This window comes from Streptomyces sp. NPDC058469 (genome assembly GCF_042721125.1).
Classification (GTDB): Bacteria; Actinomycetota; Actinomycetes; order Streptomycetales; family Streptomycetaceae; genus Streptomyces.
In genome coordinates, this window is sequence record NZ_JBHXME010000079.1 from 1 (window position 1) to 46,436 (window position 46,436).

Annotated in this window: 45 protein-coding genes, 2 pseudogenes and 1 riboswitch; of the genes and pseudogenes, 24 read left to right on the forward strand and 23 right to left on the reverse strand. The window is 69.4% G+C overall.

The genetic code is table 11. From position 1 onward, the window contains the following. The first annotated feature begins 152 nt into the window (after nt 1-152). Nucleotides 153-800, forward strand: a complete 648-nt coding sequence (locus ACFWP5_RS29225; RefSeq protein ID WP_384162804.1) for a LysE family translocator — start codon at nt 153-155, stop codon at nt 798-800. A gap of 22 nt (nt 801-822) precedes the next feature. Here the strand turns inward: ACFWP5_RS29225 and ACFWP5_RS29230 are convergent, their stop codons facing one another. Beyond that, nucleotides 823-1,953, reverse strand: coding sequence for a winged helix DNA-binding domain-containing protein (locus tag ACFWP5_RS29230; protein ID WP_384162932.1), 1,131 nt, complete (start codon nt 1,951-1,953; stop codon nt 823-825). A 183-nt stretch (nt 1,954-2,136) separates the two neighbouring features. Here ACFWP5_RS29230 and ACFWP5_RS29235 point away from each other — a divergent pair, with 183 nt between their 5' ends. Then, on the forward strand, nt 2,137-3,315 hold the full coding sequence (locus tag ACFWP5_RS29235) for a magnesium and cobalt transport protein CorA (RefSeq protein WP_384162807.1): 1,179 nt from the start codon (nt 2,137-2,139) through the stop codon (nt 3,313-3,315). A 276-nt stretch (nt 3,316-3,591) separates the two neighbouring features. Here ACFWP5_RS29235 and ACFWP5_RS29240 read toward each other — a convergent pair whose 3' ends face one another. After that, on the reverse strand, nt 3,592-4,746 hold the full coding sequence (locus ACFWP5_RS29240; protein WP_384162810.1) for a tyrosine-type recombinase/integrase: 1,155 nt from the start codon (nt 4,744-4,746) through the stop codon (nt 3,592-3,594). Nucleotides 4,747-4,779: 33 nt separating this feature from the next. Further along, nucleotides 4,780-5,010 (reverse strand): trypco2 family protein, encoded by a 231-nt coding sequence (locus tag ACFWP5_RS29245; RefSeq protein ID WP_384162813.1) that lies wholly within the window; start codon nt 5,008-5,010, stop codon nt 4,780-4,782. Between ACFWP5_RS29245 and ACFWP5_RS29250 the strand changes: the two genes are divergently transcribed. After that, complete coding sequence (locus ACFWP5_RS29250) at nt 5,005-5,316, forward strand: hypothetical protein (RefSeq protein WP_384162816.1); 312 nt, start codon at nt 5,005-5,007, stop codon at nt 5,314-5,316. The two genes, ACFWP5_RS29245 and ACFWP5_RS29250, sit on opposite strands and share 6 nt — an antisense overlap. Nucleotides 5,317-5,927: 611 nt before the next feature. Here ACFWP5_RS29250 and ACFWP5_RS29255 read toward each other — a convergent pair. Further along, nucleotides 5,928-6,050 (reverse strand): hypothetical protein, encoded by a 123-nt coding sequence (locus ACFWP5_RS29255; RefSeq protein ID WP_384162819.1) that lies wholly within the window; start codon nt 6,048-6,050, stop codon nt 5,928-5,930. 67 nt (nt 6,051-6,117) lie between these two features. Between ACFWP5_RS29255 and ACFWP5_RS29260 the strand changes: the two genes are divergently transcribed. From ACFWP5_RS29260 to ACFWP5_RS29270, 3 genes are all read left to right on the forward strand, one after another. Continuing rightward, the gene (locus ACFWP5_RS29260; RefSeq protein WP_384162822.1) at nt 6,118-6,270 is read left to right on the forward strand and encodes a hypothetical protein; all 153 of its coding nucleotides are present in this window, start codon (nt 6,118-6,120) and stop codon (nt 6,268-6,270) included. Further along, on the forward strand, nt 6,264-6,437 hold the full coding sequence (locus tag ACFWP5_RS29265; RefSeq protein ID WP_384162825.1) for a hypothetical protein: 174 nt from the start codon (nt 6,264-6,266) through the stop codon (nt 6,435-6,437). Before ACFWP5_RS29260 ends, ACFWP5_RS29265 begins: the two co-directional genes overlap by 7 nt. Nucleotides 6,438-6,546: 109 nt before the next feature. After that, nucleotides 6,547-7,104, forward strand: coding sequence for a nucleotidyl transferase AbiEii/AbiGii toxin family protein (locus tag ACFWP5_RS29270; protein ID WP_384162828.1), 558 nt, complete (start codon nt 6,547-6,549; stop codon nt 7,102-7,104). Nucleotides 7,105-7,469: 365 nt separating this feature from the next. Here ACFWP5_RS29270 and ACFWP5_RS29275 read toward each other — a convergent pair whose 3' ends face one another. The 4 genes from ACFWP5_RS29275 to ACFWP5_RS29290 are packed head-to-tail and all read right to left on the reverse strand — an operon-like array spanning nt 7,470 to nt 12,823. Further along, nucleotides 7,470-10,589 carry an ATP-binding protein gene (locus ACFWP5_RS29275; protein WP_384162831.1) on the reverse strand — a complete coding sequence of 1,040 codons (3,120 nt, stop codon included), beginning with the start codon at nt 10,587-10,589 and terminating at the stop codon, nt 7,470-7,472. Next, the gene (locus ACFWP5_RS29280; protein ID WP_384162834.1) at nt 10,586-11,197 is read right to left on the reverse strand and encodes a hypothetical protein; all 612 of its coding nucleotides are present in this window, start codon (nt 11,195-11,197) and stop codon (nt 10,586-10,588) included. The genes ACFWP5_RS29275 and ACFWP5_RS29280 overlap by 4 nt, the downstream gene beginning before the upstream one ends. A gap of 28 nt (nt 11,198-11,225) precedes the next feature. Then, nucleotides 11,226-12,311, reverse strand: a complete 1,086-nt coding sequence (locus tag ACFWP5_RS29285) for a hypothetical protein (protein WP_384162837.1) — start codon at nt 12,309-12,311, stop codon at nt 11,226-11,228. An 8-nt stretch (nt 12,312-12,319) separates the two neighbouring features. Next, nucleotides 12,320-12,823: a DUF4365 domain-containing protein gene (locus ACFWP5_RS29290; protein ID WP_384162840.1), complete on the reverse strand. Its 504-nt coding sequence runs from the start codon at nt 12,821-12,823 to the stop codon at nt 12,320-12,322. 174 nt (nt 12,824-12,997) lie between these two features. On the opposite strand from ACFWP5_RS29290, the pseudogene ACFWP5_RS29295 reads away from it, so the two are divergent. Further along, nucleotides 12,998-13,312 (forward strand): annotated as a pseudogene (locus ACFWP5_RS29295) (transposase); the annotation flags it as partial. Nucleotides 13,313-13,728: 416 nt separating this feature from the next. Continuing rightward, entirely contained in the window at nt 13,729-14,022 is a 294-nt protein-coding gene (locus ACFWP5_RS29300; RefSeq protein ID WP_384162843.1) for a hypothetical protein, read from the forward strand. Between the two features lie 150 nt (nt 14,023-14,172). On the opposite strand, the gene ACFWP5_RS29305 is transcribed toward ACFWP5_RS29300, so the two are convergent. Continuing rightward, complete coding sequence (locus ACFWP5_RS29305; protein ID WP_384162846.1) at nt 14,173-14,796, reverse strand: hypothetical protein; 624 nt, start codon at nt 14,794-14,796, stop codon at nt 14,173-14,175. A gap of 101 nt (nt 14,797-14,897) precedes the next feature. Then, nucleotides 14,898-15,434, reverse strand: coding sequence for a DinB family protein (locus tag ACFWP5_RS29310; protein WP_384162849.1), 537 nt, complete (start codon nt 15,432-15,434; stop codon nt 14,898-14,900). 487 nt (nt 15,435-15,921) lie between these two features. Between ACFWP5_RS29310 and ACFWP5_RS29315 the strand changes: the two are divergent. Then, nucleotides 15,922-16,119: pseudogene (locus ACFWP5_RS29315) on the forward strand (CorA family divalent cation transporter); the annotation flags it as partial. A gap of 238 nt (nt 16,120-16,357) precedes the next feature. On the opposite strand, the gene ACFWP5_RS29320 reads toward ACFWP5_RS29315, so the two are convergent. Beyond that, complete coding sequence (locus tag ACFWP5_RS29320) at nt 16,358-16,546, reverse strand: hypothetical protein (protein ID WP_384162852.1); 189 nt, start codon at nt 16,544-16,546, stop codon at nt 16,358-16,360. Between the two features lie 115 nt (nt 16,547-16,661). Next, nucleotides 16,662-17,567 (reverse strand): S41 family peptidase, encoded by a 906-nt coding sequence (locus ACFWP5_RS29325; protein WP_384162855.1) that lies wholly within the window; start codon nt 17,565-17,567, stop codon nt 16,662-16,664. Between the two features lie 57 nt (nt 17,568-17,624). On the opposite strand from ACFWP5_RS29325, the gene ACFWP5_RS29330 reads away from it, so the two are divergent. Further along, the gene (locus tag ACFWP5_RS29330) at nt 17,625-18,167 is read left to right on the forward strand and encodes an ArsR/SmtB family transcription factor (protein WP_384162858.1); all 543 of its coding nucleotides are present in this window, start codon (nt 17,625-17,627) and stop codon (nt 18,165-18,167) included. 506 nt (nt 18,168-18,673) lie between these two features. On the opposite strand, the gene ACFWP5_RS29335 is transcribed toward ACFWP5_RS29330, so the two are convergent. Continuing rightward, nucleotides 18,674-19,054, reverse strand: a complete 381-nt coding sequence (locus tag ACFWP5_RS29335; protein WP_384162861.1) for a winged helix-turn-helix transcriptional regulator — start codon at nt 19,052-19,054, stop codon at nt 18,674-18,676. A gap of 76 nt (nt 19,055-19,130) precedes the next feature. Here ACFWP5_RS29335 and ACFWP5_RS29340 point away from each other — a divergent pair, with 76 nt between their 5' ends. Next, complete coding sequence (locus ACFWP5_RS29340; RefSeq protein WP_384162864.1) at nt 19,131-20,060, forward strand: NADP-dependent oxidoreductase; 930 nt, start codon at nt 19,131-19,133, stop codon at nt 20,058-20,060. Between the two features lie 331 nt (nt 20,061-20,391). Here ACFWP5_RS29340 and ACFWP5_RS29345 read toward each other — a convergent pair whose 3' ends face one another. After that, nucleotides 20,392-21,153 carry a DeoR/GlpR family DNA-binding transcription regulator gene (locus ACFWP5_RS29345; RefSeq protein ID WP_384162866.1) on the reverse strand — a complete coding sequence of 254 codons (762 nt, stop codon included), beginning with the start codon at nt 21,151-21,153 and terminating at the stop codon, nt 20,392-20,394. 89 nt (nt 21,154-21,242) lie between these two features. On the opposite strand from ACFWP5_RS29345, the gene ACFWP5_RS29350 reads away from it, so the two are divergent. From ACFWP5_RS29350 to ACFWP5_RS29360, 3 genes are all read left to right on the forward strand, one after another. Continuing rightward, nucleotides 21,243-22,445, forward strand: coding sequence for an MFS transporter (locus ACFWP5_RS29350; protein WP_384162869.1), 1,203 nt, complete (start codon nt 21,243-21,245; stop codon nt 22,443-22,445). 37 nt (nt 22,446-22,482) lie between these two features. Beyond that, nucleotides 22,483-23,115 (forward strand): HAD-IA family hydrolase, encoded by a 633-nt coding sequence (locus ACFWP5_RS29355; RefSeq protein ID WP_384162872.1) that lies wholly within the window; start codon nt 22,483-22,485, stop codon nt 23,113-23,115. A 330-nt stretch (nt 23,116-23,445) separates the two neighbouring features. Further along, nucleotides 23,446-24,279: a PIG-L family deacetylase gene (locus tag ACFWP5_RS29360; protein ID WP_384162875.1), complete on the forward strand. Its 834-nt coding sequence runs from the start codon at nt 23,446-23,448 to the stop codon at nt 24,277-24,279. A 70-nt stretch (nt 24,280-24,349) separates the two neighbouring features. On the opposite strand, the gene ACFWP5_RS29365 is transcribed toward ACFWP5_RS29360, so the two are convergent. From ACFWP5_RS29365 to ACFWP5_RS29395, 7 genes are all read right to left on the reverse strand, one after another. Continuing rightward, complete coding sequence (locus ACFWP5_RS29365) at nt 24,350-25,585, reverse strand: epoxide hydrolase family protein (RefSeq protein ID WP_384162878.1); 1,236 nt, start codon at nt 25,583-25,585, stop codon at nt 24,350-24,352. 102 nt (nt 25,586-25,687) lie between these two features. Then, nucleotides 25,688-26,146 (reverse strand): nuclear transport factor 2 family protein, encoded by a 459-nt coding sequence (locus ACFWP5_RS29370; RefSeq protein WP_384162881.1) that lies wholly within the window; start codon nt 26,144-26,146, stop codon nt 25,688-25,690. Between the two features lie 291 nt (nt 26,147-26,437). After that, nucleotides 26,438-26,635 carry a hypothetical protein gene (locus tag ACFWP5_RS29375; protein WP_384162884.1) on the reverse strand — a complete coding sequence of 66 codons (198 nt, stop codon included), beginning with the start codon at nt 26,633-26,635 and terminating at the stop codon, nt 26,438-26,440. A gap of 161 nt (nt 26,636-26,796) precedes the next feature. Then, complete coding sequence (locus ACFWP5_RS29380; protein WP_384162887.1) at nt 26,797-27,168, reverse strand: nuclear transport factor 2 family protein; 372 nt, start codon at nt 27,166-27,168, stop codon at nt 26,797-26,799. A gap of 272 nt (nt 27,169-27,440) precedes the next feature. Continuing rightward, complete coding sequence (locus ACFWP5_RS29385; RefSeq protein WP_384162890.1) at nt 27,441-28,019, reverse strand: TetR/AcrR family transcriptional regulator; 579 nt, start codon at nt 28,017-28,019, stop codon at nt 27,441-27,443. A 594-nt stretch (nt 28,020-28,613) separates the two neighbouring features. Continuing rightward, on the reverse strand, nt 28,614-29,882 hold the full coding sequence (locus ACFWP5_RS29390; RefSeq protein ID WP_384162893.1) for a hypothetical protein: 1,269 nt from the start codon (nt 29,880-29,882) through the stop codon (nt 28,614-28,616). Next, entirely contained in the window at nt 29,879-31,102 is a 1,224-nt protein-coding gene (locus ACFWP5_RS29395) for a glycosyltransferase (protein WP_384162935.1), read from the reverse strand. The genes ACFWP5_RS29390 and ACFWP5_RS29395 overlap by 4 nt, the downstream gene beginning before the upstream one ends. Before the next feature lie 154 nt (nt 31,103-31,256). Between ACFWP5_RS29395 and ACFWP5_RS29400 the strand changes: the two genes are divergently transcribed. Continuing rightward, nucleotides 31,257-31,583 carry a hypothetical protein gene (locus tag ACFWP5_RS29400; RefSeq protein ID WP_384162896.1) on the forward strand — a complete coding sequence of 109 codons (327 nt, stop codon included), beginning with the start codon at nt 31,257-31,259 and terminating at the stop codon, nt 31,581-31,583. Nucleotides 31,584-31,788: 205 nt separating this feature from the next. On the opposite strand, the gene ACFWP5_RS29405 is transcribed toward ACFWP5_RS29400, so the two are convergent. Next, on the reverse strand, nt 31,789-32,295 hold the full coding sequence (locus tag ACFWP5_RS29405; protein WP_384162899.1) for a SigE family RNA polymerase sigma factor: 507 nt from the start codon (nt 32,293-32,295) through the stop codon (nt 31,789-31,791). Between the two features lie 241 nt (nt 32,296-32,536). On the opposite strand from ACFWP5_RS29405, the gene ACFWP5_RS29410 reads away from it, so the two are divergent. Continuing rightward, a complete protein-coding gene (locus tag ACFWP5_RS29410; RefSeq protein ID WP_384162902.1) occupies nt 32,537-33,118 on the forward strand; it encodes a hypothetical protein in 582 nt (193 codons plus the stop codon). Nucleotides 33,119-33,245: 127 nt separating this feature from the next. Then, on the forward strand, nt 33,246-33,902 hold the full coding sequence (locus ACFWP5_RS29415; RefSeq protein ID WP_384162905.1) for a PucR family transcriptional regulator: 657 nt from the start codon (nt 33,246-33,248) through the stop codon (nt 33,900-33,902). 3 nt (nt 33,903-33,905) lie between these two features. Here ACFWP5_RS29415 and ACFWP5_RS29420 read toward each other — a convergent pair whose 3' ends face one another. Beyond that, on the reverse strand, nt 33,906-35,513 hold the full coding sequence (locus ACFWP5_RS29420; RefSeq protein WP_384162908.1) for a purple acid phosphatase family protein: 1,608 nt from the start codon (nt 35,511-35,513) through the stop codon (nt 33,906-33,908). 365 nt (nt 35,514-35,878) lie between these two features. Between ACFWP5_RS29420 and ACFWP5_RS29425 the strand changes: the two genes are divergently transcribed. The 7 genes from ACFWP5_RS29425 (at nt 35,879) to metE (ending at nt 46,350) form a co-directional block, all read left to right on the forward strand. Beyond that, nucleotides 35,879-36,412, forward strand: coding sequence for a universal stress protein (locus ACFWP5_RS29425; protein ID WP_384162911.1), 534 nt, complete (start codon nt 35,879-35,881; stop codon nt 36,410-36,412). 193 nt (nt 36,413-36,605) lie between these two features. Next, nucleotides 36,606-37,058 (forward strand): SAV_915 family protein, encoded by a 453-nt coding sequence (locus tag ACFWP5_RS29430; protein ID WP_384162914.1) that lies wholly within the window; start codon nt 36,606-36,608, stop codon nt 37,056-37,058. A 9-nt stretch (nt 37,059-37,067) separates the two neighbouring features. After that, nucleotides 37,068-38,420 carry a diaminopimelate decarboxylase gene (lysA, locus tag ACFWP5_RS29435; RefSeq protein ID WP_384162917.1) on the forward strand — a complete coding sequence of 451 codons (1,353 nt, stop codon included), beginning with the start codon at nt 37,068-37,070 and terminating at the stop codon, nt 38,418-38,420. Nucleotides 38,421-38,535: 115 nt separating this feature from the next. Continuing rightward, nucleotides 38,536-40,341: a methylmalonyl-CoA mutase family protein gene (locus ACFWP5_RS29440; protein ID WP_384162920.1), complete on the forward strand. Its 1,806-nt coding sequence runs from the start codon at nt 38,536-38,538 to the stop codon at nt 40,339-40,341. After that, nucleotides 40,341-42,527 (forward strand): methylmalonyl-CoA mutase, encoded by a 2,187-nt coding sequence (gene scpA, locus ACFWP5_RS29445; protein WP_384162923.1) that lies wholly within the window; start codon nt 40,341-40,343, stop codon nt 42,525-42,527. The genes ACFWP5_RS29440 and scpA overlap by 1 nt, the downstream gene beginning before the upstream one ends. Beyond that, the gene (gene meaB / locus ACFWP5_RS29450) at nt 42,524-43,507 is read left to right on the forward strand and encodes a methylmalonyl Co-A mutase-associated GTPase MeaB (protein WP_384162926.1); all 984 of its coding nucleotides are present in this window, start codon (nt 42,524-42,526) and stop codon (nt 43,505-43,507) included. Before scpA ends, meaB begins: the two co-directional genes overlap by 4 nt. A gap of 147 nt (nt 43,508-43,654) precedes the next feature. Continuing rightward, a riboswitch (cobalamin riboswitch) is annotated at nt 43,655-43,884 on the forward strand. A gap of 147 nt (nt 43,885-44,031) precedes the next feature. Continuing rightward, nucleotides 44,032-46,350 carry a 5-methyltetrahydropteroyltriglutamate--homocysteine S-methyltransferase gene (gene metE, locus ACFWP5_RS29455; protein WP_384162929.1) on the forward strand — a complete coding sequence of 773 codons (2,319 nt, stop codon included), beginning with the start codon at nt 44,032-44,034 and terminating at the stop codon, nt 46,348-46,350. Nucleotides 46,351-46,436 lie beyond the last annotated feature (86 nt).

Sequence of the window (46,436 nt, forward strand, 5' to 3'; positions counted from 1 at the left end):
CCCCGCAGGGAAATCCCCGGGTGCGTTGCGGGCTTCCACGAGCAGCCCGCAACGCACCCTATCCATGTGCCCGATCCGCGCGCCCGCGGTCCCCGGCCCTAGAGAGAACTCCCGGACGCCTGTTTCAATGAGCGCCGGATGGGAGTGATCGCATGGTGTCCACGGACCGTTTCCTCGCCTTCGCCGCAATGTCGTTGCTGGTGATCGTGATCCCGGGACCCAGCGTCCTGTTCGTCATCGGCCGCGCGCTCGCCCACGGCCGCCGTACGGCGGTGGCGACGGCGATCGGCAACGTCTTCGGCTCGTATCTGCTGGTGACGGCGGTGGCGTTCGGTATCGGCGCACTGGTCGAACGCTCGGTCGCGATCTACCTGACGGTAAAACTGGCAGGCGCGGCCTATCTCATCTACCTCGGCGTCCAGGCGTTCCGCCACCGCAAGGACCTGAAGGCGTCCGCGATGCAGGCAACCCCCTCCACGGAACCCCGAGGCGACCTCCGCACGGTCCTGGACGGCGCCCTCGTCGGCGTCACCAACCCCAAGGGTGTGGTGTTCTTCGCCGCCGTACTCCCCCAGTTCGTCAACCACTCGGCGGGCCACGTCCCGCTCCAGATGCTCCTGCTCGGCCTGATCCCCATCTCCATCGGCCTGGTCACGGACACCCTGTGGGGCCTGACCGCCTCGGCGGCCCGCACCTGGTTCGCCGGCTCCGACCGCCGCCTGTCCCTGATCGGCGGCGCGGGCGGCTTCACGATGATCGGCCTGGGCGTGACGGTCGCGGTGACGGGCCGCGCCGACTGACGCCATCTACGGTTCTTGGGTTCTACGGCTGCACGACCGTCCCGAACCGGATGTCGTACGACGTCCCCTTGTGCAACGTGTCGAGCATCCGCGCCCCCTCGGCGACCACTTCGCTCCGCTGGTCCTTGGTCAGCTTGCCGAAGGGTTCGACGACGAGGTCCTGACCGTCGATCTTCCACACCCCGGCGAGGAATCCGTCGACGAGGAACGTGCGATGAGCGACGTTGCCCCACCATGCGCGACCCCAGTACTCGGGCGGTACGACGCGTGTGCGGTCGGCATGGGAGAGCAGCAGGTTGTCGAACTCGGGCAGGAAGCGCGGCGGGGCCGGGGTGTCCGCGTCGGGGCGGGGCGCGTCCGGGAGATCGAAGAGCTCGACGCCGTTCGGGTCGTAGAAGGTGACGAGCTGCGGGCGGAGGCGTTCGAAGGCCTCGCGCAGCCGGGTCAGACCGGCCCAGACCTGCATGTCCTTGACGGAGGCCGGGCCGAAGGCGGCGAGATAGCGCAGGACGGTCGCGTCCGGCGCGGGCGCGGGCTCGGCGGGCCGCCCCAGCCAGTGCTCGGCGGTGGTCAGGGCCACTTGTCCGCTACGGCCCCAGAGCCCGCGCGGGGTGACCTGGACGAGCGGGAGTTTGCAGCGGGCGGCGATCGCGAGGGCCTGCGGGTCGGCGTCGGGCCACTCGACGAGCAGGGCCTCACGCAACTCCTTCATGGTGCGCGGCCCGGCCTCGACGAGTTCACGGGCGAGTGCGGCGAGCCGGTCCAGATCCACTCCGACGAGCCCCTTGCGGAAATTCCCGAGCTCACGATCCCGGGCGGCCTGCACCAGCGGGCGGAGGGTGAGGCAGTCGGCCGCCGTGTGGGTGTGGATGGTGGAGCGCATGGTGACGATCCGGACGACCTCACGCTCGGCCATCAGCGCGGACAACTGCTCCGGCGCGAATCCGTCGAGGCGGGCGGCGAGCGCGTAGTACGGCGGCTTGACGTTCTGCGCCTGCAGGCCGAGGAGATGCTCGACGGCGGCGCCGGCGGAGAGGGGTGAGCGGCGCAGGAGGAGTTGCCGGTGGAGGGTGGCACGGTTGAGGGAGCGGGTGTCGAGTACGGGGCCGCCTGTGGTCGCCTTCGATGCCTTCGCCGCCTTCGTCATGCTCATCGCCCTCGTCGTCCTCATCGCCTTCGTCGTCATGCTCGGCACGCTAGCGGCAGTCGCGGACACCTTCTGTCCGCAACTCTCACCGAGTCCCGGACCCCGATCACACGCCCAGGTCGTTTGCCCCGTATATCCTGCTCGTGCTCCGTGATCACACAGATGTAGGCCCGATCGAGAGGCACCGCGATGCCCCAGCGACGCGCCCGCCCCACCTCGAAGAACGGCAGCAACGGCAGGGACGGCAGGACGTCCGGCTGGCGCCGCACACCCGCCCCACCCCCGGCACCGTCACCGAAGCCTCCGGTGTCCGCCGCCGACGCGCCCCCCTCGGAACCCTCCGACGCGGGCAGCGTCGTCCAGGCCGCCCTGTACCGGGACGGCGTGCGCGTCTCGGCCCCGGACACCCTCGCCGACACCTTCCGCGAACTGCGCGAACAGCCCTCCGGCATGGCCTGGATCGGCCTCGCCCGCCCCACCGAACGTGAACTCCTCTCCCTGGCAGCGGAGTTCGACCTCCACCCGCTGGCCGTCGAGGACGCGATGGAGGCACACCAGCGACCCAAACTGGAGCGCTACGGCGAGACGCTGTTCGTCGTCCTGAGCGCCGCGCGGTACCTGGACACCACGGAGGAGGTCGACTTCGGCGAGCTGCACGTCTTCGTGGGCCCCGACTTCGTGATCACGGTCCGGCACGGCGCGGCCCCCGACCTGTCGGCGGTCCGCCAACGCATGGAGGAATCCCCGGAGTTGCTGAAGCTCGGCCCCGAGGCGGTGCTGTACGCCATCCTCGACGCGGTCGTCGACGGCTACGCACCCGTGGTCGCCGGCGTCCAGATCGACATCGACGAGATCGAGACGGAGGTCTTCCGCGGCGACCCGGAAGTCTCCCGCCGTATCTACGAACTCTCCCGGGAAATGGTCGAGTTCCAGCGCGCCACCCGTCCCCTGGTCGGCATGCTGCACAGCCTGATGGCGGGCTTCGCCAAGTACGGCACCGACGAGGAACTCCAGCGCTACCTCCGCGACGTCGCCGACCACGTCACCCACACCAGCGAACGAGTCGACGGCTTCCGCCAGGCCCTCACGGACATCCTCACGGTGAACGCGACCCTGGTCACCCAGCAACAGAACGCGGAGATGCGGGCGTTGGCGGAGGCGGGGTTCGAACAGAACGAGGAGATCAAGAAGATCTCGTCGTGGGCGGCTATTTTGTTCGCGCCGACGTTGGTGGGGACGATCTACGGGATGAACTTCGATCGGATGCCGGAGTTGCACTGGGTGCTCGGTTACCCCTTCGCGATCATCCTGATGGCGGTCGTATGCACCAGTTTGTACGTCATCTTCAAGCGGAAAGACTGGCTCTGAGTAATCGCCCGAGGAGGCGCTTCTGCGCGGCAGTGCGGCCCTGATCGCAGGCTCCGACGATGCCTTCGAGGTCGCTGGGGAGAATCTGGGGAGAATGAGCCGCGTTCCGATTCCTGCGATCGCGGGCGTTGACCGGCGGAAGCCTCACCGCTGAGGCGCAGGCGGGGAGCACTGACCAGCACGGAGAGTGGCGAACTTCCCATGTGGAACGCCGAAACGGGTGGGCACAGCAGATCGCTGTGCCCACCCGTTTTATAGGTCGTGTGGAGCGGACGGCTACGCGGCCAGCCCAGACTGGCCGAGCAGAGCGTCGATGGCCCCGCGCCCCTTGCCACCGGCCTCCGGCATGAAGTGGGCGTAGTAGTCCAGGGTGATCGTCGGGCTCGAATGGCCGAGCCAGCGGGCCAGGGTGACGACGGACTCGCCCGCTTCGAGGATGACCGAGGCGTACGTGTGCCGGAGCACGTGGAAGCCGTCCTTGCGAGACGCCTTCCACCGCTCGCCCTTCTCCCGCAGGGGGATGACTCCGGCGGCGGCCAGGGCAGGCTTCCACACCTCGACGTTGAAGATGTTCGCGCGAAGGGCGTTGCCGTACGTCGTGGTGATGACGAGCGGGAACTTCTTCGTCTCCCGGTCGGGCTCCGGGCCGCCCCACGGCAGCTCCACCTCGACCGCCGGGTACTCCATGAAGTATTGGGCCAGGGCCGCCGCGACCGACGGGGGCATGTCGACGACGCGGGTCTTGCCGCCCTTCGGCAGGGTGAAGTACAGCCGCCCGCCGAGGAGTTGGACCTGCCGGCGGATGCGCAGGACTCCACGGGCGAAGTCGACGTCCTCCGGCGACAACCCGAAGACCTCACCCTGGCGCAGCCCGCAGCCCAACGCGAGCACGACTGCGACACGGTAGCGCGCGTTGATCGCGTCCCGTACGCGCTGCGCGGTCTCCAGGGGCCAGGCTTCCCTCTGGTCCTCCGGCGCCTTGGGCCAACGCACGGACTTGGCCCGCATCGGGTTGCGCGCCAGGCGCTTGTCGTCGATGGCGGTCTCGAAGATATTCGAGAGCGTGCCGAGGATCTGCCGGGCGTACCGCGGCGCGAGTTCGTTTTCCAGCGTGGCGATGTAGCCACGCAGTACCGCTGGGCTGATGTCCCGCAGGGCGACGGTGCCCAGCTGAGGCTGGATGTGGAGGCGGACGCGTTCGTCGATGCGTTTGATCGTGCCGGGCGCACCGCGAACTCCCGTCTGCCAGAAGCGGGTTACGTAGTCGTCCAGCATAATGGAGCCGTCGCGGAGATCGACGAACTCGCCGCGTTCGCTGTCGGTGCCAGCCCTGCGCAACCATGCCTTGGCGTCTTCGAGCACGTCGAACGACTTGTCCCGAACACCGGGGATACCGGCGACGCGGTAAGGTGATGAGCTGAGTCTCGGCATGCGCCATTTTGGCGGCGGCTCCGCTCTCCACAATCAGGAAGCGCAGCCTCGCATCGCCCCAGCCTCCTTGCTTACGGTCACGGACGCCTCGACCTCCACGGGGCCAAGTTCGAACCGCACCCGCTCCCCGTCTCCTTCAGCCATCGCCGCCGTGAACTCTCGACGCAGCTCGCGAATCATCTCTGACAGCTCGATCACGCGTCCCCCAAGCCGATGACGATGCCAGCACCCTACTGACACACACCGAGATGATCTACCGTGCACGGCGAGACAGGCGCAGCTGCCGACAAGAAGGTTCAAGTCATGCCGAGATTCGCCGAGTTCGACGCTGCGTCCCTCCGTCGCACCAGCGCTGTGGAGGGTGGGTTTCCCTGGCGCGGGCAGACCGTGACTCTGATCCGGATCGATGCGAAAGGGATCGTCACACAAGCGACCCGCATAACCGAGAAGCGGGCGATGCTCACACAGGCGGGACCGAAGGATCTGGTTCTTGCTGCATGGCCGGGGCAGTGGTCCCAGGACGTGTTCCTGGTGGACGACCTCAAGGCAGCCCGCGAGGAAGTGGGCTGAGCCCGAAAGCCAACTCGGCAGGTCCGGATCCTGCCCGAACCCCATTTGGGACGAACTGGCAGCGAGTTGCTGGACAGTCACACACCCAGCAGCCGTCGAGCCAGCCGACTCCTTCCCGAAAACGGCGGAAAATTCGCTGACAGCCGGTCAGGACATCACGTAAGGGCAGGTCAGAGGCACAGTAGACGTGTCTTCGCCAGGCGCCTTCTAAGCGTTTGGCCGCAGATTCGAGCCCTGCCGGGGGCGCTTCGCTACACCCCGTGTTTCCGCAGGTCAGATCGGCTGTAGGGCTTACCGATGGCGCTTCCTCTCGGGGCGCGTTGTTCGCTGCGCTGTAGACGGCTTCTGACTCTCTGTGAAGCAACGTCGCAGGCAGATGCAACAAGCATTCGTCACGCTCTGCGACGAGGCCTCTCGTCGATCCTCGAGGACTCCGCGCCAGAAATCGCAGGGACGGCGGACTTTTGACACCCGGCTGTGAGCCAACGCGCGGCTGCGCAGCTTTCTGAACCGAGGGGACATACCGATGCCTCGATATCGCCCGTTCCCAAGCCCATGCCAGTAACTCCCGCCGCCGGCGCCGGAGGACGGCCACACCCGGATGCCTCCTCCTACGCCGAGCCGAAGATCGACTGCTCCAGAGCTTGTTCGCGGGCAGCGAGGACGTACGGGTAGCTGTGGGGGAACGCGCTCGACCGGATCCCGTCATCCTCGATCAGGCTGCTCCCTGCCACGTGGCCCATCCCGTGACAACCGCGCCGTGGATACCCCCGGACAGGCCGATTGCGGCATGCTGGGGTCATGAACAGGTACGCGGCAGCCAATCCCTACACCCTGCCGACGGCGCTGGCCGAGTTGGACGGGCCGACGACGGGTACGGTCACGCTGCCCCGTCACCTCGACCGGGGTCCCGATAGGTCTACGACCTGGCCGACCAGGCTGATGTCGTGTTGATGTACGAACGGGCCATCCGTGAGGCCCAGACCCCGGCCGACCTCGAGACCTACCTGAACGGCCCGCTTCTGCGGCGGCTGTGGGCCGACCTGTTCCTCCCGCTGCCGGTCTGTACGGCCTGGCAGTCCCGGTTCACCGAGCTCGCGGCGAAGGCGGCCGCGGCATAGTGGAGGAACTGCATCGGTGGCTGATCAGGATCGGGCTCGACGCGCTCGCCGAGGACTACGGGTACGCACTCGCGGGCGGCTATGCCATCCAGGCGCATCGCATCGTCAAATGAGCGATGACGTCGACCTGTTAGCGCCCATCGATCGCGCCGCCGACGAGATGCCCGAGGCGGTCGCCCGGCTCATCAAAGCGTATTCGGCGGCTGGATACACGGTGGAGACGACCCAACAGACCCCTATCTACAGCCGGTTGAACGTCATCGACCCGTCCACCGGATCACAAACCAAGGTGGAACTCGTCGTCGCAGAATTCCTCCGCCATGCGCCCGTCCCCTCCGAGCTCGGTCCTGTGCTCCACCGTTACGACGTCGCCGCCGGCAAAACCGGCGCCCTGTTCACCCGGGCCGAGGTCCGCGACGCCATCGACGTCGACGGCCTACTCAAGACCGGCTACAGCCGCGAGCGGCTGATCGAACTCGCCACACAGAACGACGCCGGATTCGACCGACGGATGTTCGCCGACGCCCTCCGCCGTGTGCAGCGCTACACCGACAAGCAATACGCCGCCTACGGCCTCGACACCCAGGCAGCCGCCGCGCTCCGCCAGCAGTTCAACGACTGGCAACAACAACTCACCGAGCCCGAATCCGACCAAGATCGCAGCTGAACCAGAGTGAAATCCTCCCGCGCCAGGCAGCGTCGGCTGAGGCGATCCGGCGCGTCGTCTGAGCCACGCCGCTGAACCCGCCGCCGACGGAAATCAGGTCGGCCACGGCCCGCAGAACGGCGCGGCGTTCGGCCTCCGGGAGGTTCCTCGACACCTGCTGGGTGTGCTCCCGGATGACATCGTGCGGTCGGAACTGTGTGGTCCGTCGGCGGACTGGACTAAGACGGCCAGATGAGCGGTGAGCAGTTCACCCACCGCCATGGGGGTGACCGCCGGGACAGGACGGCTCAAGCGCCCTGGCGACCCTGTCCGCGCAGGTCAGGGTTTCGGCACGGGCCAGGACGCGCTCACCACCTCACGACCGCTCAGGTACCCCGGCGGGCTCGCTCGACGATCTCGTCCTCCGTGAGCGGCACATCGTGGTGACTGAGGCAGATCGGCACCTCGATCTTGCTGAATCCGGTCCCCTCGCTTGCGGCGTTGAACATGCCGGCCTTGAGACCGGCGAGGTTGTCGAGGACCGCGTTCCGCGCCTGGGCCATGGTCTTGGCGGCCTCGATGTGCGCGGGTTGGGTGAGTCGGCCGATGAACTGGTTCACGGTGTTGCCCAGCGCCTGGTTGTGGATCCCCCTGGGGAGCTGTGAGGCGAGGACTATCCCGAGTCCGTACTTGCGTATCTGGCGGATGAGTTCGACCGTGCTGTCCGTACTCGGATTCGATGCACCGGAGGGCACGAAGTTCTGCGCCTCGTCCATTACCAGCAGCCCGCCCAGGGCACGGTCGCCGACCGGGTGTGCCCTGAACCATGAGAACAAGGTCGCCTGGAGGCGGCTGACGAATTGGGCCGGTCCGTCGCCGGACAGGCCGATGAAGCTGATCACCGAGATACGGGCGGCCTTTCCCGGAGACGGGATCAGGAGCATGCCGGGATCGGCGGGTGCGCCGGACTCCCCGAACAGCGGGTCGGTCTCCATCGCGGCTTCCAGCGTGTCCGCCATCTGAACCGCGAAGCGACTGGTCCTGCTGTTCACGATGTCGCTCGGAGGCTCGGCGAGCAGCTCGACGAAGCCGGCCAGGGTCTTGCCGCCGTCGCGTGCGTACCGTTCGAGAGCACGTTTGAGGACCCCCAGCTGCTGGGTCGCGCGAGCACTGCTGCCGCGTACACCGGCATGTGGCGCGAGTGAGGTCACGGTCGACCTGACCAGACGGGGGAAGTCGTCCTCGTCGTCAAGGACGGGACCGAAGTCGGGAAGCGGGTAGAAGGAGATCGGACGTCCCCGGTTCAGTCCCGGTGTCCACACCACCACTTCGACATCCGCGAAATAGCGTCGGGCCTCGCGCCCATGGTCGTCCGTCCAACCCTTCGGTGGGCGCGACCAGGGGTCGCCGAGCCGTGCGAGGTCGTCGTTCGGATCCAGCACGATCACCGAGACGCCGCGCAGAGCGCACTGCTCCACAAGTCGCTTGATCAGGACCGTCTTGCCCGATCCCGCCGCGCCCACCACCGCGGTGTGCATCCGGAGTCGTTCCATGGGTATCGCGAACGAACGGCCGCCCCGGACCGTGGTTCCGACGACGATTTCGGTACGAGCGGGCTCGGCGGCGTCCTCCGGTGTGCCCGCCGCATCCACCGCCATCCCGGAGCCGACTTCTGTGGTCGCGATGCCGAGATGGTGCCGCAGGTCTCCCAGCACCGGCGCGAAGACCTCGATGCGGGAAGCAGGGTGCTCCTGTCGCAGCCATTCGTCCAGGCCTGACGCGCGGTCGTCGAACATGGCCCGAAGGGCGGCCAGGGTCCGGAGGTCGGCTGCGCCGATCGGTAACGACACCCCGCCCCGCGCCTCGAAGTCGTCCTTGATGTCCTTGGTCTTGGGGCCGCTCGGGTACGGCATGTTCCGCAGCAGGATCAGTCGGCGGCTCGCCAGGTCGGCCGTCAGGCCGGCCTCCACGGCCGCGTTACGGATCCGGTTCTGGGCGGCGATGGCGTTGTTCGCGGCGATCGCCCGGAAGGACCAGTGGAATTCGTTCTCGCTGGCCTCGTCCACGACATAGCGCAACCGGGCGTGCAACGCCGCCTTGCGGCCGAAGTCGGTCTCGATGGAGAACCGCGTCTCGTCGGCGCCCAGTTCCCTGAGCAGACTCCGCAGCCCCGCGCCCAGCAGAGCGGGCATCAACCCGTCCTCGGTCGTGGGGTCGAGCGGCCCGAGGTCGTCCGCCTCGGCACGGAGCTTGTCGAAGGACTCCGTGAGGGTGCTCAGGTTGACGGCCCTCGCCGGTGCGGGCGGTACGGCTGCCGTGGGCTCTGCGCCTGCCAGGGAGATCAGTTCGGCCACCGTGCCGGCCTGCAGACACGCCTCGATGTGCTTCTGGATCCGGATGAGCAGCCGCCGTGCGGTGTAACGGTGTGGGGCTTCGGCCAGCGCCGCCGAGGTGACCGGCCAGGTGGGATACGGCGGGGTGAACCCTACCGACTCGTAGTAGGGCCGAAAGCGGCTGCTGACGATGGCGGCGGCGGTGGCCTCGTCGGGAATCGCGCCGAGCGTCGGCAGCACCTCGAACCGGTCCAGGGCGGACCGGACTGCCGCCCGGGAGATCTGCTCCCAGGTGTCCTCGTGGCACGCCACGACGATGAGGGTCCGGCGGGCTTCCTCCCGCAGTTCCATCAGGCCGGTGGCGATCTCACTGCTCAGCCGCTTAGCGGCCCGGCCCTCGCCGGAAGGGGCCGACGTCAGCGACGACGTCTCCGCGGCGGACACCAGGGTGTCGAGCTGGTCGAAGGCGAACACCAGCGGTCCGACCAGGGCGAACAGGCGCGTCAGATCGCGCAGGACGCGTTGAGCCGGTCGCCCGCCCGGCGACATCCCCCAGGCGGCGCGCTTGTCCTCGTCGTCGTCGTTGAGCGCGAAGTAGGCCCTGCCGATCTCCACGGGATCACCGGTGGAGGCGATGAGCACCAGCGCGCGGGCCGTGTCCGCGGCCTCGTTGCCCACCTGTCGGTCGATGGTCCGGATCCCGCGAACGAACGCGTCGATATGGGCGCGCGTCAACTCGCGTCGTCCCGTGACGGCGGCGTGAGTGTCCGTGTCGAGGCGAGCCTGGCGCGAAAGCTTGTCGAGCAGGCGAACCAGTTGTTCCTGGCCACCCTCGTCCTCCCGGTAGAGACTGTCGACGAGACTGTCGGCGGCGCTCTCCCAGAAGTTCCGGCCGGTGACGAGCTTGATGTAGAAGAAGGAGCCGCCACGCTCCTGGATCTCGTGGCGGGTCCAGCCGAGCAGATGCGTCTTGCCCGAGCCGCTCTCGCCCCGCACCACGGTCGCAACCGGCGAGCGGGCGCGCTCGACGGCGCTCATCGCCCTCCCCAGCCGCCGGAACACCTCAGGATGAAGGCCGTCGACGTGGTAGGAGGTCACCGGTGTCCAGATCTCTTCCTGGGTCAGCGCGGTGTTGATGTACAGCGTCTCCAGGGCGGCGAGTTCCCCGTTCACGCCGGTCCGATCCGCAGCAGGTGGCGGGGTTCGCCGCCGATGTCGACGGCGGCTCCGCGGTCCTCGTCGCTGAGCGTGCGCTGGTTGAGTTCGCCCATCAGCTGTACGTCGGGCTGCTCGATCATCCGGTCGAGTTCGGCGTCGACGGCCCCTCGCGGCAGGTTCTCGAGCCATGGGCGCAGCGCCGACAGTCTGACCCAGCTGCCCGGTTTCCGGCGGGCGGTGAGTTCCGTGTAGACCGCGCGGATCCAGGCCTCGGCGTCGGGCTGGAAGAACTCGCCGAACTTGGTGCCGGAGCGGGCCAGGTACTGTCCGACGTTGTCCAGCACCGCGTAGAGCACCCCGGCCGGAAACTTCGCTCCGTCCGGGCGTCCGGCCACCAGAGCGGACTCGCACCAGGTCCGGCCCGCGGTCGTGAGCTGGTGCGTGTTGACCGCACCGTGCTTCCTGGTCACGATCCGCTCGGCATCCTGGTTCACTCGCCGTCGCACCGCCGCGGTGATCTCCAGGCCGGCGAGTTCGCGCAGTTCACGGTTGGTCACCGGCCGTGCGACCACCATCAGGGCGAACAGCGATGCATGATCCCGTACAGTCAACTCCGTTGGCACAGTACCCCTCCTTGATGAGCCGATCCGGTCAGATGTCGAACCCCCGCCTGGGCACCAGTTCCACCCGGCCGGTCATGCTGGACAACTCCCCCATGACGGTGATCACCTGCCGTTCCCGATGCGCGGTGATCGCACGGTCGTACGAGGCCTGGTCCGGGAGCCGCACCCAGACGGCCCGCCGGACCAGTTCGGCGTGCTCGGTGCGCAACTCACCGCGGACCTTGATCCGCCACCGGTCGTTGCCGGAGGAGTCGTCATGCAGCCCCTCGACCACACCGGAGACCGTCGCGGCACCGGTGGCGTTGAGGCCGCGAAGCCGCAGGGACGCGGCGTACAGAAGCGATCCCGAGGTCTCCGGGAACGCGACGACGCGTGACGGCACATCGAGTGGCTGCGAGCGCGCCCACCGGAAGCCGATCTCGAAGGGCTCGCTCCGGTCGAAACCGGAGAGCTCACTGAGCGCCTTGCACAGATCCGCGGAGACGCCGGCCGTGACGGTCTCGTCGAAGGCCGCGGGCACGTCCGCCGCTACGGCTGCCTGGGCCGCGCTCACCGCCTCGAGCATCTGGACCAGCACGGCCCGACCGGTGACCTGCTCCCCGCTCGGGGTTCGGGCCGTCGCGTCCGCCGCCACCCGGATCTCGACGACGTAGCTCCCGGCGCGGGAGGGGCCGAGTTCGGCTGCGCGCAAGAGGTCGCCCACCACGCCCGGTTGCCGGCCGGCGAAGGCGAAGTGCGGACCCTGCACGACGGTGCGCGCCGCCGCCGTCAGGAGGTTGCGGACACCCAGCACCGTCTGCGTACCAAGAAGCAGCGAGGTGTAGCCGGGGTCGTGGCCGGTGGGAAACGTGCGGAAGGACTGCTTGTCCAGTTGCGGTCTGGCGATCTCCAGGGCGATGTCGCTCGCCGGCCGGTCCTCCAGCGCGCACAGACAGCTCAGGATCTCCCGTACTCGACGGTCGTTGTCGCCCATGCCGTCGCGAGCGGGTACCAACACCTCGTAGTCGCCCGGGTATTGCCACACACTCGCTCCGCGCCAGCCTTGTGGATCCCGCTCCCAGCCCGTTTCCGCCAGATAACTGGCGATGTCGTCGACCTTCAGCGGAATCGTCATCGTTTCCCCTACCAGTCGGACTGCGTCTCGGTGAGCCGGCGCAGTGAGGCGGCGGTGAGCACGTTCGCTGTCGGAACTCTGACCGGACGCCGTCGGTCACGGTCGGGGTTCTTGATCGGCTCCTCGGCGCGAAGCGAGACGAAGTAGCCAAGGTGGCGGAGCAGCACACCGTCGGTGCTCATGGCCGCGTACGCCTGGTTGTCGGCGGGGACGCAGATGACGAACAGAAACCGGGGCACGGTGAAGTCGGGACCGGCGAGCTTGTTGAACTGCCGCTCGTTGAGCCCGCGGAAGTTCAGGTGGCCGGACGACACGGACGGCTTCGACCATGTCTTGATCTGAGCCTCGACAGTGGGTGACATCGTCCGTCCGTAGCGGCCGGTGGCGCGGAACCCGAGGTCGACCCCGTCTGCGTCGATATCGCCCTGCACGACGATCAGCCCTGCCGCAGAGGCCAGCACACGGACGTAGTCTTCGCCGAACTTGCCCTGGTGCTGCTTCGCATCGAGCACGAAAGCCCCCCAATGTCCCCCTACTGTGGCACACAGTAGTCAGAACCCTACGGCACGCGCTGACGACTGTCAGGGCCCCAAAATGGACCTTCCGACAGGCCTGCGAAACGATGGCCGGCAGGCAGCTGTTCATCCCCGCCTGGACACGTTGGAGGTCAGGTTCCCTCCCCAGCGGCCGCCCACTTGGATGCCGCCCAGCGCGACGTCCTGGTGTTCACAGCGTTCCTGCGCGAGACCTGGCGGCAGATCTCGTCCAACAACCCGCAGGAACGACTCAACAAGAAGATCCGCCGCCGCACTGACGTGGTCGGCATCTTCCCCGACCGCACGGCCCTGGTCCGCCTCGTCGGCGCGGTCCTGGCCGAGCAGAACGACGAATGGACCGAAGCCCGCCGCTACATGGGACTCGACCTCCTCGCCAAGGGCCGCCTCCACCCGATCGAGTCACAAACCGACGAGACCATCGTCCCGACCCAACTCACCGCCTAGCCTCAAAACGAGATCACCGAGTGGCCGTCAATACACCACCTCAGCGGGCGTGACCGAAGCAAGCAGCGGACAAAACGATCACATCGTATCGGGACCTGAGAGCGTCTGAGTAACTGAACCACTCGGGGGCCGCTGGGGGCTGCCCCGTCACACCTCGGAAATCGTGTAGGGATCTCCGACTCGGGGAAGACACCGGCCAACGGAGACAACGCGCAGGGGGATGCACATGCCAGGGGCGACGCCAACGACGTCACCGGCATGCCGAACCCGGTGACCAACCACCCCGCCTGGCTGAGTCGAGCGACCTCCCGACAGCACGGGCATGACCACCGCTCGGCCAGCGCCAGGCTCCTCGGCACGCCCCTGGCTGGTTCGTCGCGGACCTCGCCCTCGCGCCTCCGGAAGGCCCTCATCCCGTGCTGCCCGACCTCTCAGCGGTCCCATCCTGGGCCGCCGCCTGCCTCGTCGCCCTGACCACCGTCACCACCGCGCTCGTCACACTGGCGCGCACTCTCGTCCGCGCCCTGCCCCAGACCGCCCCGGCGCGGTTGGAGTGGTGGCGTGAGCTACTCCGCTACCGCCTCACGGTTCGCGAGCTCAAGGACGCCCGCCGGGCGAACCGCCGCCGCACCCACAGCCCTCTTATATCCAGCGGCGATACGGATGTTGTCCGTACGGGGGACGGCCAGCGCGAGAGTGCCGATCCGTGAAGGAAGCGGCGGCCAGCCTCAGTTGGCGGCTGGGGGTGTCCGCTCGGCGGTCGCCCTGGTCGTCGCTCCCGTATCCGTTCGGCGGACACGGGAGGCTGGAGAGGTCAACACATGCTGCCTACCCGGGTCGGGTCATCAACCCCAGCAGCGTCAACCGACGAACCGCACCCGCGGTGCCTCCGGCACGTCCACCTCGTACGGGACCGTCCACAGCTCGAAACCTTCTCGACGGCAGGTGAGGACCAGGCGCATCGACAGGTTGAGCCACTTGTCCCGCCACCGTTCCTCCCGGTCGTTGCCGTCCCACCAGAGGGGTGAGCGCGTGCGCTCCAGCGCGAACGGCCGTCCCCTGCCCACGGCGAGAGCGAACGGGACGACCGTATGCCCGTTCCGGTCCGCGCCGTCGGAGCCGGGCACGAACCGCAGCGGTCCCCACACCTGGGCAGCCACCTGCCCCTCGCTCGGTCCCCCAGCGAGCCGGGGCGTGTAGTCCATGTCGTCGCTCTGCGCGACCTCGACTCGGATCTCGTCGAGATGGCACAGCGGAAGCGGGCCAACGAGCCGGACGCTGAGCGTCGCTCGGTCGCCCTCACCCATCTCGATTTTCACGCTGAAATGCGGCAGCAGGTCCGCGTGCCAACGGTCCCGCTCGATGCGCGCAACCGTGTCCGCGGTGGCGTTCGCACGGCGCGCCGCCAGCCACGCGCCCCCGGTGGCGACCGCGCTGAAGACGGCCGTCGACCCGGCGATAATGGAGGCCCAGGGTGTTCCCATGAGGCGGGAGCGTAGCGGGAGTTGGAGGAACTGTTTGCCGTGACTCCGGCAAGCACTTCGTCTGACGAGCCCAGGAATGCTTCGCAGTGCGCGGCGGTCGGCTACTCGCCGGTGGTGCCGTCGATGGCCTCGCGGAGGAGATCCGCGTGGCCGACGTGGCGGGCGTACTCCTCGATCACGTGCTCAAGGACGAACCGCACGTCGGTGTCACCGAATTCCGGGTTCGGCACGATGCGCGCGAGGTCGACGGTCACCCTCGCGAACACCTGCCGCGACTCCTCGCACGCCTTCAGGTAGTCCTCGTAGACGTCCCTGGCCGGCGTGGCGTCCGACTCGTCGTACCACTCCCCGCCGTCAGCGGTGACATAGGTCCGATGCGGGAAGAAGTCAGGCACCGTGCCGGCCAACGTCCGCTGGAACCAAGCCCGTTCGACCCCCTGCAGATGACGCATGAGCCCCAGCAGGGTCAACGCCGACGACCCCACGGGGCGTAGCCGTAGTTGTGCGTCCGAGAGACCCTCGCACTTCCACAGGAAGGTCGCTCGGTGGTAGTCGAGATTCGAGGCGATCAGCTCCACCCACGGGCCCGACAGCACGCGTTCGGGCCGGACGATCTTCTGGACGACAAGGTCGCTCACGCTGGGGGCTCCCTGCTGGGCATCAGTCTCGGCCAAGTCGGTACGTATCCACGATCCGAGGACCGAGCAACGTCGCCATCGGCACCTCGGGGGCACGTCCGACCAAGAAGACCCCCTTCGTATCAGAACGCATCGCTCGACGCCGCACCGAACGCGGCCAGATGTCACTGCGAGTCGCAGACGACCTGGATGCAACCCGGCGAACCCATGCAGGTACAGGATCGGCGACCGCGAAATGCACTCGCCTGGCGGCCGATGGACGACACCTCAGAGGTAACCCATAGTGACTTCCGCCGACCGCCAGGCGAGTACGGGCACGACTGGCGCGAATCCCTTCGGGACACCCTCGCTGGGGAGAATCTGGAGAGTATGGGCAGCACCTGGGGAGAATCGGCTGCCTAGCACGGCACGATCTGGTAGAACGCTGAAAGATCCATCCGCGCAGGCCAGAGGCCACCAGAGCCGTATCACCGCAGGTCAACGCCCCCAGGTAGACAACTTCAAGAAGATCTCGTCGTGGGCGGCGATTCTGTTCGCGCCGACGTTGGTCGGGACGATCTACGGGATGAACTTCGATCGGATGCCGGAGTTGCACTGGGTGCTCGGGTATCCCTTCGCGATCCTCCTGATGGCGGTGGTGTGTACCAGTCTGTACGTCATCTTCAAGCGGAGGGACTGGCTCTGAGTAACCGGCCCGGGAGACGCTCCCGTGAGTCGGCGCGACCCGGGGGCGATCCACGTCGCGGATCCAGCCTTGGGCACGGAACGCGTTGATCGGCGTCTCGAACCCCTCGAAGTCGGTGTCCGGCACCTCGCGGGCGTCGATCGCCGCGAGGAGATCGGCGAGCGCCTCGTGCGGAACGCCGGTGGTGAAGTACGCGTTTCCCACTCTGTCATCGCGGAGTTGGCATGCGGTCGGGAGCTCACCTGCCAGCAACGGGCAGTCTGCCCAGCTCGAATGGACAGGCCGCCGCGAGGATCCACTCGGCGCCAGGCAGGTCGTCCGGGCTCACGTACAGCAGGGTGTGGCGGGCAGTGGGCCACACGCGTCGGCCGAGGTCGGCCAGAGTGTCGCCGATCCGCTCGGCGAGCACGCCGTCGTCACCGGCCAAGCGGCACGGCGTGACCCGGTAGACCGGGTCCGGCGAGTTGGGATGGGACGGGATGGGTCGCTGGGATGGTAAGGGGGTTCAGGGGCGCCTCCGTGCACTCGGGAGCTGGACCGGGTCAGCCTGCCAGTCGGGCGAGGGCCAGCGCGTGCGCCTGGCTGAGGGAGTCGGCAGCGGCGCAAGGGACGTCCGGCTGTACACCGACCCCCTCCCAGTTCGCGCCGGAGACGGGATTGACGGCGCGGCCGACGGGGACGGTGGCTTCCAGGTGTGGGTGCACGGTCCAGCCCTCGCACGGATGGGCGCCGCCGCGGGTGCGCTCGCCGACGACAACGGCGCGGCCGAGCTGCTGGAGGTCGTACGCCAGTTCCTCAGCGGCGGAGAAGGTGCTGTCGCTGGACAACACGTACAACGGCTTGCTGCCGCCGAAGCTCACGCCGGGGACATGCGGCAGGCTCCAGGACTGCTCGCTGCGCTCGCCGGCGCGCCAGTACATGGTGTTGAGGTGCGTGCGCTCGTCCAGTAGGTAACTGCAGACGAAGGCGACCGTGTCCGGGTCGCCACCCCGGTTGGCGCGAAGGTCCACGATCAGCGCCTGGGCGCGGGAGGCCAGGGTGAGCGCGGCGCTCAGCGGCTCGGCGGCCCACTCCAGCGGAAAGAGCATCGGCGCCAGTTCCACCACGGCGACTCCTCCGCCGAGCAACTCCACCCGGGGCGCACCGCCCAGCGAGGTGTCGAAGTCCCGGCGGATGGCGGCCAGGTTGGCCGCGCCCTGCTTGGGGGGCACGGGGTCGGCGTGGTGCTTGAGTCTCAGGTGTCGGTCGCCGTTGACGGACTGCAGGTCCACGGTGACCAGACGGGCGAGCGCCTCGGGGTCGTCGACGTCGTAGGCGCCCTCGATGAGGCGTCGGTGCAGCAGGCCGGCGAGCTGCTCGGCTGTCTCGGGGAAAACGTAGTGCTCGGTCAGCAGCCGGGCCGTCTCGTTGATGACAGGGGCGGGTTGAAGCTTCGTCAGAGTCGTCATGGCAGGGAGTAGAGCACCGCCCTTGCGAAAGCGTCAACGAGATTAGACACTTTCGGAATGCGTGATCAGCCTTCCCACCTGCCACCTCCTGAGGATGTCCTGGAGATCGGTGCGCCTGACCAGTTCGCGGCGCTCGCCCACCCGTTGCGTCAGCGGCTGCTCTTCGCCCTGGGCCACCGGCCCGCCACCATCAGCCAGCTCGCGGCGCAGCTCGACGCGAAGAAGGGCAACGTGGCCCACCACCTCAAGGTGCTCCGCGAAGCCGGGCTGGTCCACGTCGCCGAGACCCGCCAGGTCCGCGGCGGCACCGAGCAGTACCACCAGCGCACGGCCCGCCACATGGTCGTCGCCGAACCCCAGGCGGCAGGCACCGCCTCGATGCTCGCCGCCATCGCCCAGGAACTGGACCTCTCTCCCGCCGAGACCCACCTGACACTGCGCCACCTGCGTCTCAGCCCCGCGAAGGCAAGAGAACTCGGCGAGGCTCTGGCCAAACTGGTCGACGAGGCCGAGGAAGACACGGAGGACCAGCCAGTGCACGGTGTTTTGGTGGCGCTCTATCAGCAGGCTCTGCCAACCAGCACCGCCAGTTCCGCCTAGCGGTACCACCCCCACGACACAGCACACGTGGCCCACTCGCGACGAACCGCATCCATTGACATCCAACCCGGTCGTCCCAGATCAGCGCGCTGCACACGACTATCTCCGCTGTCGAAGGACAGCCGTGAGCGCCGCTTCGGGGCTGGTACTGGCGGGCGGCAAATCCGTTCGCGCCGCCCGCCGTTGAACGCCGGGGCCGGGGCCCAGTGTGTGAGGGGCATCGTTCTCCATCCGACCGCCAAGGAGCACCAGGCTGTGGAGGTCGAAATCCAGCCGGACGTACGCGACCCCGATGGCCGGGGCCGACGGAGATGCCGCGTCCGCCGTGGACCACGTGCTCGACCGTGCGCCGCACCTGGGTGGGATCGGTGAGACGCTCGTGTCGTGGCCGGGACCATCACCCCGATGTGGCAGATCGTCCCACGCATCGGGAGCCCGCAGACCGAGCGCGGCCGGGCCGGTACCGAGTAACGGCCGAGAGGATACTCAGGGCACCGGCGGCGACCTCAGTCGCTGTGGGTGACCGGCTCGGGGTCGGTGTCGAGCGCGTCGAGCACCGCGTCGCCGTTCGCTCTCGCCCACTCGGTCAGCATGTGGATCGGGTCGATCAATGTCGCCCCGAGCGGGGTGAGTTCGTACTCGACGCGGGGCGGTACCTCGGCGTAGGCGTGGCGGTGAATGAGTCCGTGGGCCTGGAGGCGTCGGAGCGTCTGGGTGAGCATCTTGCGGGAGATGCCGCCGATCAGCTCGATGAGCTCGCCGTGGCGCACGGGGCCTTTGCTGAGGCCGTAGAGCACGACCGCCGTCCACTTGTCGGCGATGAGCTCGACCGTCAGACGCGCCGGGCAGTCGGCCAGGAAGGGACCACAGGGACCGAAACCGCTCATGGCGCCTAAGGTACCTGCTGGTTCCTGTCGGAAACCTAGCCTGGGTTCTCTCCCCCTTTCCCAAGCCAGGAGAGTCATGCGAGTCATCACCCAGCAGACGCTCGGCGGTCCCGAGGTGCTCACCGTCGTGGACGCGCCCGAGCCCCGGCCCCTCCCGACCGAGGTTCTCGTCCGTGTCAAGGCGATCGGGCTGAACCCGCTGGAGGCGCGTCTGCGTGCCGGCGAGTTCCCGCTGATCGGGCGGCCGCCGTTCGTCCTCGGCTGGGACATCAGCGGTGTGGTCGAACAGGCGCCGGGGACATGGCGGTTCAGGCCCGGCGACGAGGTGTTCGGGATGCCGCTGTTCCCGCGGGCGGCGAGCGCGTACGCCGAGGTCGTGTCGGCGCCGGCGTTGCACCTGGCACGCAAGCCGGCGTCGCTCTCGCACGCCGAGGCGTCGGCGCTGCCGGTCGTCGGGCTGACGGCGTGGCAGGGCCTCGTCGACCTCGGCGGTGTGAGCGAGGGCGACCGCGTCCTGGTCCACGGCGGTGGTGGCGGGGTCGGCCACGTCGCGATCCAGATCGCGAAAGCGCTCGGTGCGCATGTGATCGCGACCGCCAGTGGGAGCAAGCGGGAGTTCGTCGAGGGGTTCGGCGCCGACGAGGTGATCGACTACACGGCGGTCGACTTCACCGAGGCGGTCCGCGACATCGACATCGTGCTCGACACGATCGGCGGTGACACCGTCGAGCGGTCGCTCGACGTGCTCCGCCCGGGCGGTCACCTGGTGACGGCGGTCGCCGAGGACGATCCGGAACTCGTCGCCAAGTACGAGGCGGCCGGTATGCGTTTCAGCGGCATCGCGGTCGACCCCGATCCGGTCGCCCTGCGAGGTCTCGTCGAACTCGTCGAACAGGGCAGGCTCCGGGTCCACGTGCAGGAGACGTTCCCCTTCGAGCGCGTCGCCGACGCACACCGGCTGCTCGACGGCGGTCACCTCCAGGGCAAGCTGGTCCTCACCATCTGATCCCGACCCGGCTGATGACCCGGCAAGAGCCGTTGCGCCGAGAGATCCGCGACGCAGCAGCTCGGCTCTTCATGCAGCGAGGGATGCCCGCGGTCGCCCTCAAGGACGCGGCAGCAGAGGTCGGCATCCCCAAGGCCGCGAGCTGCCCGAGCCGACGGGCCAGCGGGCCAGCGTGACGACGGGCCAAGGTGACGACGGACTCGCCCGCTTCCAGGATGACCGGGGCGTACGTGTACCTCGTGGACCGGTGCACGTGGAAGCTCGCCTTGCGAGACGCCTTCCACCGGTCGTCCTTCGTTCTTCATGAAGACCGGGGGCGCGGGTCGTCCGGTCAGACGGTCTTGACGACGGTGCCGGCGTCTTGGAGCGCGTTGACTTCGTCGGCGGGTGCTGTGGTGTCGGTGACGAGGGTGTGCAACAGAGTGGTGGGGCCGACGTAGGCGTAGGCGGTGTGGCCGAGCTTGCTGCCGTCGGCGGCGACGATGATGCGGCGCGTGGAGGCGATGCCGGCCTTCTTCACGGCCGCGTCGTCGAGGTCGTAGGCGGTCAGGCCCTGAGCTGCGCTGAGACCGCAGCAGCCCATGACGGCGGTGTCGAAGCGCAGCGCCGCCAGGGACGCGAGGGTGAGGGGGCCGGTGAGGGCTCCCTCGGCGGCCCGGGGCTGCCCGCCTGGCACCATCAGGGTCGCCGGGCCCGGGCCCTCGCCGAGTATGTGGATGGCCTGCAAGGACAGGGCCATCACCGTGACCGGCCGCCGGCGCAGCAGGTGGGCGATCTCCAGGCAGGTGGTGCCGCTGTCGAGGAGGACGGTCTCGCCGTCGGCGATGAGCGAGGACACCTCGGCCGCGATGCGGCGCTTGGCGTCGACGGCCTCGTGAGCGCGCAGCGCGAAGGGCGGCTCCTCGCCCCTGAGCAGCAGGGTGCGCGCGCCGCCGCGGACGCGCTCGAGGACGCCTTGCGCGGCCAGCGCGTCGAGGTCGCGCCGGATGGTCATCTCGGACGCGCCGGTCAGTTCGACGAGTTCCTGGACCGTGGTCCTTCCCGACTCCCTGACGGCCTGCGCGATCACCCCGTGCCGGTCTGCGTTGCTCATGCCGCGATTGAACACCACCCGAAGCGAACATTCAATGTGTGCGAAGTGACAGTATTCAATCACGCACTATGTTCGTTACGGTGGCTGTCATGAATGATTCGCTTCGAGCCGCCCGAGTAGCGACCTTTGCCTACTTCGTCCTCTGCGGCACCGTGATGGGCACCTGGGTGGTGAACATCCCCGCCATCGAGGAGCGCGTGGGCATCACCCACGCGACGCTCGGGGGACTGCTGGTGCTGCTGGGGCTGGGGGCCTTCATCGGCATGCAGGTGGCCGGGCCTCTGGCCGACAGGCTCGGGGCGCGCGTCGTCGTCCCCGCCACCGGCGTGCTGTGCAGCGCGGCCCTGGTGCTGCCCGGCCTTGCCCGCGAACCGTGGACGCTGGCAGGTGCCCTGCTGGTCTTCGGTTTCTGCAACGGCTGCCTGGACGTGAGCATGAACGCCCACGCCGTGCACGTGGAGCACGCGTACGGCCGGCCCGTCATGTCGGCCTTCCACGCCACGTTCTCGGTCGGCGGCGTCCTCGCCGCGCTCGTCGGAGCGGCAACGGCGAGTGCCGACCTGAGCCCGGCCACGGGCATGGCCGCCATGGGAACCCTGGGCATCGTGATCGCCCTGGTGTCGGCACGCGCCCTGCTGCCGGTCGCATCCACCGCTGCCGACACCGGCTCCGCGGAGGAGGCCGAGCAAGCGCCGACTGCCCCCCGCCGCACCACCAGTCGGCGCATCTGGATCCTCGCCGCCCTGGCTCTGATGGTCATGCTGTGCGAGGGAGCCGCCAACGACTGGAGCGCGCTGCACCTGAAGGACGTCCTCGGCGCACCCGCGAGCATGGCCGCCTTCGCGTACGGCACCTTCGCGGCGACCATGACCATCGGCCGGCTGCTCGCCGACCGCCTCGTCGCCCGGTTCGGGTCCATGGCGATCCTGCGTCACGGCGCGGCGACGGCTGCCGTCGGCATCACGATCGTGGCCGTCTCCCCGTGGATATGGGCCGCGTTCGCGGGGTGGGCGCTGTTCGGTCTGGGGCTGTCCGGCTGTGTCCCGCAGTTGTTCAGCGCGGCGGGGCACGCCGACCCCGCCGCTGCGGGGGCCAATGTCTCCCGCGTCGCCGGGCTCGGCTACGTCGGCATGCTCGCCGGCCCGGCCGTCATCGGCTGGCTGACCCACTTCGTCGCCCTGAACCACGCCTTCGTCCTGCTGACCCTGCTGTGTGCGATCACCGCCGTGGCCGCCGGGGTCCTGCGCACCGGATCCGACCGCACGCGCGAGACGGCGGCAAGCAGCCACTGAACGCCCCTGGGGATCGGATCGGGAGGAACCCACAACCATGTCCACCGACCGCAGCATCGTGCTCTTCGACCTCTTCGGGGTCATCGCCAGCCACCAACGCCCGGGCGCCCTGGGCAAGATGGCCGCCCGCTGTCACACACCCACCGACGCCTTCACCACGGCCTACTGGGACTGCCGCCCGCCCTACGACGCCGGTCAGCAGTCGGCGCCCGAGTACTGGACCGCCGTACTGCGACGGCTGTCCCTGCCCGTCGACGCCGACACGATCGAGGAACTGCGCCTCACCGACATCGACAGTTGGTCACGCGTCGACGACCGGATGATCTCCTACGTCCAGTCCCTCCGCGACGTCGCCGAGGTCGCCCTGCTGTCCAACATCCCCTCGGACCACGCGGACGCCTTCCTCGCCGCGCAGCCCTGGCTGTACCACTTGGACCACGTGGCCTTCTCCGGGAAGATCAAGGCGGCGAAGCCGGCCCCGGCAGCCTTCCGTCACTGTGTCGTCGCCATGCGGGCCGCCCCGGCCGACTTCCTCTTCGTCGACGACCGCGAGGAGAACGTACGCGCCGCGCAGGCCACGGGTATGAACGGGCACGTCTTCACCGGTCGCGACGAGCTGGCAGCCGTCGTCGACATCTGGTTGCCGACTCGACGGCCCACGGGGAACTGACACGCTGCTGAGACAGCCGTTTCGTGTCGGAATCTCACGGCTGGTGCCGGGTGGAAGTCGGGTGGAATTCGGATCCGCCGTGGCGCTGAGGCATGCAGGTCGCGCCTGTATCTCGTTTCGTTGAAACGCCGATGCCTGGAAGGCTGAGCAGCCGCGCCGGGAACAGCCTGTCCGGCCGGCGCGGTTGCAACGGCTGAGGGACCGGCGCCGTACGGGCGGGGAACACGGAGACCACAAGGTCGTCCGCCCCACCAGGAGCCGGGCCCGAGGATCGCGGTACGCCCGCCGCGCTACGTGGACCAAGACGTATTTCTGCAGGAGGACTGTTTCATGACTGACCGGCCTTTGACGTTCATGGCAGTACACGCCCACCCCGACGACGAGGCCACCGGAACCGGAGGGGTCCTCGCGCGGTACGCGGCGGAAGGCATCCGCACGGTTCTCGTGACCTGTACCGACGGCGGTTGCGGGGACGGACCGGGGGGTGTCAAGCCGGGCGATCCCGGGCACGATCCGGCGGCGGTCGCCTTGATGCGCCGTCAGGAACTCGAGGCGAGCGTTGACGCCCTGAAGATCAGCGATCTGGAGACGCTGGACTATGCCGACTCCGGGATGATGGGTTGGCCGAGCAACGACGCCCCCGGATCCTTCTGGCAGACCCCCGTGGAGGAGGGCGCGGCCCGACTCGCGGAACTCATGCGGCGCTACCGACCCGATGTGGTCGTCACCTATGACGAGAACGGCTTCTACGGCCACCCCGACCACATCCAGGCACACCGCATCACGATGGCGGCGCTGGAGATGACCGAGCTGACACCGAAGGTGTACTGGACCACGATGCCGCGCTCGATGATGCAGCGGTTCGGCGAGATCATGCGCGAGTTTCATCCGGACATGCCGGAGCCGGACCCCGCCGAGGTCGCCGAGATGGCCAAGATCGGCCTCCCCGACGATGAGATCACCACCTGGGTGGACACCACCGCGTTCAGCGGCCAGAAGTTCGACGCGCTGGCCGCGCACGCCAGCCAGGGCGAGAACATCTTCTTCCTCAAGATGGGCAAGGAGAAGTTCGGCGAACTGATGGGCGTGGAGACCTTCGTACGCGTCCAGGACACCACCGGCGCGGCCCTACCCGAGAACGATCTCTTCGCCGGACTGCGCTGACCCGCCTGCCCGGCGGTGGGTGAGGACGGGCCTCGCTCACCGGGGCGGATTCGGGGCCCGTTCTTCGGGATCAGCGTGCCTTGCGGAAGGTTTCGCGGACGTCGCCGACGTAGGCGTCGGGGTTCTCGTAGTGGCCGAAGTGGCCGCCCTTCTGGTGGGCGTTGACGTTGATCACGTTGAACGTGTCCCGGGTGGGGCCGTTCTCGAAGGCGGCGACGCGGCCTTCGACGGTGGTGACGCCGGGCGGGTAGACGTCGCCGAGGAGGAAAGTGAAGCCGGCCGGAGGTTCGACCACCGGCCGGCGGTCGTGCAGCGGCGTCCAGGGGTGGCGGACCGTGTTGCGGTACATGCGGATGGAGGGGCCGATGGACTGGGTGACCCAGAAGACGGTGGCCTGGGTGAGGATGAAGTCGCGGGAGAACACGGCGTCGAAGTCGTTGTTCTTGTCGCTCCACTTCTTCCAGCGTTGCAGCAGCCAGGCGAGCATGCCGGTCGGGGAGTCGTTCAGGCCGTGGGTGAGCGTCGACGCGTCGAGCATGTGGACGGCGACGTGGGAGGCGTACGTGGCATGGAACTTGAGGATGTCCTCGCGCAGCTCGGGCGAGGCGTCCGCGGGGATCGGCGCACCGCCCGTGAGGTCCCAGTAGCGGTCGTGCTGGAACATGCCCGGGGGCAGATCGTGGCCGTAGTGCAGGGCGATGATGCTGTCGCCGTACTTGTGGCCGAGCGCACTGTTGACCAGGGCGCCGTAGTCGCTGCCCAATGATCCGTACCTGTCGTAGCCCAGGACGTCGGTCATGAGCTTGTGGAGGATGTCGGCGATCTTCCAGTAGTTGAGGTCGCCCCGGGTGACGGGGGTGGACCACGCGAAGCCGGGCAGGGTCGGCACGATGACGTCGAACGCGTCGGCCGGGTCGCCCCCGTGAGCGGCGGGGTCCGCCAGCGGGTCGATGAGCGGGTAGCTGAACTCGCCGGGCCACGGCCAGCCGTGCAGGACCAGCAGCGGGGTCGGGTTCGGTCCCTTGCCGGGCTTGCGGACGAAGTGGACGGGGGTGCCGTCGATCTCCACCTTGTACTGGTCGTGGCCGTTCAGCCGCCTCTCCGCCGCACGCCAGTCGAAACCGTCGGCCCAGTACTCGACCAGAGGCTTGAGATAGTCCGTGCTCAGGCCGTAGTACTCCTCCTCGTTGTCCAGGTCGTCGAAGAAGCGGGTCGCCCTCAGGCGCGCCGTGAGGTCGTCGAGGTCGTCCTGTGCCACATCGATCGTGAACGGCTCCGGCGAACCGCTGCTGCTGCTCTCACTCATGAGTCCATGTGCTTTCTCGTGGAGGTGGTGGGTGGAGGGGAGGGGGGTGGTGAGGCGGGAAGGGGGAGGTCGGTGCCCGGTGGTGGCCGGGGGGCCGTCGGGTCAGTAGGTGAAGTCCAGGCGCAGCCGGGTCTGCTTGAGCTCGGCGATGTACCAGGAGCCGTCCACCTTGACGAACCGTGCGTGGTAGTGGCCGTAGCCGTGCATGCCCTTGAAGGGGAACTCGTCGTTGACCGCGGCGTTCTCGGGGCGGGTGATGATGTCCTCCATCGCCCACACGCCATGGGCCGAGGTCGCCGAGTCCACGTCGATCTCGTCCGAGAACAAGTGGTGGACCAGGACGTCGTCGGGACCGCCGCTGGAGCCGACGCTCTTCGCGATCTCCTCGCGGCCCTCCATACGCAGCCACACCGAGCCGTCGGGCTTGTGCGGGGTGAAGGTGCCGTCCGGCGTGAACATGCCGGCCAGGTCCTGCCAGCGGTGGTGGTCCGCGGAGTAGACGTAACGGGCCATCAGACGACGGAGATCCTCGATGACGCTCAGACGCTCGACAGCGTCCATGGTCGATCACTTTCCCTTCGGTTTCAGGGGTGTTGAGGGGTGCTGGGTGCGGTGCTGGGTGGTGCCCGGGGGTGCCGGGTGGCGGGCCAGGGGGCAAGTGGCATCAGGTGGGCCTTCCGCGACACCGGCCTACCGGGAGGCGGGACCGGCAGCGGTCAAGCCGCTGCGCAGCGACGCCGCGTACGGACGAGGACCTTCTGGCGGCGATCGTCTACGAGAAAGTGCTCTTCCTCGACGCGACCGGTGAGCGGCCGGTGAGCGGCTGGTGCAGGCGAGGAACTGGCGCAGGGACTACGCGAGTTCATGAGTGCCGCCGTCGCACTGAAGATCAAGGACCGCGCCTTCTGCCAGGTCGCCCACGGGGAAGCTCGCGATCACCCGCAGGTGCGCAAGGGCGAGGAGCTGCTGGACGCGGTCACCGACACACTGACCGACCGAGCCCGTCGGCACGGGGCCCGTCCGCCAGGACATCACCGGGCGGGAGGTCATGCATGCTGCTGATCAGCGGGATCCACCGAACGGCATCGCCTCTTGTCGCGACGCAGCCGCAGTTGTGGAAGCGCTACTTCCGATCGGTCCTCGACGGCATGCAGGTCACCGGCGCATCAGAGTTGCCCGGGCCTCCGAGACGGAGAAGGCGGCACATGTCGTTACAGGAGCGTGCGGGCGTAGGCCGAGTTGGAGTAGTCCCGCCACTCGACTATCCGGCCGTCCCGCAGCCGGTAGATGGCCATGTTTTTGATGGACGCGAGCTTCCTGCCCGGAAGCGCGAGACCGTGCACCTGTTCCTCGATGACGAGGTCACCGTTGACCGCGGAGTGGAGCGTCGTGAAGTCCACCTGCTCGAAGTTGCGGAAGACGCCCGCCCACACGTCGACGAGGTTGTCCCGGCCCCGGACCTCACCGTCGCCGTAGTTCTGGAACACGATGTCGGGGTGGAAATACGGGGCGAGTTTCGATGCGTCCCTCTGCGCGAAGAGGGCGAGGAACTCGGCGATCACCTTGCTGCCGTCGGTCGTCATTGACGGGTCTCCTTGATGTGCGACTGCGTGCGGCTGCGTACGACTGCCTGGTGGCCCAGCTGTTGGCGCCACGAAAAGCGCGACGCCGGTCGACGAGGCCAACACGGATCCGGGTGAACCCGCATGCAGTTGGCGATGCGTCGGACACCTTCGACCGCGCGGTATGCGCCGCGCTCACGTCATGGCCGAAGGCCGAAGTCGTCGGAAGCCCTGCATGGACCGGATAGTCCAACAGTGCGCTCCCAAAAAAGGACTGTCAAGTCCAATCTTGGTTATGAGGTCGGCGATGCGGACCTCATCGGCTCGATCGCGACCGTGAGGGCGGCCTCCAGGTAGTCGATGCGGTCCGTCATCTGCAGGAGCACCACGCCACCCTGAACCGCCGCCAGAACACTCCTCGCACAGCCGACCGCCAGCCCGCGGTCGGGAAGCAGCGACCCCGTGCCGCGCAGCAGAGCCGCTTCCCACGTGGCGAACAGATCCGAGACCACCGTGCGCGCCTCGGGGGAGGATTTGCCGAGCTCGGAGGTGAGGCTCCCCAGCGGGCAGCGCCGCCCCAACTCGCCGTAGTGACGAAGCACCGCCTTGCGCCACGCCTGCCAGGACTCCCAGGTCGTCAGCTCGTCCAGATAGGGGCGCTGCGCCTCCAGGACCTGGTCGGCCTCGTGCCGGGCCACGGCCACGAGCATGTCGATCCGGCCGTCCGGGAAGTAGTGGAAGAGCTGGCTCTTACTCGTCGACGTCGCGGCCCGCACGTCGTCCAGGGTCGTCTCCGCCGCACCCTTCTCCCGGATCAGCAGAGCAGCGGCGACCACGATGCGCTGCCGCGTGGCCATGCCTTTGGCGGTCATACCTCGATTCATGGACCCATCATCCCATCTTGCTGGACCCGGAGGTCCAGTCAGTGAACGGCTGAAACGTCGACCAAGCGCGCCACCAGCACCCGGGCCGAGGGCCCATCGGGCGCGACGCCACCCCGCCGCCCGACCACGGGCGGGCCGACTGGCGAAGCCTCGTTCTGAACTTGACGGTCCATTCCATCGAGGGCACCCTGACTGAACCAGGCAGTCCATAAACCTGGGCGGTTGCGGGTGGTGTCGGCCACGGAGTTCCGCCCACTCCCCCACAGTCGACGCCGACACCGACACCGCCAGTCCGATCTCGGCCAATGCCGCACGGCGGACCCCCGTGACACCCCCTGGAGCGAGCACCCCGCAAAAAGAGCGAGCGAACCCCGCCAATTTCCGAGTCTGGACTTGATAGTCCAATCTCTCCGCCTTACGGTGTCACCCGCCCCCCCCGACCGTCAGGCAAGCACCACATCAACTGGACCGCCCCGGTGGCAGCGGCCGGGGGCGTCGCAACAGCACGGGCCTGAGCCCACGCACACACCCGTACCGCGGGTGTGTCTCCCCACGGACCCGCGTCTACGGCACCCCCACCGTCTACGGAACCCCCACCTCGAACAGCACATACCCGCCGTACGACCCCGACGCGACCGCCGCGATGCCGAGCACCAGGCACAGCGTCGGCAGCCCGAGGGTGCGGAGTTTGACGGCCAGGGGGATGAAGAGAGGGAAGCACGGGAGGAGATAGCGGGAGACGTTGCCGAAGATCTGCTGGCTGCCCAGGACCAGGGCGAGGGTGAGCAGGGTGTGGACGAGCAGGACGGACGGCGGGCGCAGGCGGATCAGGAGGGGGATCAGGAGTGCGGCCAGCAGAACGACGGCCACGCCGATGATGTCCTCGAAGGGGCACGCGAACAGGTAGTCGAAGTGGCCGACCGCCATGGAGCTGAAGACGTCGACGGTCTGTTTGCCGTAGTCGAAGCTGTGTGCCCAGGCGCCGCTCTGGAGCTTGAAGTAGCCGGCCAGGTCGCCCATTTCGTTGCCGACCCAGAGGAGGTAGCCGATCAGGCCGAGGGGGGCGATCGCCATCGCGATCCATGGGCCCGCGAGGTTCTCCCGGCGGCGGTGGAGCGTCTGCAACGCGGCGACGGCGAGGGCGGCGATGAGCGCTACGGCCGTCGGGCGGCCCAGGCCGGCGGCGAAGGTGAGGACGCCCGCGGTGAGCCAGCGGTCGGTCATGACTGCGTGGCAGGCCCAGACGGCGAGGGCGATGTAGAGGGACTCCGAATACGCCGACCACTCCAGGCCGGAGCCGGGCCAGACCGCCCACAGGCCGGCAGCAGCCAACCCGGCTCGCCTGCCCCCGAACCGGGCCGTGACAGCGTAGATGCCGAGCGCGGCGGCGAACGACGCGACGACCGAGACCAGCATCCCGGAGCCGTACAGACCCAGGCCCGTGGCGTCGGAGACGAGCCGCATCGTCGCCGGGTAGAGCGGGAAGAAGGCCGCCGAGTTGCCTTCGAGGGTGATCAGTCCGGTGGCGCCGGGGACCTGGACGAGCGCGGGGTGGTAGCCGTGTGCGGCGATCTGCTGGTACCACCAGCCGTCCCAGGTCGCGAGTACGTCCCAGGCGTGGGCACCGCCGCCGAAGCGCGGATTCCTCGTCCGGAAGCCACCGTCGGAGTCCAGCAGGTACATGAAGACGGAGAAGCCGATGAGCTTCAGCACGCCGTACAGCGCGAGCACCGGGCCGTAGTACCGGACCGTACGGCGCAGGAACTCACCAACATCCCTGTACGGGACGGCCGTTGAGGTTTCCCGGGAGGTCTCGGAGACGGGCGGGGCCAACGTTGTCGTGTCGCTCATATCGTCGTCACCTCCGGCTCGCGGCGGCGCCTGGCCGGGAACACCCAGGCCCGGAAGAGCAGGAACCGTACGAGAGTTGCCGCCAGGTTGGCGGCGACCAGGACCCCGACCTCCGTGGCGCGCGCGGGAGTTGATGCCGTGTGGTGCAGGAGTGCCAGGGAGCCGCTGGTGAGTGCCAGGCCGACCGTGAAGACCAGGAGGCCCTGGGCCTGGTGGCGCAGGGCGCCGACACGGCCGCGCAGTCCGAAGGTCAGGCGGCGGTTCGCGGCCGTGTTGGCGAGGGCGCAGAGCAGCAGGGCCAGCGCGTTGGCGGCCTGTCCGCCCACCGCCGGGCGCAACGCCACGTACAGCAGGACGTATCCGACGGAGCTCACCGCTCCCACGGCGGCGAAGCGCAGGAGTTGGCCGGCCAGGCCGCCCGAACGCGCACCCTCGGTGCCCCGGCGCAGCCCGGCCATCGGGAGCGTGCCGCGCGCCAACTCCCTTCCTATGCGGGCGATTCCGCGCAGGTCGGCCAGTGCCGTGGACAGGATGTCGACCCGGCTGTCGGGGTCGTCCACCCAGTCGACCGGCACTTCGTGGATGCGCAGTCCGGCCCGTTCGGCGATCACCAGCAGTTCGGTGTCGAAGAACCACCCCGAGTCCTTCACCAGGGGCAGCAGCCGCTCGGCGACATCACGCCGAACCGCCTTGAAACCGCACTGCGCGTCGGAGAAGCCGACGGCGAGAGTGGAGCGCAACAGGGCGTTGTAGCAACGGGAGATGGCCTCCCGCTTGGGGCCGCGCACCACCTGGGAACCACGGGCGAGGCGGGTGCCGATCGCGATGTCGGAGTGGCCGGAGATCAGCGGGGCGACCAGCGGGAGGAGCGCCGCCAGGTCGGTCGACAGGTCCACGTCGACGTAGGCGAGCACGGGTGCCCGCGACCCGGACCAGGCCGCGTGCAGCGCCCGGCCCCGGCCCTTCTCGGTGAGTCGCAGCCACTCCAACTCGGGCAGTTCGGCTGCTAGTTGGGCCGCGATGCGCGGGGTCCCGTCCGTACTGGCGTTGTCCGCGACCGTGATGCGGAACGGGTACGGGAAGGTCTCCGACAGGTGTGCGTGCAGCCGCCGTACGCTCGGTTCGAGGTCCTTCTCCTCGTTGAACACGGGGACGACCACGTCGAGGACGGGGTCGCGGTGGTGTGCCGACACCGGTGTGCGGAGCGGTAGTTGACTCATCGAACCCGTCTGGCTCATCTGGCTCATCAGCGTTGTCACGTTCTGTCCAGGTCTGTGGGCTGTCGCAGGGCATGCCGGAATCGCCTGCCGGCAGTACTGCGGTCAGGGCTTACGGATGGGGGTGGTCGGCGGGACGGGTTAGCCGGAGCTCGCCGTGCCCACGGTCGCGGACGACTCCGTCGCCGGCGCTGTCGTGGTCGTGCTCGTCGAGGTGCCGTGCCCCGCGGACGCGGTCGACGTGCCCGTGCTGGAGGGCGGCGGTGACATGTCGGTCGTGGTCGGGTCCGAGGACGGGGTGGCCGAACTCCCGGTGGGAGTCGAGGTCGGCGTGGTGGGCGCCACGGTGGTGTGCGTGGGTGTCGGACTGGCGGTCCCGCTCGGGGGCGTGTCCGGTGTGCGGGTCGGGGTGGCGGTCGGGAGCGTCGGGCTCACGGCCGGTCGGGGCAGCGGGGCCTGCGGCCTGTTGTCCACCCCGTCGTGAGGCATCAGAAAGAAGCCGAGGCCGATCCCGGCGACGGCCAGGGCGGAGCCGACCGCCTTCTGCGCCGCGCGGACCCGGCGCCTGGCCCGTACACCGGACCGGAGACGGGTCTGGTGCCTCGGTTCGAAGGGGGTCGTTTCCTGGGTGTCGCGCATCATCTGCGCGAGCTCCCGCTCGAAGCGGTCGAAGTGGTCCATCAACTCCCTCATCCCACCGGCTCGATGACATCGCCGAGGATCCGGCGCAGCCGCGCCACGCCCCGCGACGCATGGGAACGGGCGGTGCCGACCGGGCACCCCAGCACTTCGGCGACCTGCTTGTCGGGCAGGTCCTGGTAGTAGCGCAGGACCACGGCGGCCCGCTGCGCCGACGGCAGTTGGGCCAGTGCCGCCTCCAGCCGTGAGCGCTCCGCCACGACGGCCGACACGTCGTCCACCTCCGCGAGGTCGGGCAGTTGCTCGACCGGGCGCTCACCCCACCAGCGCCGCCGCGCCGAACGGGCCGCCGCCCGCGCCAGGATCTTGCGGACGTACGGCTCCGGTGCCTCCCCCGCGATCCTCGGCCAGGCGAACCAGAGCTTGACCATGGCCTCCTGGAGCAGGTCCTCGGCGCGGTGCCGATCGCCTCCCACGAGCAGACAGGCCAGATGGAACAGCGCCGACCAGCGGGCTGCCACGAACCCGTCGAACCCGTCGGCCCGACTCTGTTCCATCCGTACCGTCCCCGTTCAGGCAAGCCCCTTACACAGAGAGAAAGGCCGCGGACCCCGCATCGCGCTGCACTTCAGTGCTGTGATCCGGGTTACATCACGCTCCGGGGTGCGACGAGTACGGCGCCGGCCGCCGACGGTCTGCCGGGCGCCGTACGGGGACGGCGGCCGGTCAAGACTGCGTCATGTGGAATCCGCGGCTGAGAGGGCGGGGTTCGGCCGACGTACTGAAGGGAGCAAGCAGATGCGACTCCTGACGAAGGGCACTTCCTTGATCCCGCGACGCATCGTCCTGAGCCTCGTCGCAGGGCTCGCCTCCACGCTGCTGCTGGGGGCGTGCAGTTCCTCGAACGGCACCGGCACCGACAGTGCCGCCTCGGTGGCCCCGGCCGCGTCGGATCCCGTGATCTCGACACCGGTCGCCTCGCCGACGAGCGCCGGCAGCGACTCCGGCAGCGGAACCACGACCACCGCGGTGGCGGCCAAGGCGATGAGCGGCCTGGGCAACGTGGTCACCGACAACAACGGGATGACCCTCTACCGCTTCGACAAGGACGAGCCGTCTCCCTCCAAGTGGACGTGCAAGGGCGCGTGCACCAAGACGTGGATACCGGTCATCGTGCAGGACTCCGTACAGACGTCGGGAGTCGAGAAGAGCCTCCTCGGCACGGTCCACCGCAACGGCCAACCGCAACTCACCCTCGCCGGCTGGCCGTTGTACCGGTACGTCGGCGACACGGCGGCCGGACAGGCGAACGGCCAGGGCAAAGACGGCGAGTGGTACGCCGTCTCCCCGTCCGGACAGAAGTCCGCGACGACGGGCTGACCTCCTCCCGCGTACGGACCTCCACCCCCCTCTGCTCTCAGTCCTTGTAGTCGGGGGCGACGCGCTCACCAGCCCCCGGCACGCCCTGGGCACCGACACGCACAGCGCGGGCGCGCTGGTACGGCTGATGCTGGGCGCGGCCCCGGCGGAGGTCGCGGGCGCCCTCGCATCCGCCGACACGGCAGAGGCCGGTCACTGGGTCGTGGTCCATGGTCGGCAGACCACCCGCGCGCTACGGCGGCACCGCGGCACGCCTTACCTCTATGTCGACGGCTCCGAGCTGAAGGCGCTGGTATCCAGTGCGCCGGACGCGCGTCCCGAAGTGCCCGCGCAGGCGGCGGACTTGGGCTGGGTCCTCGGTTTCAGCACACCCGCGCCGGCCTCGGACCTGGCGCACGCCGATGTGCGGGCCGGGCGGGCCCTGCAACGCGCGATCGCGGCGCAGGTGCCCGCCGTCGTCCACACCAGGGACCCGCTCACCGTCCACGGGATCGTCCCGTCCGCCGATGCCCGGGAACTGGCCCGTACCCGTTTCGCCCCGCTCGACGGGGCCGCTTCTCCGGGTGCCGCGATCCTGCTCGACGCCCTTCGAACCTGGCTTGCTCTGCACGGCAGTTGGTGCCGCACGGCGGCGGCCCTGCACGTCCACCGGAACACCGTGCGGCACCGTCTGGCTCGGGGCGCCGAACTGCTCGACGTGGACCTGCGGGACCCCGGCGTGCGGATGGAACTCTGGTTCGCCCTGCACTGGTTGCCGGACGAGGACCAGGACCGCTCCGGTTAGGGCCTAGCGATGGCCGTCGGAGCGCTTGCGGTGGAGCGTGAAGTTCTCGAACACCGACAGGTCGCCGTTCGGCTTGTTCACGTTGTAGTAGGTCACGTGCATGCGGGTGGTGTCGCCCGCGTGCCGGCCGGGGTCGACGGTGAACGCGGCGAAGCCGTAGGGGTGTTCGGTGTCCCGGACGCCGATCCAGACCGCCTCCTCCTGCGTGTACGTGGAGGTGCGCTTGCCGTTGGAGCCGGGCGTCGCCGAGACGGACGTGATCACCTTGCCGGTGCCGTCCTTGAAGAAGCTCTGGTTCGTGGTGCCCGAGACTCCGCCGCCGCCGAGGATCATGTGCACGGTGCCGAGTCCGGTGTCGATGTTGTCGGTGGCCGTGGAGACCGGGTTGGGGGTCAGCGTCTCAGTGCCGCTGACGACCCCGCGGACGGCCAGCGAGCGCTCGTAGTTGTGCTCGTGGCCGCACAGCACCAGGTCCACGCCGTACCGGTCGAACAGGGGGCCGTACTTCTGGCGCAGGCCGAGGTCGGCGCCGTTCGCGTCCGTGGAGCTGACCATGACCTGGTGCATGGCGACGACGATCCAGTCGGTCTCGCGCGAGGCCCGGGCCGCCTTCAACTCTTTTTCCAGGAAGGCGAGTTGGCGTCCGCCGGAGTAGCCGTTGATGTAGACGTCGCCGCCGTCCTGGAGGCAGTTGTCGTCGTTCTGCAGCACGATGACCCGGACGGAGCCGGCCGTGAACGCGTAGTAGAGGCCCGCGAGTTCGGCATCGGTCTCGGTGGACGGGAGAGCGAAGTAGGTCTGGTAGGCGCCGAGTCCGATCGGGCCGTTGGCCTTCTCGATCTCGTGGTTGCCGGCCGCCGGCATCCAGGGGCGGAAGCGGGCCGAACGGGTGTTGTTGGTGAAGAAGTTGTTCCAGGTACGCACCCGGTCAACGTCCAGGTTGGCGTAGCAGAGGTCGCCGTTGAGGAGGTGGAAGAGCGGGGCGACCTGCTCGATGCCGGTGACGATGTCCTTCGTCGCGGGAGTGGAGTTCGCGTCCAGCGCCACCGTGCCGTTGGCCGCCCAGGTGACCTGCGGGGCGGACTGGTCGCCGAAGCTGGTGAAGGTGAGCGGCTTCCGTCCGCGCGGAGCGGTGCGGAACGTACCGCTGTCGGGCGTCGCCCCCTCGTGGGTGGCGAGGTAGAGGTAGTCGGTGTCCGGGGTGAGCCGGTTCAGCGCGGCGTGGTGGACGTGGACGGTGCGGCTGGAGGTGCCGTCGACATAGGTGACGGTGCGGGCCGTGGCGCTGGAGCCGAAGCCGTGCTCCAGCGTGCCGTAGCGCACGACGGGTCTGGTCACCGGTTTGTCGGTGATCCAGGAGACGTTCATCTGGGTGCGCGGGTCCGCGCCGAAGGTGAGGTGCAGGCCCTGGACCGGGGACGCCCCGGAGGAGTCCGCGGTGAGGTGAAGGGCCGGGGCGGCGAGCGGTGCGGCCTGCGCCGTGCCTGCTCCCAGCAAGGGGGTGACGGCCGCGCCGGCGCCGGCCGTACCGAGGAGACCCAGCGCGTGACGCCGGCTGACCCCCTCGGACGACTGCGTCGACCCGTCCGACGTCTCTGTCTGTGTGGTCATGGTGCCCTCCCTGGCGAGCAGTTGAGCTGACAACCTCCGCACCCTGGCGCTCCCCGGCGGCCCCTGAGTGAACAGTGCGTGGCCAGACGGTCTTCGCGGCGCGAGGGGCGGGCCGCGGGGGCGATTCTTGCCCCGGGCTTTGCCAGGGGTCGCCACTTCGTTGACACGGGCGGCCGGCCTGGCGCGAGTCGAGGGATCAGTTCCGGCCACCGCCGACACACCGCGTCGCCGTCGACACCGCGTCACCGGCGCGTCAAGAATCGGCCCTCCGGCGTCAGACGAGCGCCAACACGGCGATACGTCGGCTCTCTTCGGCACTTCGATGGGACACGCAGACGTCTGTGTACGCCGAGGAGTGAGCGACGATGAGCAGTGACGGACGGGCACGTGCCGTGGTCGGGGTGAGCGGTTCGCCGGGCAGCCTGGCGGCGCTGCACCGGGCGGTGCGGGAGGCCCGCCGCGGCGACGCCGAGTTGCTGGCCGTACTCGCCTGGGAGCCGCCCGGCGGTGAACTGGCCCACGGGCGCTCGATGTTGGCGCCGCCGACGTCCCATCTCCGGCGGGACGCCGCCGACCGGCTCCTCGCCGTTCTCGACGCGGCCTTCGGCGAGACGGGCCCCGGGGTCCCGTTCCGGGGGCTGGTCGTCCGCGGTACGGCGGGCCGCGCCCTGGTGGAGACCGCCGACCGCCCCGACGACCTCCTGGTCATCGGCGCGGGCCCGCGCGGACCGCTCCGCGCCCTGTTCCCGTCCGTCGCCCGCTACTGCGTCACCCACGCCGCGTGCCCGGTTCTCACGGTGCCGCCGTCGCCCTTGGAGAGCGAGCTGGCCTCCCTGCACCGCCGAATCTCACTGCGTCTGGCGGTCGACGCGCGGGAGTTGACGGAGGGCGGGGGCTGAGGAGAGGGGGCGGGCGACGGCACCGCTCCGACCAGGCATCCCACCCCCGTCAGCAGGGCGTTATAGCTGCGCCGCTACCCGTCAAGCATCCGTCAGCGAGGCACCCGTACCCCCGCCCTGCGGGCATAGCTTCGAGGAGCGCCCGGTCGATCCGGCCGGGCCCCGCACGTCACCTTCCACGAGGAGCCGCACGATGTCTCCAGTAGAGCAAGCCGAGCACACCGAGCATGCCGACGACCTCAAGGACCCCGAGGACTCCGAGCCCGCCGAACGGTTCCCGGCCGGACTTCTGTACGTCCCTGTCCGGTCGGGTCCCGCGGGCTGTACGGCCCGGTTCTTCCGTACTCCGCTGGGCGGCCGTACGGCGGTCGGCTTCACCTCGGCGGCGCGGCTCGCCGCCACTCTCGGCAGCGGGCAGGAAAGCATCAGGCTCTCCGAACCCGCGCTGCGCGCCCTCGCCGCACCGCTCGGCGTCACCGCTCTCACCGTCGACCCGCAGTTCTCCGCCCCGACGGCCGACCGTACGGCGGCCGCTGTGCGGGAGCGGGCGAACTCCTGGCGCCGCCGGCATCCCCAGCACGTCGGTGCCCTGCGGGTGACCGGCGCCGCCGCCGTCGTCGCCTGCCTGAACCTGCTGATCGGCTGAGGAGACCCCATGTCCATCCTGGACGCCCCGCTGCACGTCCTGCCCCAGCTCTCGGCGGACGACGCCGACAGCCTCTCCGTCTGGCCCCGCTCCACCCGCCCCTCCCCCGCCGGCGACCTCACCGTCGGCGGTGTCCCGCTCGCCGAGGCCGCCGACCGGTTCGGCACCCCTGTCTACGTCCTCGACGAGCAGGAGATCCGCGACCGCTGCCGTACGTACCGCACGGCGTTCCCGGACGCCGATGTCGTCTACGCGGCCAAGGCGTTCCTGTGCCGGGCGATGGCCCACTGGGTGCGGGAGGAGGGGCTCGGCCTCGACGTCTGCTCGGCGGGCGAACTCGCGCTCGCCGTCTCCACCGGCTTCCCGCCGGAGCGCATCGTGCTGCACGGCAACGCCAAGAGCCCCGACGACCTGCGCACCGCGCTCCGCCTCGGGGTCGGCCGGATCGTCGTCGACAGCACCTCGGAGATCGCCCGGCTGGCCGCGATCACGCCCGCCGACAGCCGCCAGAAGGTGATGGTGCGGGTGGTGCCCGGCGTCGCGGCCGGCGCCCACGTCAAGGTGCGCACCGGCACCGACGACCAGAAGTTCGGCCTGTCGATCACCGACGGCTCCGCGCAGCACGCCGTGACCCGGATCCTCGACCAGTCGCACCTCGAACTCGTGGGCCTGCACTGCCACATCGGCTCGCAGATCGCCACCACGAAGCCGTACGTCGCCGCAGTGCGGCGCATGGTCGGGCTGTTGGCCCGCATCCGCGACCAACACGGCGTCACCCTCCCGCAGTTGGACCTCGGCGGCGGTCACGCCATCGCCTACCGCCCCGGCGAGGAACGACTCGACATCTCCGTCCTCGCCGGCCGGGTCCGCGCCGAGCTCGAAGACGGCTGCGCCCGCACCGGGCTGCCCGTGCCCCGGCTCACCCTCGAACCGGGCCGGGCCATCGTCGGCCCCGCCGGGGTGGCTGTGTATCGGGTGCTCGCAGTGAAGCGCACCGGCGACCGCACGTTCGTCGCGGTCGACGGCGGCATGAGCGACAACCCCAGGCCCGCGCTCTACGGCGTGCGCTACGCACCCCGGCTCATCGGCCGCCCCGCCACCGCGCCACCCCGGCTGGTCACCGTCGTGGGCCGGCACTGCGAGGCGGGCGACATCCTCGCGGACGAGGTGGCGCTCCCCGGCGACGTACGCCCCGGTGACCTCCTCGCCGTACCGGCGGCCGGCGCATATCACCTGTCCATGGCGTCCGGTTACAACCTCGTCGGCCGTCCGCCGGTCGTCGCGGTGGCCGACGGGATCGCGCGCGTGCTCGTCCGCCGCGAGTCCCTGGACGACATGAACCGCAGGGACATCGGGCTGTAGCCCCTGGCAGGGAGGGCAGGAGGGGGTCGAGGAACTGGTCTAGACCGCACGGAGAGGTCAAGGTCACAGCCACGTCCTCTGCTGCTCACCTGCACATTTGCCCTAGCATCCGAGCATGACGGTCCTGCCCGACGACGGGCTCTCGCTGGCCGCCGAGTTCCCTGACGCGACCCATGAGCAGTGGCAACGCCTGGTGGAAGGCGTACTGCGCAAGTCGGGCAAGGAAGTCTCGGGCGCCGCAGCGGAAGACGCCCTGTCCACCTCGCTGGAGGACGGACTCCGCGCCCGTCCCCTGTACACCGCGGACGACTCCGCGCCCGATCCCGGCCTCCCCGGTTTCGCCCCCTTCGTACGGGGTGGCCGCGCCGAGGGCAACACCCTCGGCGGCTGGGACGTACGCCAGCGGCACACGACCGCGGACGGCACCGCGGTCCTCGGGGACCTGGAGAACGGCGTCACCTCGCTGTGGCTCGTCGTGGGCGAGCGCGGCATCCCGGTCGCGTCCCTCGGCAGCACCCTCGACGGCGTCTATCTCGACCTGGCGCCCGTCGTCCTCGACGCGGGAAGCGAAGTCGAGCCCGCGGCAGGCGAGTTGCTACGGCTGTACGAGGAGCGGGGTGTCGCGCGCGATGCCGCCCGCGGCAACCTCGGCGCCGACCCGCTGGGCTTCGCGGCCCGCACCGGGGACGAGGGCTTCGCCTTCGCGCCCGTCGCCGCGCTCGCCCGGCGCTGCGCCGAGGAGCACCCGGGGCTGCGCGCGCTGACGGTGGACGCGCTGCCGTACCACGAGGCCGGCGGTTCGGCGGCGCAGGAGTTGGGCGCGTCGCTGGCGACCGGTGTCGCCTATCTGCGTGAGCTGACCGAGGCGGGGCTGAGCGTCGAACAGGCCGTCGGCCAGCTGGAGTTCAGGTACGCGGCCACCGCCGACCAGTTCCTCACCATCGCCAAGTTGCGCGCGGCGCGCAGGCTGTGGGCGCGGGTGGCCGAGGTGTGCGGGGCGCCGGGCGGGCAGGTGCAGCACGCGGTGACCTCGCCGGTGATGATGTCCCGCCGCGACCCGTGGGTGAACATGCTGCGCACGACGGTAGCGACGCTGGCCGCCGGGGTGGGCGGCGCCGAGTCCGTCACCGTGCTGCCCTTCGACCACGCGCTCGGTCTGTCGGACGCGTTCGCGCGCCGGATCGCCCGCAACACCTCGACGATCCTGGTCGAGGAGTCGCATCTGTCCCGGGTGATCGACCCGGCGGGCGGCTCCTGGTATGTGGAGCAGCTCACGGACGAACTCGCCCACGCGGGCTGGGAGTTCTTCCAGCACATCGAGCAACAGGGCGGCCAGGCAGAGGTCTTGCGATCCGGCCGCCTCCGCGAGGACCTCGCCGCGACCTGGGCGGCCCGCAGCGCGAAACTCGCCAAGCGCCGCGAACCCATCACCGGCGTCAGCGAGTTCCCCAACCTCGCCGAGCGCCTCCCGGAGCGCGCACCCGCCCCCGCGGTCCCCTCCGGCGGGCTGCCGCGCGTGCGCCGCGACGAGGCCTACGAAGAACTCCGCGCCCGCTCCGACGCCCACCTCGCGGCGACCGGCTCCCGGCCGCGCGTCTTCCTGGCCGCGCTCGGCCCGGCCGCCGCGCACACCGCACGCCTCGCCTTCGCGTCGAACCTGTTCCAGGCGGGCGGCATCGAGCCCGTCACCGAGGGCGGGTTCGCGGACAGCGGGGCCACCGAGGCCTGCCTGTGCTCCAGCGACGCGCTGTACGAGGAGCAAGCGGCCGAGATCGCCGGGGAGTTGAGGTCGGCCGGTGCCCGGCACGTGTTCCTCGCGGGCCGTCCCGGGCAGTACTCAGGTGTCGACGCGTATGTCTTCGCGGGCTGCGACGCCGTAGCCGTGCTCTCCGCCACCCTCGACCGCATGGGAGTGTCCTGATGGCAGCGATGGGGCGCATCCCCGACTTCTCCGGGATCGAGCTGGGGGCCCCGGCCGCCGACGCCGGTGCCGACGAGTGGCGCGACGCCGTCAAGAAGGCGGCCGGCGGCGACGACCTCCTCTGGGAGACCCCGGAGGGCATCGCGGTCAAACCCCTGTACACCGGGCAGGACTTGGAGGGCCTGGACTTCCTGGCCACCTACCCGGGCATCGCGCCGTATCTGCGCGGCCCGTACCCGACGATGTACGTCAACCAGCCCTGGACGATCCGCCAGTACGCGGGCTTCTCCACGGCCGAGGAGTCCAACGCCTTCTACCGGCGCAATCTCGCGGCCGGTCAGAAGGGCCTGTCGGTCGCCTTCGACCTGCCCACGCACCGGGGTTACGACAGCGACCACCCGCGCGTGACCGGTGACGTCGGCATGGCGGGCGTGGCGATCGACTCGATCTACGACATGCGGCAGCTCTTCGACGGCATCCCGCTGGACAAGATGACCGTGTCGATGACGATGAACGGCGCCGTGCTGCCGGTACTGGCGCTCTACATCGTGGCGGCGGAGGAACAGGGCGTGCCGCCAGAGAAGTTGGCCGGGACCATCCAGAACGACATCCTCAAGGAGTTCATGGTCCGCAACACCTACATCTATCCGCCGAAGCCGTCGATGCGGATCATCTCCGACATCTTCGCCTACACCTCGCAGCGGATGCCCCGCTACAACTCCATCTCCATCTCCGGCTACCACATCCAAGAGGCGGGCGCGACGGCCGACTTGGAGCTGGCGTACACCCTCGCCGACGGGGTGGAGTACATCCGGGCGGGCCGGGAGGCGGGGATGGACGTGGACGCGTTCGCGCCCCGGCTCTCCTTCTTCTGGGCGATCGGCATGAACTTCTTCATGGAGATCGCGAAGATGCGCGCGGCCCGGCTGCTCTGGGCCAGGCTGGTCAAACAGTTCGACCCGCAGAACGCCAAGTCCCTCTCCCTGCGCACCCATTCGCAGACCTCGGGCTGGTCGCTGACCGCGCAGGACGTCTTCAACAACGTGACGCGCACATGCGTCGAGGCGATGGCGGCGACCCAGGGCCACACCCAGTCGCTGCACACCAACGCCCTCGACGAGGCCCTCGCCCTGCCCACCGACTTCTCCGCGCGCATCGCCCGAAACACCCAGCTCCTGATCCAGCAGGAGTCCGGCACGACCCGCGTGATCGACCCGTGGGGCGGCAGCGCGTACGTCGAGAAGCTGACGTACGACCTCGCGCGCCGCGCCTGGCAGCACATCGAGGAGGTCGAGGCCGCGGGCGGTATGGCCAAGGCCATCGACGCGGGCATCCCCAAGCTGCGCATCGAGGAGGCCGCGGCCCGCACCCAGGCCCGCATCGACTCCGGACGCCAGCCGGTCATCGGCGTCAACAAGTACCGCGTGGAGACCGACGAGCAGATCGACGTCCTCAAGGTCGACAACTCCTCCGTACGCACCCAACAGATCGAGAAACTACGGCGGTTGCGCGCGGAGCGCGACGAACAGGTCTGCCAGGACTCACTCCACGCCCTGACCCGCGCGGCCGAAGGCACCGGAAACCTCCTGGAGCTGGCGGTGAACGCGGCCCGCGCGAAGGCGACGGTCGGCGAGATCTCCGACGCGCTGGAGAAGGTGTACGGGCGGCACGCGAGCCAGATCCGTACGATCTCCGGTGTGTACCGCACCGAAGCCGGCGAGTCCCCGTCCGTCGAGCGCACCCGCACCCTCGTGGCCGAGTTCGAGGAGTCCGAGGGCCGCCGCCCCCGCATCCTGGTCGCCAAGATGGGCCAGGACGGCCACGACCGCGGTCAGAAGGTGATCGCCACCGCCTTCGCCGACCTCGGCTTCGACGTCGACGTCGGCCCGCTGTTCCAGACCCCCGGCGAGGTGGCCCGCCAGGCCGTAGAGGCGGACGTGCACATCGTCGGGGTCTCGTCCCTCGCCGCCGGACACCTCACCCTCGTACCGGCGTTGAAGGAGTCCCTCGCCGAGGAGGGCCGCGAGGACATCATGATCGTGGTGGGCGGGGTGATCCCGCCGCAGGACGTGCCCACGCTCCTGGAGATGGGCGCGGCGGCCGTGTTCCCGCCCGGGACGGTGATCCCGGACGCGGCCCACGACCTGGTGAAGCGGCTGGCCACCGACCTCGGGCACACCCCGTGATCGAGGTCGACACCTATGTGAAGGGCGTACTCGACGGCAAGCGGGCGCTGGTGGCCCGCGCCATCACGCTCGTCGAGTCGACCAAACCCCAACACCGGGTCATGGCACAGGAGTTGCTGACCGAACTACTTCCGCACAGCGGCCAGGCCCGGCGGATCGGCATCAGCGGTGTGCCCGGTGTCGGCAAGTCGACGTTCATCGACGCGTTCGGCACGCTGCTCACCTCGCTCGGCTTCCGGGTCGCGGTGCTCGCCGTGGACCCGTCGTCGAGCCGCACGGGCGGATCGATCCTCGGCGACAAGACCCGCATGGAACGCCTGGCCGTCGACCCGGCGGCCTTCGTCCGCCCCTCCCCCACCGCGGGCACACTCGGCGGCGTCGCGAAGGCGACCCGCGAGTCGATCGTGGTGATGGAGGCGGCGGGCTACGACGTCGTCCTCGTCGAGACGGTCGGCGTCGGCCAGTCGGAGACCGCCGTAGCGAACATGGTCGACTCCTTCCTTCTCCTGACCCTCGCCCGCACCGGCGACCAGTTGCAGGGCATCAAGAAGGGCGTCCTGGAGCTGGCGGACGTCATCGCCGTCAACAAGGCGGACGGCCCGCACGAGCGCGACGCGCGGGGCGCGGCACGGGAGTTGGCAGGCGCGCTGCGCCTGATGCACCCCGCCGACGCGGCCTGGACCCCACCGGTACTGAGCTGCAGCGCCCGCGAGGGCACCGGCCTGGACACGGTCTGGGAGCGCCTGGAACAGCACCGGTCGCTGCTGGACTCCACGGGCCGCCTTGCCGCAAAGCGCAGCGAGCAGCAGGTGGACTGGACGTGGACGATGGTCCGCGATGAACTCCTGGGCAGGCTGCACTCGGATCCGACGGTACGTGCGCTGACTCCGGACCTCGAACGCCAGGTACGCGAGGGCGAGTTGACGGCAACACTGGCGGCCGAACAAATCCTGAGAGCGTTCGGCACCGGCCCAAGCTGACTCGGCTCCGCACTTGGATCAGGGCCGACTGTGTCCACCTTGTTTTCAGGGGCGCGGGGCTGTATCGATTTGCGGCTCAGCCGCGTGGGCGCGACCAGCCCCCACCGGGCCGGCAGACAAAAATCGACGCAACCACCCCCCACCCTTTAGGCTGGCGGCGCAGCTGGTTCGCCCCGTCAGCCAGACGGAACGCGTCGCAAGAGGGAACCCGGTGAAATTCCGGGACTGCCCCGCAGCGGTAAGCGGGAACGACCGCCGTCATACGCACTGGGCCCGGAGAAAAGGACCTGGGAAGCGACGGCCAGTAGGTGGCCTCCGGTTAAAAAAAGAGGCCGTGCCCGCAAGTCCGAAGACCTGCCACCTGCCCGCACGCGAAGCATTCGCGCGCGGAATCCCGGTGACCTCGTGGGCGGGTCGGCGCACATATCGGCGGGCACAGTTCACCGTGCGTCCGCCCGATTCGTCGCACCTTCGCGCTCACGTCCCGCCGGGATCCAGGGAGATATCTCGCGAAGGAGATTTCCGTGACAGCGAAGTCCGCAGCCGCGGCAGCACGGGCCACCGTGTACGGCTACCCCCGTCAGGGCCGGGGCCGGGAACTGAAGAAGGCCATCGAGGGCTACTGGAAGGGCCGCGTCGACGCCGACGCCCTCCGGACCACCGCCGCCGAACTGCGCCGCACCAACTGGCAGCAGCTGGCCGAGGCCGGCATCCACGAAGTGCCCACCGGCGACTTCTCGTACTACGACCACGTCCTGGACACCAGCGTCATGGTCGGCGCGATCCCCGAACGACACCGCGCCGCCGTCGAACTCGACGCGCTGGACGGGTACTTCGCGATGGCGCGCGGCACCCAGGACGTGGCGCCGCTGGAGATGACGAAGTGGTTTGACACCAACTACCACTATCTGGTGCCCGAGTTGGGCCCGGACACCGTCTTCACCACCGACTCCACCAAGCAGGTGGCGGAGTTGAAGGAGGCCCTCGCCCTGGGCCTGACCGCCCGTCCCGTCCTGGTCGGCCCGGTCACCTACCTCCTGCTCGCCAAGCCCGCACCGGGAGTTGCGGCGGGCTTCGATCCGCTGACCCTGCTGGACCGGCTGCTGCCCGTGTACGCCGAGGTCCTCGCCGACCTGCGGGCGGCGGGCGCGGAGTGGGTGCAGCTCGACGAGCCCGCCCTGGTCCAGGACCGCACCCCGGCCGAACTGAACGCCGCCGCACGCGCATACCGTGACCTCGGAGGCCTCACCGACCGGCCGAAGCTCCTGGTCGCCTCCTACTTCGACCGGCTCGGCGAGGCACTGCTCGTCCTCGCGAAGGCTCCGGTGGAGGGCCTCGCGCTCGACTTCACCGAGTCCGCAGCCGCCAACCTGGACGCCCTCGCCGCGGTGGGCGGGCTGCCCGGCAAGCGGCTGGTCGCGGGCGTGGTCAACGGCCGTAACGTCTGGGTCAACGATCTCACCAAGTCCCTTGCCATACTGGGCACGTTGCTCGGGCTGGCCGACCGGGTCGACGTGGCCGCCTCCTGCTCGCTCCTCCATGTGCCGCTCGACGCATCCGCCGAGCGGGACATCGAGCCGCAGATCCTGCGCTGGCTCGCGTTCGCGCGGCAGAAGACGAGCGAGATCGTCACGCTCGCCAAGGGCCTGGCCCAGGGCGCCGACACGATCGCCGCCGAACTCGCCGCCAACCGCGCCGACTTGGCCTCCCGCGCCGGTTCGGCGCTCACCCGCGACCCCGCCGTACGGGCTCGGGCCGCCGCGGTCACGGACGCCGACGCCCGCCGCTCCCAGCCGTACGACGAACGGACCACGGCACAGCGCACGCGTCTCGGGCTGCCGACGCTGCCCACGACCACGATCGGCTCGTTCCCGCAGACCGCCGAACTGCGCACCGCGCGGGCCGACTTGAGGGCGCGACGGATCGACACGGCCGGTTACGAGGAGCGCGTCAAGGCCGAGATCCAGGAGGTGATCTCGTTCCAGGAGAAGACCGGCCTTGACGTCCTCGTGCACGGCGAGCCCGAACGCAACGACATGGTCCAGTACTTCGCCGAGCAACTGACGGGCTACCTCGCCACGCAGCACGGCTGGGTCCAGTCCTACGGCACCCGTTACGTCCGTCCGCCGATCCTGGCCGGCGACATCTCCCGCCCGGAACCGATGACGGTGCGCTGGACGGCGTACGCCCAGTCGCTCACCGGCCGTCCGGTCAAGGGCATGCTCACCGGACCGGTCACCATGCTCGCCTGGTCCTTCGTCCGCGACGACCTGCCGCTCGGCGACACCGCCCGGCAGGTCGCTCTCGCCCTGCGCGACGAGGTCAACGACCTTGAGGCCGCCGGGACTTCGGTCATCCAGGTCGACGAACCCGCACTGCGCGAGACCCTGCCGCTGCGGGCCGCCGACCACCCCGCCTATCTCGCGTGGGCCACGGAGGCGTTCCGGCTCACCACCGGCGGGGTGCGGCCGGAGACGCAGGTCCACACCCATATGTGCTACGCCGAGTTCGGCGACATCGTGCAGGCCATCGACGACCTCGACGCGGACGTCATCAGCCTGGAGGCGGCCCGCTCGCACATGCAGGTCGCGAGCGAACTGGCCGAGCACGGCTATCCGCGCGAGGCGGGACCGGGTGTCTACGACATCCACTCCCCGCGCGTACCGAGCACGGCCGAGGCAGCGGCCCTGCTGCGCAAGGGACTTGAGGCCATCCCGCCGGAGCGGCTGTGGGTCAACCCGGACTGCGGCCTGAAGACCCGCGGCTGGCCCGAGACCCGCGCGTCCCTGGAGAACCTGGTCGCCGCGGCCCGCACGGTCCGCGAGGAGCTGGCCGGTTCCTGAGCCGACGGCGGTGGGGGCGGCCGGGAGGGCCACGGAGTAGCCGGTCACGTTGCCGTCCGGGGCGATCCGCTGCTTCACGCGCAGTC

Coding starts and splice junctions, on each gene's coding strand:
- ACFWP5_RS29390 (WP_384162893.1), bottom strand. CDS start 29,882: ATGAGCGACACGACAACGTTGGCCCCGCCCGTCTCCGAGACCTCCCGG.
- ACFWP5_RS29355 (WP_384162872.1), top strand. CDS start 22,483: ATGTCCACCGACCGCAGCATCGTGCTCTTCGACCTCTTCGGGGTCATC.
- ACFWP5_RS29230 (WP_384162932.1), bottom strand. CDS start 1,953: ATGAGCATGACGAAGGCGGCGAAGGCATCGAAGGCGACCACAGGCGGC.
- ACFWP5_RS29260 (WP_384162822.1), top strand. CDS start 6,118: ATGAACAGGTACGCGGCAGCCAATCCCTACACCCTGCCGACGGCGCTG.
- ACFWP5_RS29345 (WP_384162866.1), bottom strand. CDS start 21,153: ATGAGCAACGCAGACCGGCACGGGGTGATCGCGCAGGCCGTCAGGGAG.
- ACFWP5_RS29285 (WP_384162837.1), bottom strand. CDS start 12,311: ATGACGATTCCGCTGAAGGTCGACGACATCGCCAGTTATCTGGCGGAA.
- ACFWP5_RS29425 (WP_384162911.1), top strand. CDS start 35,879: ATGAGCAGTGACGGACGGGCACGTGCCGTGGTCGGGGTGAGCGGTTCG.
- ACFWP5_RS29330 (WP_384162858.1), top strand. CDS start 17,625: ATGCGTGATCAGCCTTCCCACCTGCCACCTCCTGAGGATGTCCTGGAG.
- lysA (WP_384162917.1), top strand. CDS start 37,068: ATGTCCATCCTGGACGCCCCGCTGCACGTCCTGCCCCAGCTCTCGGCG.
- ACFWP5_RS29385 (WP_384162890.1), bottom strand. CDS start 28,019: ATGACCGCCAAAGGCATGGCCACGCGGCAGCGCATCGTGGTCGCCGCT.
- ACFWP5_RS29430 (WP_384162914.1), top strand. CDS start 36,606: ATGTCTCCAGTAGAGCAAGCCGAGCACACCGAGCATGCCGACGACCTC.
- ACFWP5_RS29405 (WP_384162899.1), bottom strand. CDS start 32,295: ATGGAACAGAGTCGGGCCGACGGGTTCGACGGGTTCGTGGCAGCCCGC.
- ACFWP5_RS29235 (WP_384162807.1), top strand. CDS start 2,137: ATGCCCCAGCGACGCGCCCGCCCCACCTCGAAGAACGGCAGCAACGGC.
- ACFWP5_RS29305 (WP_384162846.1), bottom strand. CDS start 14,796: ATGGGAACACCCTGGGCCTCCATTATCGCCGGGTCGACGGCCGTCTTC.
- ACFWP5_RS29240 (WP_384162810.1), bottom strand. CDS start 4,746: ATGCCGAGACTCAGCTCATCACCTTACCGCGTCGCCGGTATCCCCGGT.
- ACFWP5_RS29440 (WP_384162920.1), top strand. CDS start 38,536: ATGACGGTCCTGCCCGACGACGGGCTCTCGCTGGCCGCCGAGTTCCCT.
- ACFWP5_RS29375 (WP_384162884.1), bottom strand. CDS start 26,635: ATGACCTCCCGCCCGGTGATGTCCTGGCGGACGGGCCCCGTGCCGACG.
- ACFWP5_RS29360 (WP_384162875.1), top strand. CDS start 23,446: ATGACTGACCGGCCTTTGACGTTCATGGCAGTACACGCCCACCCCGAC.
- ACFWP5_RS29335 (WP_384162861.1), bottom strand. CDS start 19,054: ATGAGCGGTTTCGGTCCCTGTGGTCCCTTCCTGGCCGACTGCCCGGCG.
- ACFWP5_RS29270 (WP_384162828.1), top strand. CDS start 6,547: ATGAGCGATGACGTCGACCTGTTAGCGCCCATCGATCGCGCCGCCGAC.
- ACFWP5_RS29325 (WP_384162855.1), bottom strand. CDS start 17,567: ATGACGACTCTGACGAAGCTTCAACCCGCCCCTGTCATCAACGAGACG.
- ACFWP5_RS29380 (WP_384162887.1), bottom strand. CDS start 27,168: ATGACGACCGACGGCAGCAAGGTGATCGCCGAGTTCCTCGCCCTCTTC.
- scpA (WP_384162923.1), top strand. CDS start 40,341: ATGGCAGCGATGGGGCGCATCCCCGACTTCTCCGGGATCGAGCTGGGG.
- ACFWP5_RS29415 (WP_384162905.1), top strand. CDS start 33,246: ATGCTGGGCGCGGCCCCGGCGGAGGTCGCGGGCGCCCTCGCATCCGCC.
- ACFWP5_RS29225 (WP_384162804.1), top strand. CDS start 153: ATGGTGTCCACGGACCGTTTCCTCGCCTTCGCCGCAATGTCGTTGCTG.
- ACFWP5_RS29370 (WP_384162881.1), bottom strand. CDS start 26,146: ATGGACGCTGTCGAGCGTCTGAGCGTCATCGAGGATCTCCGTCGTCTG.
- ACFWP5_RS29420 (WP_384162908.1), bottom strand. CDS start 35,513: ATGACCACACAGACAGAGACGTCGGACGGGTCGACGCAGTCGTCCGAG.
- ACFWP5_RS29410 (WP_384162902.1), top strand. CDS start 32,537: ATGCGACTCCTGACGAAGGGCACTTCCTTGATCCCGCGACGCATCGTC.
- ACFWP5_RS29350 (WP_384162869.1), top strand. CDS start 21,243: ATGAATGATTCGCTTCGAGCCGCCCGAGTAGCGACCTTTGCCTACTTC.
- ACFWP5_RS29395 (WP_384162935.1), bottom strand. CDS start 31,102: ATGAGTCAACTACCGCTCCGCACACCGGTGTCGGCACACCACCGCGAC.
- ACFWP5_RS29365 (WP_384162878.1), bottom strand. CDS start 25,585: ATGAGTGAGAGCAGCAGCAGCGGTTCGCCGGAGCCGTTCACGATCGAT.
- ACFWP5_RS29340 (WP_384162864.1), top strand. CDS start 19,131: ATGCGAGTCATCACCCAGCAGACGCTCGGCGGTCCCGAGGTGCTCACC.